Below are 55216 nucleotides of genomic sequence, written 5' to 3'. Positions count from 1 at the left end.
CGCAGTACCGCGCTGGTTGTCTGGCAGCCGCGGCACCGTCGTGAGGACGGTCAGCGCAGACGATAACCGGCACGACGACGGCCCCGGCCTCGGTCGCACATCGCGAACCGGCGCCGGGGCCGTCGTCGTGCGGGCATTGTCACAGAGATTTGCTGAAGATAAACCAGAACATGTTCGGCGGAAGTGGTGCGGCACCATCTATTTCGTTGTCGAATCAACTGGACATTTTCACCATAGATCAGTTTACGTAACCGGTTCGGCCTACCCGATTCGATCTACCTCGGGTGGGCGCCATGTTGCCCTGAAGTCGCTAGAACAGACCAATCGGGACGTAATTCCACAAGTGGGCCTTACCAATTCGGTATGCACACGACTGATTTTGCGCCGAATCCCCGGTCTTACAGTCGGTTTCTCTGGCGTGTCGCCCTGGGCATCCTCGTTTCGACGAAATTGAGCGCGGTATGTTCCTTCGAAAGATTCCGTTGCTGGCAAACCTCGCCTACACTCCTTGCCATCGGCTGCTGTCGAGTGGCCCCGCAGCACCTCACTCGCCGGCATGGTTCGTGAACGAGTGCGAAATGGGGTTGTGAGACCAATGGATTCACGCACTGTCGCTTTGATCAGAACTACGTTCAAGGCGGTTGCTGCGGAGGATGGGGGGCCGGAGAAACTGGCGAGATCGTTCTACGCGATCTTGTTCACCGACTACCCGCACGTCCGCGATTTCTTTCCCGCCGCGATGGACTCCCAGCGCGACCGCCTGGTCAAGGCGATCTCCTATGCACTGGACCGGTTGGAGGAGCCCGACAAGCTGCTGCCCTTCCTGGCCCAGCTCGGCAGGGACCACCGCAAATACGGCGTGCAGCCCGCGCACTACGCCGCCGTCGCCACCGCGCTGAAGAACGCCGTGAAAGTGTTCGCGGGCACCGAGATGTGGACCGACGAGGTGGACCGCGCCTGGGACGAGGGCCTGCAGATCATCTCCGACACCATGATCGGCGCGGCGGAGAAGGAGACCACGCCGTCGGTGTGGACCGGCACGGTGATCGAGCGCCGCGAGGTGCTGCGCAACCTGGTCGTCGTCCGGCTGCAACTGGATCAGCCGATGCGCTATGCCGCGGGCCAGTACTTGAGCGTGCAGGTTCCGTCGCGGCCGCGCATGTGGCGCTATCTCTCGCCCGCCGTGCCCGCGAATGCCAACGGTGAGATCGAGTTCCACGTCCGCAGCGTGCTCGGCGGCTGGGTCAGCTCGGCCATCGTCGGCCAGACTGTCGTCGGCGACCAATGGCTGCTCGGCTCGCCACTCGGCGGCCTCGGCGTTCCGCGCAACGCCAAACGCAAGATGCTGATGGTCGGCTGCGGCACCGGAATCGCGCCGCTGCGCGCGCAGTTGATGTCGATGGCGATGCGGCGGGCCAATCCGAAGGTGCATCTGTTCGTCGGCGGCCACCACCCCTGCGACCTCTACGACCTGGAGACCCTGAGCAAGCTGGCGATGGCCAACCGCTGGCTCACGGTCACGCCGGTGAGCGAGCACGACGAAAACCCCTGGTGGTACCCGGAACCAGAGGAGCCGCGCACCACCTGGCCGGGCCTGGAACCCCGCGTCACCGGCCAGATCGGCAAGGTCGTCGCCAGTTTCGGCGCATGGTCCGACCGCGACGTGCAGATCGTCGGCTCACCCTCGATGGTGCAGACCACCAAGTTCCGCCTCATGGCAGCCGGAACCCTGGCGAAGAACATCCGCCACGACCCGTTGTATTAGTCCGGCGCCTGCGGCGCCGCGAACGGCGGATGCTCGGTCTCGCTTCGCTCGAAAGACGTGGTTGCGGTGCGCCGGGCGTGTCAGGTGATGACCGCGCTCCCAGGGGCTCGCCGTTGTTGCAGCCTCGGGATATCCGATGGTGGCAATGCTACGGCTGCTGTATCGATCTGCTGGTCGGTCAGAGCCCCTCGAATTGGATTCGCTCCGGCGGAGTTCCGGTTTCGAGGAGGCGGTCGACCGTGGTTTGGACCATGGCCGGGGAGCCGCAGACGAGTACTTGGTGTTCGAGGAAAGCGCCGTGGGAGCCGAGGACTTCGGCGAGGGTGCCGTAGAGCAGGTCGTCGGGTGCGAAGCCGATGTCGACGCGGGACTGCTCGTACCAGTCGTCGACCCAGCTCGGATCCTCCGGGTTCTCCACCACCGGAATCACCGTGAGCCAAGGCAATTCGGCGGCCAGCAGGTAGAGCATGTCCGAGGCGTACAGGTCGCGGGGGGAACGCCCCCCGACGAAGAGGTAGGTGGGCGGCGGCGACGGCTTGCGCGCCAGCTCGAGGATCTGAGCGCGCATGGGCGCCAGTCCCGTACCGCCCGCGATCATCACCACCTCGTCGCCGTCGGGGTCGACCCAGAACCCGCCTGCCGGAGCGCCGATCCGCCACTCGTCGCCCGGCTGGGTGTCGGCGACGATCGCGGCGCTGCACCAGCCGCCAGGCACCGTGCGCACGTGGAACTCCAGTTTGCCGTCCAGAGACGGCGGCAGCGCGGGGGACAGCCTGCGGCGCACGCCGGGATGCTGCGGCACCCGGACTTCGACCGACTGTCCGGCGGCGAACGGCACGAACTCTCCGATCAGGCGGATCACCGCGAGATCGTGTCGCAGGCGATGATGGCCGACCACGGTCGAAGTCCACTCCGGCGCCTGATGACCATTGCCGAGCATGCTCGGATCCCCCAACGGGGCCTCCTTCTTACACAGGGTCGCAGCTGATGTTCTGCTCCGGCGTGCCGACCGCGATGAGCGCGCGCCGGGTGTCCGCGATCATCCGGGCCGAGCCGGCGATCTGGATCTGCCGGTCTTCCCACGCGCCGAAGCTCGCGACCACGGCGCCAAGGTTACCGATCAGGCGCCGGTGCATGCCGTACGGTGCGTCCTGCGGCGGATGCGGGTACCACCACGGGTTGGTCTTCTGCTCGCACACCGGAACGATGGTCAGCCACGGGTTGCTCTGCGAGAGCTGCCACATGTTCTCCACGTCGTACAGGTCGCAGGGATAGCGGCCGCCGATGAAGAAGTGCACTCGCGGGTTGATGCCGCGCTGGCCCATTTCGATCAGCTGGGCGCGCAGCGGGGCGATGCCGGTGCCCGCGCCGATCATGAGCACGTCACGGCCGCTGTCCCGGTCGACGTGCAGTCCGCCGAGCGGGCCCGCGATCCGCCATCGGTCGCCGACCCTGGTCTCGTTGACGATCGCGGGGCTCACCCAGCCGCCGCGGATCTTGCGCACGTGGAACTCGATCTCGCCGTACGGGTTGGACGGGATGGCAGGAGAGAAATAGCGCCACATCTTGGGCCGCTGCGGAATGGTGACCGGCACGTACTGCCCGGCCTGGTAGGGCACCGGCCCATCGGACTGCAGGCGCACGATGGCCAGGTCTTCCAGCACGCGGCGATGGCCGACCACGGTGGCCTCCCACACCGGCTGCGACTTGTCGGAGTTGGCGCCGATGGCCATGGACGCGGAGATCAGGATGGTGATGTCGCGCCAGCCCTCCTCCAGGCTCCGATTCCACGCCGCGCCGTTGTAGACGCGGAACGCCGCCAGCAGCGCACGGCCCGCTACGTCGTAGTGCGCGGCCTCCACGCCGTACTTGCGATGGTCGCGAGCGAGTTGCTCCAGGAACTTCTGCGCGCGGTCCCAGTCCTCCAGGTGATCGAGGACGTACTGGATGGCCGTGGCGATCCGTTTGGCTTGCATCTCCATGGCCGGTGGGAACAATTCGCGCAACCGTGGGTTCTCGGCGAACAAATGTCCGTAGAACGCACTGACCAACCGCTCGGGTCCATTCGGCGACTCGATCACCGAACGAAAATTGGCGCGGACCAGCGCAGCCGAACGCGCATCCACGACGTGGAGCTTCCTTTCCCTCAGTTCTGCCCGGGGACATACCCGTTACCGGCGGTCTCCCGCCGACAAGTATCCCCGAAAATGCCGTGGTCGTGTGGGTATAAAGCGAACCTTCGCCTTCGCTGCGGCCATGCCCGTGCCGGAGACGGACTACGTCCGGCTGCGCCCGTCAGTGCCATGCGACCCGGGCAAACGGTAATCGGTGGGCAAACGGCGGATGCCGCTGACCCGTCGGGTACCGCCGTCGTGGGCGGGCCGGGCCGGATTTCCGCGTCGATGCGGGACCGGAGGATGCCGTTTCCGGCCGGTCAGGTTCCGGCGCCGGTACGCACCGCAGGCACGACCTGCTCGGTATAACGACGGATCTGCTCGACCGGTTCCCCCTCGGTCGGCCAGAAGACGAAACCGTCGATCCGCTGGTCACGGTACAGGGCGAGCAGGTCGTCGACCCAGCGCTGGGGCGGGCCCTCCAGGAAGCCGCGATCGGACCCGTCCGCGGTGATGGTGCCCGATACGTTCAGCACCCGCCGCACCGTCAGCGGATCCCGGCCCGCCGCCGCGGCGGCGGCATCGATCCGCTCGCCCGCTTCGGCGAGGAACTCCGGCGGCGCCCACGCGGCGGACGGCACCCAGCCGTCGGCGGCGCGTCCGGTGAGCTCGAGCATGCGCGGCCCGCGCGCACCGAGCCAGATGCCGGGCTCGTGTCGCGGCCGGGGGCCGGGATGCGCGCCCGCCAGGGAGTAGAAGGCGCCGGGCACCCGGACCGATCGCTCGTCGCTCCACAAGGCGCGGATCACCGCGATCGCCTCGGCCAAGGCGCGTACCGCCTCGCCGCCGGTTCGGCGCGGTCCGCCCATCCCGGCCACGGCGTCCCAGAACGCGCCGGCGCCGAGACCGAGCTGGATCCGGCCGTCGCTGATGATGTCGAGCGAGGCCACCGCCTTCGCGAGCAACGCGGGGTGGCGCAGCGGCAGGTTCGCCACGTCGGGGAAGAAGGTGATCCGCTCGGTGCGCGCGACGAGAGCGGTGATCAGCGTCCAGGTGTCCAGGAAACGGCGCTGGTAGGGATGGTCCTGGATCCCGATCAGGTCGAGCCCGGACACGTCGGCGTACACGCTCAGCTCGGCGAGCCTGCGGAAGTCGTCGGCCTCCGGGATCAGGAACAGACCGAATTGGGGCGGTCGAGTGCTCGTCACACACCTCCTGGTGGTCTCGCGGGACGCCCGGCCCGGCGTGGCGGGCCGGTGTCGCTCAGATGGCGAGCACGGTCTTGCCGCGTGCGCCGGGCGCTCCGATGACCGCGGGTCCCTCCGCGAGCGGGACGGTCGCGTCGATCGGCACGACCACGTCACCGGCGGCGACGCGCTGGATCAGCCGGGCCAGCTCCGGCGCTTTCCCCTTGGATTCGATGTTGCCCCCTTTCAGCGACCGTGCGCGCAACGCGTCCTCGTCGGCCGCGAAGGTGGTGGAGTAGACGGTGCCGCCGTCGCGGACCAGCGTGGTCAGCTCCGCCAGCGCCTCGGGCGGGCTCACCAGATCGAACAGGACGTCGATGCCGTCCGGATGCGCGGCGGCGACCTGGTCGCGCACCGGTCCCGCGGTGTAGTCCACCGTCTCGGCCGCGCCCAAGCGGGTCATCTGATCGGCGGAGTCGCCGCGTGCCGTGGCGATGACGTGCGCGCCGGCGATATTGGCCAGCTGCACCAGGAAGGAGCCGACGCCGCCGGTCGCGCCCACGATCAGCACGGTCTGGCCCGGGTGGATGTGGGTGGCGTCCACGAGGTCCTGCGCGGTCACCCCGGCCGTCGGCAGCGCGGCGGCGGCGACGGTGGTAACGCCCGGCGGGATCGGCACCAGCGTGCCGCCCTCCGGGAGCACCGCGTACTCGGCGAAACTGCCGTGGCCCACCGGCGGTGTGAGGAACTTGCCGACCACCCGGTCGCCGATGGCGAACCGGCTGACGCCCGCGCCGATCGTGGCGACCGTGCCCGCCCCGTCGACTCCGAGGATCATCGGAAAGTCGTGCGGCAGTTTGCCTTCCAGGAGGCCGGAGGCCACCTTCCGGTCGAAGGGATTCACCCCGGCCGCCTGGAGTTGGACCCGCACGGATCCGGGGCCCGGCTCGGGCATCGGCATCTCGGCCAGTTCCGGCGTCGCTCCGAACTTCCGTACCACGATCGCGCGCATCCATTCGCTCCTCGAGTCGGGGTGAAGAGTGCTGCAACAACTGACGGCCGAGGTCATCGTAGGCATCCGAAGGTCGCCGACGTGCGGAATCATCGCATCGGCGGTGTCGCGGGGCGTCGCTTTCGCCGGTGCCGGGGCGTAGCGTTCGACACGATCCGACGGCATCCGAGCGGCGTGGCGAAGAATCTGAAACTTGAGCGGAACAGACTCAACCTTTCGGACGTTGGACGGGTAGGAACGGCGCCGAGCCGAAGGCGGAGCGGGACGAAGCGACGGCTTCGGCCGGGCGAACACGCTCGGCGCCGTACGAATCGACTCGACTAGTAGGAAGGTGACTCGTGGACTCGTTCAATCCCACCACCAAGACCCAGGCCGCACTGACCGCCGCCCTGCAGGCGGCCTCCGCCGCGGGCAACCCGGAGATTCGTCCGGCGCACTTGCTGGTGGCGTTGCTGGACCAGACCGACGGCATCGCCGCGCCCTTGCTGAAGGCCGTCGGAACGGATCCGGCGGTCGTGCGCAACGAGGCACAGGCCATCGTGGACCGGCTGCCGCAGGCGACCGGCGCCACCACCACACCGCAGCTGGGCCGCGAGGCGCTCGCCGCGATCACCGCGGCGCAGCGCCTGGCCACCGAACTCGGTGACGAATACGTCTCCACCGAGCACGTGATGGTCGGTCTCGCCCAAGGCGACTCCGACGTGACGATGCTGCTCACCAAGTACGGCGCCACCGCCGACGCGCTGCGTGCGGCGTTCACCGCGGTGCGTGGCAGCGCCCGGGTGACCAGCCCCGATCCGGAGGGCAGCTACCAGGCGCTGGAGAAGTACTCCACCGACCTCACCGACGCCGCCCGCCACGGCAAACTCGACCCGGTCATCGGCCGGGACACCGAGATCCGCCGGGTGGTACAGGTTTTGAGCCGTCGCACCAAGAACAACCCGGTGCTGATCGGCGAGCCGGGTGTCGGCAAGACGGCCATCGTCGAGGGGCTCGCCCAGCGCATCGTGGCGGGCGACGTCCCGGAGTCACTGCGCGGCAAGTCCGTCGTGGCGCTCGACCTCGGCGCGATGGTCGCGGGCGCGAAGTACCGCGGCGAGTTCGAGGAACGGCTCAAGGCCGTGCTGGAGGACATCAAGAACAGCGCGGGCCAGATCATCACGTTCATCGACGAGCTGCACACCATCGTCGGCGCGGGCGCCACCGGTGAATCGGCGATGGACGCGGGCAACATGATCAAGCCGATGCTGGCCCGCGGCGAGCTGCGCCTGGTCGGCGCGACCACGCTGGAGGAATACCGCCAGCACATCGAGAAGGACGCCGCCCTGGAGCGGCGCTTCCAGCAGGTGCTGGTCGGCGAGCCGTCGGTGGAGGACACCATCGGCATCCTGCGCGGCATCAAGGATCGCTACGAGGTGCACCACGGTGTGCGCATCACCGACTCCGCGCTGGTCGCCGCGGCAACGCTGTCGGACCGCTACATCACCTCCCGTTTCCTGCCGGACAAGGCGATCGACCTGGTCGACGAGTCGGCCTCGCGGTTGCGCATGGAGATCGACTCCCGCCCGGTGGAGATCGACGAGGTGGAGCGCGCGGTGCGCCGCCTGGAGATCGAGGAGGTCGCCCTCGCCAAGGAGACCGACGAGGCCTCCAAGCAGCGGTTGGAGAAGCTGCGCGCCGAACTCGCCGACGACCGAGAGAAGCTCAATCAGCTGACCACCCGTTGGCAGAACGAGAAGAGCGCGATCGACCAGGTGCGCACGCTCAAGGAGCAACTGGAAGCGCTGCGCGGCGAATCCGAACGCGCCGAGCGCGACGGTGATCTGGGCAAGGCGGCCGAACTGCGCTACGGCCGGATCCCCGCGCTGGAGAAGCAGCTCGCTCAGGCCGAGCAGTCCTCGGCCACCGCGGGCGATGGCGAGGTGATGCTCAAGGAAGAAGTCGGCCCGGACGACATCGCCGAGGTGGTGTCCTCGTGGACCGGCATTCCGGTGGGCCGGATGCTGGAAGGCGAGACCCAGAAGCTGCTGCGCATGGAGGAGGAGCTGGGTCGCCGCGTGGTCGGTCAGACCGAGGCGGTGCAGGCGGTGTCCGACGCGGTGCGCCGGGCGCGCGCGGGTGTCGCCGATCCGAATCGCCCCACCGGCTCGTTCATGTTCGTCGGCCCCACCGGCGTCGGCAAGACAGAGCTGGCGAAAGCGTTGGCGGACTTCCTGTTCGACGACGAGCGCGCCATGGTCCGCATCGACATGAGCGAGTACAGCGAGAAGCACTCGGTGGCCCGGCTGGTCGGCGCCCCGCCCGGCTACGTCGGTTACGACCAGGGCGGCCAGCTCACCGAGGCGGTGCGGCGCAGGCCCTACACGGTGGTGCTGTTCGACGAGATCGAGAAGGCGCACCCGGACGTGTTCGACATCCTGCTCCAGGTGCTCGACGAGGGCAGGCTCACCGACGGCCAAGGCCGCACGGTGGACTTCCGCAACACCATCCTCATCCTCACCTCGAACCTGGGTGCGGGTGGTGACCAGGAGTTCGTCATGAACGCGGTGCGTTCGGCCTTCAAGCCGGAGTTCCTCAACCGCCTCGACGACGTGGTCATGTTCCACGCGCTCGACGAGGAGCAGTTGGAGCAGATCGTCGACATCCAGCTCGATCAGCTGCAGAAGCGCCTGGCGCAGCGCAGGCTGAAGCTGGAGGTCAGCGATTCGGCGCGGTTCTGGCTCGCCGTGCGCGGTTACGACCCCTCCTACGGAGCTCGTCCGTTGCGCAGGCTGATCCAGCAGGCCATCGGCGACTCCCTCGCCAAGGAGTTGCTCGCGGGCGAGGTCACCGACGGCGACAGCGTCAAGGTGACCGTCAGCCCCGACGGGGACGGCCTGATCGTCGGAAGGTGATGAGCGAGCAAGCGGCCCCGCGCGTGCGGGGCCGCTTACCCTGGAAGCCATGACCAACCCGAACGATCCCTGGGGACAGCGGCCGGAGGATGCACCGACCGAGCACCTGGGTCCGCCGGGCAAGTCCGGCTACGGGGGCCCGGCGCACACCACGGCGTATCCCGACGCGTACGGCGCCGGCGCTCCGTCGGAATATCCCCCGACGGAGCAGTACGGATCCTGGGGCCCACCCCCGACGAACGCGACGCGCGCGTTCCCGTCCTACGACTCCCAGTGGGCCGCCTATCCGGACACCGCCCCGGGTGCGGCGGGGCCGCCCGGCGGCGCGATGCCGCCCGCTGGGGGAGTGCCGCAGGGGCCACCACCGCAGCCGCCGCGGCGCAACACCGGTCTGTGGATCGCCCTCGGCATCGGCGTCGTGTTGCTCATCGGTGCGATCGGGGTGGTCTCGGGCGTGCTGCTGGGCGCAAGCGATTCCGGCTCGGCCGACACCGCGGCGGCGCCGACGACGCGCGTCACCACGAGACCGGCGCCGGGAACCAGGAACGCTCAGCCGACCCCACCGAGCGGGTTGCCCAGCGTGCCCGGCCTCGGCGATGCCGACGGGCTCGGCGCGACCATGGGCACCATCACCGCCAACGACGGGGGCACCCTGACGGTGAGTTCGGTGATGGGCAACACCATCACGGTGCGCACGGACGCCAAGACGCAGGTGATCGCCTTGTCGGGCACGAAAGTATCCGATCTCGCCACCGGTGAGCTGGTGCTGATCCAGGGCGACAAGGCCGCGGACGGATCGATCCAGGCGAAGGTCATCATCGGTACCTCGCTGCCCGGCGGCGGACGATGAGCCGCGCCGGGCGCGGCCCGCGCGAAGCGCCGGGGGTAATGACGGACCATGTCCGGCCGGGACCATTAGGCTAGGCGTCGATGACGGCAATGTGGTTCGGGTTGGCGGCGATCGCGCTCGTGGGTGCGATCGTGCTGCTGTATTTCGATCGGCTCCAGCGTCAGCGGACCGGTCACGCGCGACAGGTGTGGGCGAAGTCGCAGGGCTATACCTATGTGTCCGTGGAACCCGCGCTGCCGTCCACGTGGCGGCGGGGCGCGCTGACCAAACTGGGCTATCTCTCCGCGGTCGACGTGGTCTCCGGCATCCGCAAGGGCGAGAAGTTCGTGCTGTTCGACTTGGAGGACTCCGCGACGCTGGTCGCGGTCCGCCGCCAGATCGGTTCGGACATCGACGTGGACATGCGGCTGAAGACGGCCGCGCCGCCCAAGGACCACGATCTGGAACTGCTCGGCGCCATCGGTGATCGCGTGGTGTTCGCGACCAACCCCGAAATCGCCAGGCACGCGGTCGATCAGCGCATGGTCGCGTTCATCGAGAATCTTCCGGACTCCGTACAGATGCTCTGGAGCGAGGGCAACTGGACGCTGGGCATGCTGCTGGTCGGCACCACCCCGAAGGACTGGGAAGGCGCGATCGACGCGGTGCTGCGCCTGTCCGGCCTGCTGCACGTGCTGCCGCCGGTCAGCGAGCCGCACTTCGACGACGGCGGACCCGAGCCGGGCCGCTCCCGGCCTCGCGAGCGTCAGCGGGGCGAGAACGTCCGGGGCCCCGAGGACGACGCGGGCGACCGTCCGCGCCCGGAGGCCGAAGGCGACGAGCGGTCCGATGACGACTCCCACGCCGGCGAGCGAGCCGAGGAGCGCGGATCGGAACCGGCGCGCCGCCCGTCGCTGGCCGTCGTGCCGAACACCCGCGCCCGCGTGCGCGAGGACGACGGACCTCGGTCACATGAGGAACGCGACGAGCGCGCCGAGGGCCGGGCCGACTCCGAGTCGCGGCAGCGGCCCGCCGACCCGCCCGGTGGACCGTTCCATCCCGGCTTCCGCCCCTACCAGGGACCCGTGCCGAAGTGACCGGCCGCGCGCCCACCGCGGTCGGACCCGAGCGACTGCCATCGATCGCGCCGTCATGACCGAGCATCCCCGGCTGCCCGGCGCCACCCGCCCGGTGGCTTTGATCACCGGACCGACCTCGGGTATCGGCCGCGGTTACGCGACCCGGCTGGCCTCCCTCGGCTACGACTTGGTGCTGGCCGCCAGGGACGAGCAGCGGCTCACCGCCCTCGCGACCGAGATGGAACACCGCTTCGGTACCCGCTCGGAGCTGCTCGTCGCCGACCTGGCCGGGGCCGAGGATCGCGAGCGGGTCGCGGCGCGGCTGGCCGACGGCGTCGAATTCCTGGTGAACAACGCCGGTTTCGCGCGGTCAGGGGAGTTCTGGACATTGCCGCCCGAGCAGTTGCAGGCGCAACTGGACGTCAACGTCACCTCCGTGGTGCGGCTCACCAGGGCCGCGCTGCCGCCGATGATCGCGGCGGCCAACGGCTGCGTCGTCAACGTGGCCAGCGTGGCGGGCCTGATTCCCGGACGAGGGTCGACGTACTCGGCGTCCAAGGCATACGTCGTATCCTTCACGGAAGGGTTGGCAGGCGGATTGGCCGGGACCGGAGTCCGGGTCCAAGCCCTGTGCCCGGGATTCGTCCGCACGGAATTCCACCAGCGAGCAGGCATCGAGATGTCCTCGCTGCCGAAAGCGTTGTGGCTGAGCGTCGACCAGGTAGTCGCCGGCTCACTGCGTGATCTGGAGAAGGGCCGGGTGCTCAGCGTGCCCGGTGTGCAGTACAAAGCGCTCACCACCGTCGCCGGAATGATCCCGCGAACCCTGGGGGCCCGGCTCAATCGCGGGCTGTTCAACGCACGCGGAAGGACTTGACATGATCGACGTGATTACCAACGACAGGGACCGGCTGGCCGCGCTGGTACGCGAGCTCGCCGTCGTGCACGGCCGGGTGACCCTGTCCTCGGGCAAAGAGGCCGACTACTACGTCGACCTGCGCCGCGCGACGCTGCACCACGGCGCGGGCCCGCTGATCGGCAAGCTGCTGCGCGAACTCGTCGCGGACTGGGACTTCGACGCCGTCGGCGGCCTGACCATGGGCGCGGACCCGGTGGCGCTGGCCGTGCTGCACGCGCCCGGCCGCCCGATCGACGCCTTCGTGGTGCGCAAGGCCGCGAAGTCGCACGGCATGCAGCGCCAGATCGAAGGCCCCGATGTCGTGGGCAAGCGGGTGCTGGTCGTCGAGGACACCACGACGACCGGCAATTCGCCCCTGACCGCGGTGCGCGCGTTGCGCGCCGCGGGCGCTACCGTGGTCGGCGTCGCCACCGTCGTCGACCGGGAAACCGGCGCCGACCAGGTGATTGCCGCGGAAGGTCTGGAGTACCGGTCGATCCTCGGCTTGAAGGATCTCGCCCTGGGATAGCCTGGACGAGGTGTAAGTCTTCGAAGGTGAAGGGTCGTGTGAGTCTCCAGTGGTGAGCATTGCAGTCAACAGGAGCCGCGAGAACGTCGCGATGCTCGGAATCGGCGCTTACCGACCCAAACGCCTGGTCAGCAACGCGGAGGTCTGCGAGGTCCTGGATTCCACCGACGAGTGGATCTTCGAGCGCACCGGCGTCCGCAACCGGCGCTGGATCAGCGGTGACGAGACGCTCCGGTCGATCGCGGCGGCGGCGGGCGAGCGCGCGATCGTCAACAGCGGCGTCGACCGGTCGAAGATCGGCGCCGTGATCCTGGCCACCTCCAGCTGGCTGACCCTCACCCCGCACGGCGCGCCGCAGGTGGCCTATGACATCGGCATGAACGGCGTCCCCGCTTTCGACCTGACCTCGGGCTGCGGCGGCTTCGGATACGGCCTCGGCGTGGCCGCCGACATGATCCGATCCGGTTCCGCCGAGTACGTCCTGCTCATCGGCGCCGAGACGATGACCGTGGGACTCGACCCCACCGACCGCGGCACCGCGATGATCTTCGGTGACGGCGCGGGCGCGGTCGTGGTCGGCCCGAGCGACGAGAACGGCATTTCGCCGACCGTGTGGGGCAGCGACGGCGAGAACGCCGCGGCGATCATGCAGGACATCGATTTCCTCGAGTACATGCGGCGCGCTCAGGCCATGCAGGGGCTCGACCCGGCGGTGGATCCGGTCGGCCGGATGTCGCTGCGGATGGAGGGCCCCCGCGTGTTCCGCTGGGCCGCGGTCACCCTGCCGCGCGCGCTGTCCACCGCGCTCGAGGTCTCCGGCGTGGCCAAGGAGGACATCGAGGTCTTCGTCCCGCATCAGGCCAACGCCCGGATCAACGAGCTGATGAAGAAGAATCTCGGGCTGGCCGACGAGATCCCGATGGCCAACGACATCGAGAACACCGGAAACACCTCCGCCGCCTCCATTCCGCTCGCGATCGAGGAAATGCTGGTCACCGGCAAGGCCAAGGGCGGGCAGACGGCGTTGCTGCTCGGCTTCGGCGCGGGGCTGAGTTACGCGGGACAAGTCGTCACGCTGCCGCCCGCGCCCGCCGAGCCGAGCTTCTGACCGTGCGGCCGTTCCGAGCCGGATATCTCGCGGCGGCGGCGCTCACCGTCTTCGGCGCCGTCACCGGGCGGGAGAAGGCGCAGTGGATCGCGAAGCCGCTGCTGATGCCGCTGCTCGCGGCGGACGTGGCCACCGAAGGCAGAGAGCTGCCGTCCACCGAGCGCACGGTGCTGATCGGGTCGCTGGGCGCGGCGACGGTCGGCGATATCCTGCTCATCGATCCGGACGACGACCGCAGGCTGATCGCGGGCGCCTCGTCGTTCGCGGTGATGCAGGCCGGATACGCCGCGCTGTGGTGGCGGATGGGTGGCAGGCCCACCGCCGGGGTGGCCGTACCGCGGGTGGCCGCCTGGCTGGGTGCGGCCGGGTTGCTGCGGAAGAAGGCCCCTTCGGTGGCCGCGCCGCTGACCGCGTACGGCGTCACCTTGGGTACCGCGGCCGTGCTCGCGTCGGACCCTGCGCTGGCGCCCGCCACGAAAAATGTTGCGGGAGTGAACATTCCCGGTACCGATCCGCGCAGCCGCCTCGGCATCGGAGCGCTGCTGTTCACCGTCTCGGACGGGCTGATCGTGCTGCGGCGGTTGTTCGCGCGCGGCGAGCGGACTCGGCGGGTGGCCGAAGGCGTGATCCTGGCGACCTACGCGGCCGCGCAGTACCTGCTCGCCGATCCGAAAGCGCACGTGAAGCCGGTGCTCACAGCACCAGAATGATGCGATCCCGGTTCGCCGGGTCGACGCGGATCGAGAGGATCTCGCCGACCGCGAGCCGGGGTTTGTCGGCCGGGGTGGCGTCGAAAACCACAGTGCCACGGTAACTCTCGGAGCCCGGTACGGTCAGTTCCAGATCCAGCTCGGTGAGCTCCGTGTAATGGTCGGTGCGCTCGAGCGGGTGCACGCCCTCGACGGTCGCCCAGCCCTCCAGCCCGTGCCGCCACAAGCGGCGATCCGCCTTGGACGGCCGTCCGGCGAGCATCATCCCGATGCCGACGCACGAACCGAACAACCCGACCAACGCCACGATCTGATACGGAACCGTCCCCGGCGGCGTCCGATGCACCACCCACCCCAACCACAGCGCCAGCAGGATCAGATACCCGGCGGTCACCCCGAGCACCGTGCGCAGTATCCGCTCGTGATCCATACCAGCCTCCACCCCGAGTGCCAGACCTCCAGGATAGGCCCGGAACGGGCGGTGGAAAGCGCTATCGGCCCGCTCGGCTGCTGGTCAGCGCGGGGAGGTCGATTGTGATCGGGGTTCCGGCAATGTCGACTGTCACGGTGCCGGATTGTTCGGCGACGAGTTCGTAGTCGCGGCCGATGAGGTGGTAGGCGGCAAGGCTTGTGGGTTTGTCGAGGTCGATCAGCCAGTAGTATTCGATACCCGCCTCGGCGTACTCGAAGAATTTCGTCACTCGATCGGTACGTCGTGAACCGGGCGACAGAATCTCCACGGCGAGCAGCACGTCGGCCGCATCATAGCGCGGCAGGTTGGCCTCGATACCAGCTTCGGGCACCACGAGAATGTCCGGAACTCGGATGGTCGGCACCGAGCCTGCGTCGATCACCACTTCGGTATCGGCCAGCACGCCGTGGGTGTCGGGCAGTTGCGGTTCCAACTGCGGGCCCAGCCGCAAGACAGCGCGCTGATGTTGCGACACCGGCTTCGGTGACACGACCAGAACCCCCTCGACAAGCTCGTAATTTCGGCTGCTGTCCTCCGGCAGCGCAATCCAGTCCTCCAGGGTCAGCAGATGATCAGGCCAGTTCACGTCGACGGTCATCGCTTCCTCCCCTCCCCGCACGGATACCGCGTTGGGGCCAGTCTGGCATAACGTGCCGACAAACCACAGCGCCGTCAGCCCTTGAGTCGCAATACCGCCAGGACGCGGCGGTGGTGAGTGTCGGAGGGCGGTAGGTCGAGCTTGAGGAAGATGTTGCCGATGTGCTTTTCCACCGCCCGCTCGGTGACGGTCAGCGCGGCGGCGATGGCGCTGTTGGACAGGCCTTGGGCCATCAGCTCGAGCACCTCGCGTTCGCGCGGGGTGAGGCGGGCCAGCGCATCCTGCTGACGTGAGGCGCCCATCAATTGACTCACCACCTCCGGGTCGAGCGCGGTCCCTCCGGTGGCCACGCGGTGCAGCGCGTCCACGAAGTCACGGACGTCGGCGACCCGGTCCTTGAGCAGGTAGCCGACGCCGCTCGCGCCACCGGCCAGCAATTCCGTGGCATAGCGGGTCTCGACCCACTGGGAGAACACCAGTACGCCGGTCATCGGGTATTTGCGGCGCAATTCGATGGCGGCCAGAAGCCCCTCGTCGGTGTAGCTGGGCGGCATCCGCACGTCCACCACGACGACGTCGGGGTTATGTGTGCCGACCACGTCGGCGAGAGTGGTCGCGTCGCCGACCATGGCGACCACCTCGTGGCCGCGTTCGGTCAGCAGCCCGGCGAGCCCGTCGCGCAGGATGGCGCTGTCCTCGGCGATCACCAGGCGTAGTCCGTCACTCATCGTGACCCCGCCAGCGGCAGCAGAATCGTCACCACCGTCGGCCCACCGGCCGGGCTGTGCACGGTCAGCGTCCCGTCCACGGTTCGGGCCCGCGCCGCGAGGCCGGACAACCCGCTGCCCGCGCCGAGCGCGCCGTCGACGGGCGTCATCACTCCGCCGATACCGTTGTCCCGCACTGTTACCGCGATCGTCCCCCCGTCACCCGGCAACGCCGAGACCCACGCGCTGGTGGCCCGCGCGTGCCGCACCACGTTCGTCAGCAATTCGGCCACCGAGAAATACGCGATCGCTTCGATGGCCGGAGTAGGTCGTTCGGGCAGATGCACCCGCAGCTGCACCGGCACCGAGCAGCGCGCCGCCAGCGTCTCCAGCGCCGGTCCGAGCCCCAATTCCAATGCGGGCGGGTGGATTCCGCGCACCAGTTCGCGCAGTTCGGTCAGCGCCTCCTTGGAACCCGCGCGCGCCTCGGCGATGAGGTCGCTGGGATCGCCACCCGCGGCCAGCCGATCCTCCGCACGGCCCAGCGCCATCGCGATGGTGACCAGTCTGGCCTGAGTACCGTCGTGCAGGTCGCGTTCCAGTCTGCGCAGCGTGGCCGCGGAGTCCTCGACGGCGGTGCGCCTGCTCTCCTGCAACTCGGTCACTCGGCGATCGCGGGTCGTCGCGCCGAGCAGCGCGATCGTCAACAGCCCGTGCAACCAGCAGACGCCGCGCAGCAGCCAGGGCAGCGCCAGGCAGCCGAGTACCCCCACCAGTGCGAACGCCAGCACTTTCGGCCAGCTGTCGAGGTAGAGATCGCCGAACTGGACCATCGACTGGTGCTCGACACCGTTCTCGTCGACATTCGTCGGGTGGATCAGTGCCCATGGGATCGGGGAGAGCGCGGTGAACATGGTCATCGCCACCGCGACGAGCACCAGGTAACCCACCGCGACGCCGAGCACCGCCTGAGCGAGCAGGAACAATGCCGCTCGCCATGCCGCCCGATCGGTGAAGGCGCTGCGGAAGAATCCGATCAGGCCGGACGCGGGTGCGAACGGCGGGGGCGGCGCGACGACGATGCCGAGCAGATCTTTGGCCAGGGCGCGGTAGATCCGGCCCCACAGCCGTCCGCCGAGCAGCACGCCTGCCAGCACCGGCAGGCCGATGACGGTGATCGCGAGATACAGCCCGCCGCCGAAGCCGAGGAACAGGTAGGCGACGGCCAGGCAGCCCAGCACGAAAACGGTGAGAACGTAGACGAGTTCCTTCCAGAACCGGGCGCGCACGGGTGCGAGCAGGACCGATCGAAGGACATGCTCTTCCGGTTCCGGCGCACTGGCCGGCGCGTCGAGCACGAGGGTCGGTTCGGTTTGTGTCTCGGTCATGGAATCCATGGTGGTCGCGGCGATTCCGGGGGTCGATGGAGCCGACCGCCGAAAAAGTGGTGTAGGCAGCCACACCTACTACGATCCTGCTGATGAGCTACCCGCCGCAGCCGCCGCCGTACGGCTATCCAGCCTATGGGGCCTACGGAGCACCGGACCACCCGCAATCCACCACGATCTTGATCCTGGGCATCCTGAGTCTCGTGCTGTGTCAGTTCATCGGACCTTTCGCGTGGGTGATGGGCAAGCGGGCGCTCAACGAGATCGACGCGTCCGGTGGAACCATCGGTGGCCGGGGGAATGTCAACGCGGGATATATCTGCGGCATCATCGCGACCGGGCTGCTGTGCGTGAGCCTGCTGTTCCTGCTGTTGATGTTGGTGCTCGCCCTGGTCGGCGTGTTCGCGGGAAGCTCGTCCGGCTACTGAGCCACGCGTCGCGGGCGCGGTGCCCGGAATTAGCATCATGAAGGTGAGTCACCCAGCGCCGGACGCGGCGGAGCAGGATCTACCCGGCCCGACGGAGTGGGGCGAGCACCCCAACGGCGTCGGTCCGTGGGCGAGCGAGCACGCCGAGCCGCCGCCGGATGATCCGCGCCTCGATCCCGAACTGCTGGCCGGTGGCGACCGCCGCAACGTGGTCGACGCCTACCGCTACTGGAGCCGCGAGGCCATCGTGGCCGACATCGACCGGCGCAGGCACCCGTTCCACGTCGCGATCGAGAATTTCGGGCACGACGCGAACATCGGCACGGTGGTCCGCACGGCGAACGCCTTCGCCGCCGCGGCCGTGCACATCGTCGGGCGTCGGCGCTGGAATCGCCGGGGCGCCATGGTGACCGATCGCTACCAGCACATCCGCCACCATGCCGACATCGGCGAACTGCTGGCGTTCAGCGAGCGCGCGGGCCTGACCGTGGTCGCCGTCGACAACGTTCCGGGTTCGGTGCCGCTGGAGACGGTCACGCTGCCGCGCGCGTGCCTGCTGCTGTTCGGCCAGGAAGGCCCCGGTGTCACCGACCACGCCAAGCAGGCCGCCGTGATGACGGTGTCGATCGCGCAGTTCGGCTCGACCCGCAGCATCAACGCGGGTGTGGCTGCCGGGATCGCCATGCACGCCTGGATCCGGCAACACGCCGATCCGGCGACCGCATGGTGAGTGCCGGACCCGCGCTCGATCGTCTGAGCTGGCGATCTTCGCCCCCGGAACCCCACCGGCACGATTGCACATCGCTTTCGTAACAAATCGGGCGCATAAATGCGTTCTGGCCTGGCACCATTGACCCATGACCTCGCGGAGCGACGATATCGAGGTGCCGAGCGTGGAGCACGCCGAGACGGGCTCCGCGGCACCGCGTCCGCCGGCCGGCCGGGCACCGGCGGGCCGGGAGGCCGTCGCGCCGGCGACGCTGTGGTCCGAACGGGCCGATATGGCCGAATCGTCGATCATCTCCCGGCATCTGCGCGCGCTGTGGGCGCTCCCCGGCACCGAACTCGGTGTGGTCGGCTGGCCGGCGACCAAGCGGGAGCGAATCTTCGGCGCGTGGCACTACTGGTGGCAGGCGCATCTGATCGAGTGCGCGACCGACGCCGCGAATCGGGCGCCGACTCCGCTGCGCCGCAGGCGAATCGCCGCGCTGGCGCGCTCACACCGCATCCGCAACATCACCGGCTGGACCAACCGTTACTACGACGACATGGCCTGGCTCGCCATCGCGCTGGAACGCGCCGAGCGCACTCAGGGCACCGACGTGCGCAGTGCGCTGGTCGCGCTGGAGAAGCAGCTGCACGACGGCTGGCAGCCGCAGGTCGGCGGCGGACTGCCCTGGCGCATCGGTTCGGACTACTTCAACGCGCCCGCGAACGGTCCCGCCGCGATCGCGCTGTTGCGCCTCGGGCGCGTCCAACGCGCTCGAGAGATGTCCGACTGGCTGGACGCGACCCTGCGCGATCCGGAGACCGGGTTGATCCTGGACGGCATTCACCTACCATCCGGCGAGATCGAGCGTCCCGTGTTCAGCTACTGCCAGGGTGTGGCGCTCGGCCTGGAGACCGAGCTCGCCGTGCAGACCGGCGAGCCCAGGCACACCGAACGCGTGCACCGGCTGCTCGCGGCCGTCGAGGAACACATGACCACCGACGGTGTGGTCGACGGTGGTGGCGGCGGCGACGGCGGCCTGTTCAACGGCATCCTGGCCCGATATCTGGCGCTGGTCGCGGTGATGCTGCCGGGCGAGGACGCCCAGCGAATCGCCGACCGCCGCGCGGCCGCCGCTATCGTCACCGCGTCCGCCGAGGCGGCGTGGGCGAACCGGCTGCAAGTCGAGGGCGAGCCACTGTTCGGGCACGACTGGGGCAAGCCCGCGCGACTGCCCGGCGGCAGCGCGGGAGCTGGTTACCTCACCTCCGGCGGCTCGGTCACCTCGTCGAAAGTGCCGGGACGCGACATGTCGGTGCAGTTGTCCGGCTGGCTGCTCATGGAGGCGGCCTACCAGGTCAGCGCCGCTGGGCTGTGACCGAGTATCAGCCCTCGGGCTCCAGCACGGCGCTCGGAGCCGTTTCCAGCGCGAAGTCCTCGGCGGGCTGCGACATCTCCTGCCGGTAGTGCCGCACGCCGAGCGCCGTCCCGATGATCAGGCCCACCACCAGCGTGCCGATCACGATCGGCATCAGCCATTGCACGCGCTGCAGGAAGCTGCCCGCGTAGTACCCGATGAGCAACAGCACCGGCGCCCAGACGATCGCGCCGATCGTGCTGGCGACTGTGAACTTGCGGTGGTCCATCCGCGCGGCGCCTGCCACCGAGGGGCACAGGGTGCGCACCCACGGGATCCACCGGGCGATCAGCACCGCGACGAAGCCGTGCCGATGCAGCAGTTCCGCGACGCGTTGCAGGTTGCGGACGTTGATGTATCTGCCGTTCTTCCTGGCCACCAGGTGTCGTCCGGTGCGGTGCCCGATGACGTAGCCGACCTGATTGCCCGCGATGGCCGCGACCATCGCGCCCACCGACAGCGCCCAGACGTGCGTCTCACCCGAGGCGTGCGACGCCATCACGATGCCCGCGGTGATCAGCATCGAGTCACCGGGCAAGAACAGCCCGAGGATCACCGCGCACTCGAGGAAAACGAAGGTCAGCACCACCGTCCAGACGAGCGCGGGGCCCGCCGACAGTAGCGGATCGAAACTGCCCACGGCTAGGGGCGACGATTCCGTCGTCACCGGCTTCAGCGGGTGGACTCGCTGGTCGAGGCGGGCAGCTTCGCCTCGGCCTGCTCTCGCGCCTGCGCATTGCGGCCGAGCAGCTTCTTCGCCACCGCGCTGATGCCGGGCAGGATCGATACGAAGACGATGAGCAAGAAGATCGCCTCGACGTGGTCCCGGATGAACGCGACGTTGCCCAGGAAGTAGCCGAGCACGGTGACACCGCCGCCCCACAGCAGCGCGCCGACGATGTCGAACGCGACGAACTTGCGGTAGTCCATCTTGGAGACACCGGCCAGCACCGGCATGAAGGTGCGCACGATCGGCACGAAGCGGGCCAGGATGATCGTCTTCGGCCCGTGCTTTTCGAAGAACTCGTGCGTTTGCGTCACGTAGTGCTTCTTGAAGAAACGGGTGTCCTCTTTGTGGAACAGCGCGGGCCCGATCGCCCGGCCGATCCAATACGCGCACTGGTCTCCCGCGAACGCGACCAGGACGACGGCGGGCACCAGCACCCAGATCGACACCGGCGGATTCGGCTGCGCGGCGAGCAGGCCGCCGGTGAACAGCAGCGAGTCGCCGGGCAGGATCGGGAACAGCAAGCCGGTCTCGATGAAGACTATGACCAGGATGGCCGGCAGCACCGCGTCCTTCAGCCACGTCTCCGTGAGCAGGTGCATCGGATCGAGCAACTCGGTCAACGCGAGGTTACTCGTCACCGATTCTGTCGCTGCCTGCAGAATCACGTGGCCTCCTGTCCCGATACGGCTGGCCTGCATCGCTTGCCACCGCGTCGGAAGCTGCCAGCGCAAATTACCGGCCCCACAGTACCGGCTCCACCTGAAAAAGCTCGTGCTGTGCGCAAAATTACCGGCGGGTCAACTGCGCACTCCCTCCCTGCATACCAGGCGAAACACCGCTGCCTTAGGGTGAAGGCTGACAAAATAGGTCTTTGCCGCACAACACGGAGGTCTTACAGTGCCCATCGCGACTCCGGAGGTCTACGCCGAGATGCTCGGTCGGGCCAAAGCCAATTCCTTCGCATTCCCGGCCATCAACTGCACGTCGTCGGAGACGATCAACGCGGCCATCAAGGGTTTCGCGGACGCGGGCAGCGACGGCATCATCCAGTTCTCCACCGGCGGCGCGGAATTCGGCTCCGGCCAGGGTGTGAAGGACATGGTCACGGGCGCGGTGGCGCTGGCCGAGTTCGCGCACGTGGTCGCGGCCAGGTACGACGTGACCATCGCGCTGCACACCGACCACTGCCCGAAGGACAAACTGGACACTTTCGTCCGTCCACTGCTGGCGATCTCCCAGGAGCGGGTCAACGCCGGCCAGAACCCGCTGTTCCAGTCGCACATGTGGGACGGTTCCGCGATTCCGATCGACGAGAACCTCGAGATCGCCAAGGAGCTGTTGAAGGCCACCCACGCCGCGAACATCATTCTCGAGGTCGAGATCGGTGTCGTCGGCGGTGAGGAGGACGGCGTCGAGGCCGAGATCAACGAGAAGCTCTACACCTCGCCGGAGGACTTCCAGAAGACCATCGACGCCCTCGGCGCGGGCGAGAACGGCAAGTACCTGCTCGCGGCCACCTTCGGCAACGTGCACGGCGTGTACAAGCCGGGCAACGTGGTGCTCAAGCCCGAGGTGCTCGCCGAGGGCCAGCGCGTCGCGGCGGCCAAGCTCGGCCTCGGCGCCGACGCGCAGCCCTTCGACTTCGTCTTCCACGGCGGTTCGGGCTCGCTGAAGTCCGAGATCGAGGACTCGCTGCGCTTCGGCGTGGTGAAGATGAACGTCGACACCGACACCCAGTACGCGTTCACCCGGCCGGTCGCCGGGCACATGTTCGCCAACTACGACGGCGTGCTGAAGATCGACGGCGAAGTGGGCAACAAGAAGGCCTACGACCCGCGCAGCTACCTGAAGAAGGCCGAGGCCTCGATGTCGGCGCGTGTGGTGGAGGCGTGCAACGACCTGCACTCGGCCGGACGCTCGATCAGCGCCTGACCCTGATACACCCGTCAGGGGCTTGGTGCACATGAGTTTGGATGTGCGCGTGCTCGGGCCCGTGCGGCTGCTCGTCGGTGGTGAACCGGTGGCCGTCGGCGGGCCCAAACCGCGAGCTCTGCTCGCCGCGCTCACGGTGAATCGGCGGCGCGCGGTGTCGTCGGCCGCGCTCGCCGATCTGGTGTGGAACGAGGAACCGCCCGACGCCTATGCCGCCAGCCTGCAGGTCTTCGTCTCCAACATCCGCAAGGCGCTGCGTAATTCCGGGGTGGACCCGGCGACGGTGCTGCGCACCGAGTCGTCGGGCTATCGGTTGGAGATCGACGAGACCGCGTGCGATCTGGGACGTTTCGAAGCGGCGCGGGAGGCGGGCGCCCGTGCCGCGGAGGCGGGTGATCACGCCGGGGCGGCGCAGCTGTTCGGCTCCGCGCTGCGCGAGTGGAGCGGCCGGGCGCTGGCCGATCTGGCCGGATTGCAGTTCGCCGACGGGTTCGCCACCGCCATGGACGAGGAGCGGTTCCTGGCCGCGGCGGCCCGGATCGACGCCGAGATCGCTTGCGGGCGAGCGTCCTCGGTGATCGGCGAGCTGGTGGCGATGACCAACGAGCACCCGTTGCGCGAACCGCTGTGGGGCCAGTTGATCACCGCGCTGTATCTGTCCGGACGGCAGGCGGACGCGCTGGAGGCGTGCCGGAAGGTGCGCGGCGTGCTCGCCGACGAGCTCGGCATCGACCCGGGGCCGGCGCTGATCGACCTGGAGCAGCGCGTGCTGCGGCAGGAGCCGCTGAGCACGGTCGAACTCCGGCAGGTCGAGCGCCTGGCCGCGGCGATGACCGAGACGGTCACCGAGGTGCCGCGTGCGGTGCGCAGCGGTCAGCTGCGGATGCCGGACGGTCGCGTGGTGGCGATCGCGCAGGGCGGCCTGCGTATCGGGCGGATGACCGACAACGACTTGGTGCTGGAGGACCCGCGGGCCAGCCGCTACCACGCGCACATCATGCCGAGTCGCTCCGGTCTGCTCATCAAGGATCTGCATTCGGCCAACGGCGTCTACGTCAACGACGACGCGATCGACAGCGGCGTGCTGCTCGCCGACGGCGACCTGATCCGGATCGGCGCGACGATCCTGACCTTCCAGGCGCTGCACTAGTCGCAGGCGATCCCGTCGCCGTCCCGGTCCAGCTGGGCGTTGAAGCCGGGCTGCCCGCGGTACAGCGGCCCGGCGCCCTCGGCGCGCACCTGGTCGCAGTCGGTGTAGATCTTCGGCGACCGCTCGGCGGGTTCCTCGGGTCGCTCGCTGTCCCCCTTCGGCCCGGTCCGGTTGTGCGGGATCGGATGGTCGTCGTGCGGTCCGGCGATCGCGACGGCCGGGGGCGGGACGGCGGACGCCGCCGACGGCACGAGCGCGCACGCTCCGGCCGCCAGCAGCGCCGCCCCGATCGCGGGTGCGAAGCGGAGAACTGACATGGTCACGTCTCCATCCTGCTCCCGGATCGTCCGGCGCGCCTCACTCGCAAGCGATTCCGTCGTTGTCCCGGTCCAGGTGGGGGGCGTAACCCGGCTGTCCACGCCGCAGTGGGGCCTTACCGGCGTGCGGACCTCCGTGCAGTTCTTGTAGTAGGGACCCGGGGGCGCTTGCGGTGGCAGGTTGTTCGGCGGCGGCGGATTGTTCGGGGCCGGTGGATTGCTCGGCTGCGGCGGAGTTTGCGGCGGTGCCGGGCGTGTCGTTCTGACCGCCTTCGAAAGGCGAACGGGGTAGGGTCGTTCCGCTGGTTCGTCTTCGCAAGATTCGTGTCCGCAAAGGATTTCGAGGGGTTGCTATGGCGATGCGAATGTTCGCCGCGGTCGGTGCGATCGTGGTCGGCGCGGGAATGCTCGTCTACGCCGACGGGCCTGCCGCCGCCGCGCCCGAAGCGGCGGGCCCTCTCGCGGGAGTGGGTCCGTGCGCGACCGACCCGGTGGCGACCCACGAGCCTTTGGTGCCGAAAACGCTGGAGGTGCCGATTCCCTATCCGGTGATCACCGTGCTCCCGCCACAGCCGCCGGAATCCGCGCCGAAGCGAACGCGGATGGAGCTCCCGCCGGATCCCTGCGCGAATCCCTGCCCGGATCTCACCGATCTGCCCGGCGCGCCACCGAGTCTCGCCGGACAGCTCGGGATCCCCGAAATCCTGCTCGATCCCAAACCGTTCCACTTCGCGATCCCCGGCCCCGGCCCGGACCCCGGTCAGGTGCCCCCACCACCCGCGCCGGTGCGGCCGCCGATCGAGCCCGCGGCGCAGTCACCGGCTCGCCCCGCGCCGCGGCTCGGCCCAGCTCGCGAGGTGGCGAAGCTGACCGGCGCGAACTCGGTGAACCGCACCGACAAACGCTGGCAGGTGGACGGCACCGACCTCGGCATCATGTGGGAGAGCGCACCGGGCGAGATCGCGACCGCGTTCGGCGACACCGTCGGGCGCGGCTTCCATCCGCCGGGCGGCATGGGGCTGGATTGGCGCAGCAACGTCCTCGCCTTCAGCACCGACCGGGATCTCGCCGACGGGGTGACCTTCGACCGGATGGTGACCGACGACCGCTGCCACGCGGCCGAGGTGCTCTCCAGCCGCAAACTCGACAATGTCGAGGTCACCACCATTCCCACCTCGGGTTTCGCGCTGGGCGAGCGACAGTATCTGAGCTACATGTCCATTCGGACCTGGAACAGCCTGCCCGGCACGTTCTTCACCAACTACGGCGGCATCGCCTACTCCGACGATCACGGTCAGACCTGGACGAAAGACCCGCACGCGCGCTGGGACAACATCTTCGGGCTGGCGAATTTCCAGGTGAGCGCGATGGTGCCGCACGGGGGTTACGTCTACATGTTCGGCACGCCCAATACCCGCCTCGGCGCGGTGGGCCTGGCCCGGGTGCCCGAGGACCAGCTGCTCAACACCACCGCCTACCAGTATTGGCGGGATGGCGCCTGGACCCCCGTCGGTGGCTTCGGCTCGGCCACGCCGATCGTGGACGGTCCTGTCGGTGAACTGTCGGTCCGCTACGACGCCGACCGCGAGGTCTGGCAGATGAGCTATCTGGACACGACGAAGGCGGCGCTGGTCGTACGCGAGGCGGACACACCGCAGGGCGTGTGGTCGGAGAGCACGCCGACGGTGTCGGCGCTGAGCTATCCGGAGCTGTACGGAGGCTTCATCCACCCGTGGTCTTCGGGTACGGATCTGTACTTCACCATGTCGACCTGGAGTGACTACAACGTGTACCTGATGCACTCGGTCGTCGGCGAGTGAGCCGCTCGGGTCAGCGGAGCCGGACCTCGGCCAGGGCGCGACCGAACAGCTTGCGACCCTCGGACGAGCCGCCGAGCAGGATGGTCGCGGTGCGCGCGGCGGCGTCCAGCGACTTGATCCGGCCGGTGAACACCACCGTGCCCGCCGTGTCGGCGGGAACCGGAACGAAGCCGGAGAAGCGCACGCTGAACTTCTGGATCGCGGTGGGATCGCCCAGCCACGAGGTGAGGTAGTCACCCGCCAAGCCCATGGTCAGCATGCCGTGCGCGACCACCGTCGGCAGCCCGGCCAGCTGTGCGGCGTGGTCGCTGAAGTGGATCGGATTGGCGTCGCCGGACACGCCCGCGTAGTTCGCCAGGTCGCCGCGGGTCAGCTGGAACGCGCGGTCGGGCAGCTGGTCGCCTGGAGCGAGCTCGTCGAAAGAGAGCAGCGTGTGCACGGGCGTGGACTCGTGCTCGACCGGCTCCACCAACGGGCTGACGCCGAGCGACACCAGCACATCGTTGTGCGCGGGGTCGGTACTCCGGGATTCGACCGGGCGCCCGTGCATCATGACGTTCTCGACGATGTCGTCGAGCGTGTCGTCGACCTCGGCTCCGCGGCGCGCGACGATCGTGGTCGACCCGACGATGGCGACCTCGCCGTGCTGGTTGCTCAGCGTGAAGCGCACCAAGATGAAGTCGTTGTCGCCGAACTGGCGGATCGATTCGATGACGATCTCGCTGCGCATCCGGTCGCCGGCCAGGATCGGCCGGTAGATCTCGAAGACCTGATCGGTCTGCAGGAACTGGGAGAGGTCGTACTCGGTGAGCACCGTGTCGAGCAGCGCCCTGGTCCCGGTCATCCCGATCACCGAGGCGAAGGTCGGCGGCGCGATGAGGCCGGGATACCCGAGCGCGCGTGCGTCGGCTTCGTGCTGGTGCGCCGCGTGGTGGTTCTGTACCGCGCGGGCGAACTCCCGGACTTTCTCCCGGCCGACCTCGTAGTGGTCACGCACCCGGAATCGCTGTCCGATCGGCGTCACCGGGACGACATCGATATCCGGCCGCGCCATTGTCTGCTCCCTGCTCATGATCCGGGCCATGCTACTGCGGGGCCGGACCATTGACCAGGCGAGTGTGACGTGTGTGACCGGCATCGATGCGTGGCGGCTATCACGCTGCCAGGTGGTTACTGGCTGCTGGAGGGCGGATCGCAGACCTTCCATCCGTCGTCGGTGCGCTGCAGGTCGAAGGTGCGGGCGGACCGCTTCGCCGGGTCGGCCTCGGTGTACACCGTGGCCTGGGCGATGGCGGTGGCGTCGGTGATGCGGATGGCGTCGATGCTGTCCACCACCGGGATGTTCTTGCGTTCCATCGACAACTTGTGCACGCCGGCGAACTGGTCGCTCGGAATGCCCTGATAGAAGTCGTGCAGCGGACCGCAGGTGGTGGAGCGGAGCGCGTCCAGATCGCCGCTCTTCAGCGCGTCGGTGTAGCTGGTGATGGCGCTGCGCACCTGAGCCTCGGGGGAGTCGTCGCCGGACATCGTGACAAGCGACACGATCACCGCGATGAGCGCGATCACCGCCACGGCCGCCGCTCCGAGCACGATCAGCCGTCGATCGGGCCGAGTGGGATCGGTGGCGGTCGCACCGGCGGCCTGCGAAGCAGGGGGGATCCGTTGCGGCGGCGCGACGGGCCGGGTCTGCGGCGCACGCGGACCCCCCATCGACTGCGCGGGCACGGTCTGCTGGACGTCCGCGGGGGACGGCGCGGTCGCCACCTGTCGCGGTCTGCCGCCGGGACGCTGCGGCGACGGGCGGGTGTCCTCGACGCCAGGTCCGTGCTGCGGCGGCGCGGCAGGGCCGTGCGGGCCGGGCTGTTTGGGACCGGGAGCCGGACGAGGCGTGCTCGGCGGCTTGGTGACCGGTACCGGACCCGCCGATGGAGTGACCACGCGATCGGTGCCCGGCCTGCCGCCGTCGCCGGGGCGCTGGATGGGCAACGCGACGGTCTTCGCGTCGTCCAGGCCGACCACCGGCATCGCCATCGTTACGTCATCCGAACCGGGCGGGTTCTGCGCCTCGGCCGGGGTGGATTCGCCGGTCCGCTCCGGCGCGGGAGCCGGTCCGGCCGACGGCTTGCGTATCACGACGGTCGCGGATTCGCCGCCCCCCGGGATCGCGGCGGTCTCGGCCTCAGGCTTGCCGCCGGGCGGAGTAGAGGCACCGGCGGTCTCGGGCGGCGTACCCGGGGTCGTCTCGGCCGTCGCCGCGTTCTTCGAGGCGGCCGCCGGTCCTGCCTTCGCGCCGGAGGCGGGTGCCTTGTCCGTCGCTGGTCGATCCTGCTGCGCGGGTGCGTCTTTCGAAGCGGACCCACTCGCGGGGGCCGCACCGGACGGAAGCTGATCCCGTTTGATCACCACGGTGCGCGACTGATCCGGAGCGGAACCAGGCTTCGAGGCGCTACCGCCGGTCTCCGGCGCGGACTCGCGCTCGGGCGCGGCCGTTTCCGCATCGGTGCCCGATGCTGGGCGTGGGCTGGATGTGCCTGGCCCGGAGGGTGCCGGTGCGCCGCCCACCTTCCCTGCCGGGCTGTTCGCCGGTCCGGGACGAGCTGTGCCTTTGGTGCCGGGCGCGTTCGATGCGGCCGGGGCGGAGGGCGTTGGTGTGCTGCCGGTTCTCCCTGGGGTGTTCGCCGGTCCGGAAGGGGCTGTGCCTTTGGTGCTGGGCGGGTTCGATGCGGCCGGGCCATTGGGTGATGGTGCGCCGCCGAGTTTCCCTGCCGGGGTGTTCGCTGGTCCGGAAGGGGCTGTGCCTTTGGTGCTGGGCGGGTTCGATGCGGCCGGGCCATTGGGTGCTGGTGCGCCGCCGAGTTTCCCTGCCGGGGTGTTCGCTGGTCCGGAAGGGGCTGTGCCTTTGGTGCCGGGTGCGTTCGACGCGGTCGGGCCGGAGGGCGGCGGTGTGTTCCGGCTGGCTGCAACTTGCCCCGCAGGTGGTTTCGCGGCTGGTTGCCCCGCCGGGGACGGCGCGGAAGAAGCAGGAGGGTTCGGCTTACCGGTACCGCCTGCTGACGCCGCCCCAGCGGCCTTCGCCGCGCTCGAGGGACCGGCGGCAGGTGTGGTTTCGGCGCTGGTCCCACTGGTCGCGTTGGACCCAGCCGGGGTCCCGGCCGCTCGGGGGCTCGCGGCTGCGGGCCGGTTGGTGGCATTCGCCTGGTTGCCGGGGGTCTTCGGACCGCCGGAAGCTCCGGACTGCGTCGAAACCTGTGGCGCGGGACCCGCGGGTGCGGAGCCGCTCGCATTGGAAGCCGGTGGATTCGTAGCCGGTGAGTTCGTACCGCTCGCTGGACCGTTGGCCGGTTTCGTGCCCGCCTCGGCCGTGTTCGCGTCCTTCCCGGGGACCGGACCGCCACCGGGAGCCTGTTTCGGTTGGCCGCCGGGGGCTGGACTACCGGTGCCCGCGCCAGCCTTCGATCTCGCCGCGGAAGCATCCGAGGCGGCTGCTGCGGCGCCGCCGGGCGGCGTCGCACCCGGTCGCTGCGCCTTGGCGATGCGCTCGGTGGGGGCAGCCGACGAAGCGGAACCGCTCTTGCCCGAGGCGGGGATACGTTCGGTGGCGGCCTCGGGGCGTGCGTCGGCCCCGGCGGCGTCGGCCGGTCCGGCGCTGTCTCGCGCCGTGCTCTTCTCGTCGTTCGGGTCGGACACGCACACCCCTCGCTAAGCGGAACTGTTTGAACTCGACGGCCAGCCTAATGGGCGCGGCCCGGCGAGGTCCGGCATCAGCCCACGTCGAGCCGAACGAATGCCGACCCGTCACCTGACCTCCTTGTTCGGCCTACGCCGTGACGCGAGGAGGCGAGGCGGTCGGCTGTCGAGCAAACCGTCGTGCGGTGCACAATGAACCGCATGACCTCGTTCGGTGACCTGCTCGGACCGCAACCGGTATTGCTACCAGAAATCTCCGACGCCGAGGACGCGCTCCTCGACGGCGCCGATCCGGTGCGGGTGGCGGCCGAGCACCCGGCCGCCTCGATCGCCTGGGCGCACCTCGCCGAGGCGGCGCTGTCTCGTGGCGAAGCCCAGGACGAGGCGGTCAACCACGACATCGTGGCCGCGTACGCGTTCGCCCGCACCGGCTACCACCGCGGCCTCGATCTACTGCGCCGCAACGGCTGGAAGGGCTTCGGTCCCGTGCCGTGGAGCCACGAACCCAATCGCGGCTTCCTGCGCAGCGTCGGCGCGCTGGCCCGCGCCGCCAAGGTGATCGGCGAGACCGACGAGTACGCTCGCTGCCTCGACCTGCTGGAAGACTGCGACCCCCATGCGGCCGCGGAGCTGGGCCTCGACTGAGTCGTAGTGATCGGAGCACCGCGTAGCGATTCGATGGTAGGTAGCGGCCGGGTGACGGGTGCGTTCGACCCGATGTCCCGGTTCGGCGTGGCCCGCGCGAGTGGCATGGCGAGGCTACGCACCTCGTGGGCGCGGCTGCGCCGGTCGGCGCTGCCGATCATCCAGTGTTCGGTCGGCGCCGCGCTGGCCTGGTTCCTCGCGCATCACGTCATCGGCCACGCGCTGCCGTTCTTCGCGCCGACGGCCGCCGTGGTGTCGATGGGCATCTCCTTCGGCGCGCGGCTGCGTCGCTCGGTGGAACTGGTGGTGGGGGTCGCGGTCGGCATCGGCATCGGCGATCTGTTCATCTCCCACGCGGGCACCGGCATATGGCAGATCGCGCTGGTGGTCGCGGTCGCCATGGCCGCGGCGGTGTTCCTGGACGGCGGTCCGGTCATCACCGTGCAGGCGGCGGGCTCCGCCGTGCTGGTCGCCACGTTGCTGCCGCCCTCGGCGGGCGGCGGTCTCTCCCGCATGATCGACGCCTTGGTCGGCGGTCTGGTCGGCGTGGTGGTGGTCGCCGCGATCCCCCTGCATCCCGTGCGCAGGGCGCGGACGCTCGCCGGGGACATCCTCGCCGTGATGGGCAGATCGATCACCGAATGCGCGGACGGACTGCTCGAACAGGATCCGGAGAAGGTGCACCGCGCGCTCACCGCGATGCGCGCCACTCAGCCGCAGATCGACTCCTTGCGCGCCACCCTGGAAGGCGGCCGCGAGATCAGCCGGATCTCGCCGTTGTACTGGAACTCCCGTCCCCGGCTCGAACGCATCAGGGCCACGGCGGATCCGCTGGACAACGCCATCCGCAACACCCGAGTCCTGCTGCGGCGCTCGCTGACTCTGGTGCGCGACGACGAAATCCTCGACCCCGGTTTGATCGACGAGGTGGAGCGCCTGGGCCAGGCCGTCGACGTGGTGCGCCGGATGATGCTGGCCGACCCCGGCGACCAACCCGACCGCGCCGAGGCGGCCCGCGTACTGCGCTCGGTCGCGAAGGGCGCCCGCCCGGAACTGGTAACCGGCGCGGGCCTTTCGGCGCACGTCGTCTTCGCGCAGGTGCGTTCGACGCTGGTAGACCTGATGCAGGTGTGCGGCGTGCAACGTATCTCGGCGATTGCCCTGCTGCCGCCGACGGTCAAGAACCCCTACGTGCGGCCCGAGGTCTGAAGCCCTACTACTCAGCGGTATTCGGACATTGTTGCCTGCCACCGTGGTCCGATTCCCGTGCGGCGCGCCGGAAGTTCGATCTTCGGGTAGTCCGCTACTCGGGTTCCGCGCGTCATCCCGCCGTAGTTTCGCGATGTGACCGCGAGTCGCGGGGTATCGCGGTCGACCACTTCGCACGTGGACGAAAGGACCTTCCGGCCAAGGGGTGTGGCAGCCGGAAGGGGGGCGGATCGGAAGCGGCGAAGAAGCGGGGCCGCCCGGCAACCCGACCGGGCGGTCCCGCGCCCACGTGTACGGCGAGTCGCCGAGATCAGGTCCAGAACCGAGTCAGGTAGCCGCCGTAGCGCGACCAATTCGACGGAACCCCGGACAGTTCGAACAGCGCGTACACCGCGTCGAAGAACACCTGATTGATCGCGGGCGTGAACAGCAGCGCGAACAGGATCAACATGCCGAACGGCTTGAACTGGTCGAGCGAGCGCCGGGTCTGGTAGCTCAGCGACGGCTCGACGATGCCGTAGCCGTCCAGTCCCGGCAGCGGGATCAGATTCAGCAGAGTCGCCGTGATCTGCAGGAAGGCAAGGAAACTGACGCCGAACCAGAACGCGGGATGAGTGGCCGAGCTGCCCCAGATCCGGACGGCCGCCAGCAGCAACACCGCGCACAACGCGTTCACGGCGGGCCCCGCGCCGCTGATGATCCGCTGCGTGCGCGGCGCGACATTGTGCGTGTGCACGTAGACCGCGCCGCCGGGCAAGCCGATGCCGCCGAGCGCGATGAACACCATCGGCAACACGATCGACAGCAGCGGATGGCTGTACTTCAGTGGGTTGAGCGTCAGATAGCCGCGCAATTCCACTTCCCGGTCACCCGCGCGCCACGCCGAGTACGCGTGCGCGAACTCGTGCAGGCACAGCGAGACCACCCAACCGAAGACCACGAGGACGAACACACCGGCCTTGGCTCTGGTGGAGTCCAGCGGGGCGTCCCAGGCCAGCGCGCCGCCGACCGCGGTCACGACCACCACGAGCAGGAACACCGGGCTCGGCCGGACCGCACGCGCTCGGCGGTTGGTCGGGAAACTCATCGCACCAGCAGCCAGGGTTCGTGATGGCGGTAGAAACTCGAGCGCGGCACCGGGCGATCGGCGCGGACGCCGTCCCTGGTCACGATGGCGCCTGGCGTGCCGAGCTGCGCCGCTCGCCCCTCGACCCAGCGCCGTTTGCGGAACCTTCGCCGCACGGCCGCCCGTACACCGGGCGGTTCGAGGCACGGCGAGACGAGCATGGCCGTCACGTCAGCGGAGAACAGCAGGGTGTCGTCGACATAAGCCTCACCCTCGAGCCGCTCGCCGCCGATGCCGGTGATCACCGCCCGGCCCGCGAGCACCTTGCCGGTGTCGTCGCGAACCAGTGGCGTCTCGACGGCGCTGCCTCCGATGGCGCGCTTGGCGGCGGCGTTGCCGGTGCCGGTCTGGTAGGCGCGTGCGGCGTAGGTCTTCTCGACCGGCACGTACCCGATCTCCACGTGCAGGCGCTCGGTGCGCATCAGATGGGTGAGCACCGCGGCCAGCGCGGCGTCCTCACCCAGCACGATCAGGCGTGGCAGGCTGTCGGCGGCCAGCACGGGAAGCAACTCGTCGATCACGGCGGGATCGGGGATGGCGGCCGTCTGGGTGGTCGGCAGCGCCGCGAGCGCGATGGGTACGGGAGCGCCGTCGCAGCGGAGAACATGGGTACTCAAGCTGCCGTACACCCTCCTCGGTTCGAGCCGACACCGTCGGGCCCCTCGCCATTGGCGGGCGAACCCGAGCCGCGGCTCGCCCGTGCCCGCCGCGCTGCCGCTCGGCGTGCCGTGCAACCTTAGCCCTGCCCGGCCGCGACCACACGGTTGTCGAGCCTACGACGAGATGCGCTGCGATGCCGCCGGGGACGGGTCGGCTAGACTGTGCTTCCGGCCACCGCCTCAGTACGGCAGGTAGCTGCAACACACCAGTGTTGCCTGTCGAACCGTAGGAGACACGACCATGCCGGCAATCGTCCTGATCGGCGCCCAGTGGGGCGACGAGGGGAAGGGCAAAGCAACCGATCTGCTCGGTGGTCGGGTGAACTGGGTGGTCCGGTACCAGGGCGGCAACAACGCGGGTCACACCGTGGTGTTGCCCAACGGCGACAACTTCGCCCTGCACCTGATCCCCTCCGGCATTCTGACCCCGGGCGTGACGAATGTCATCGGCAACGGTGTCGTCGTGGATCCCGGCGTGTTGCTGGACGAGCTGGCGGGGCTGGAGCAGCGGGGCGTCGACACCTCCGGGCTGCTGCTCTCGGCCGACGCGCACTTGATCATGCCGTATCACGTGGCCATCGATAAGGTCACCGAACGTTTCCTCGGCAACAAGAAGATCGGCACCACCGGCCGCGGGATCGGGCCGTGCTACCAGGACAAGGTGGCGCGCGTCGGCGTGCGCGTCGCGGACGTGCTGGACGAGAAGATCCTCACCCAGAAGGTCGAGGCGGCGCTCGAGTTCAAGAACCAGGTGCTGGTCAAGATCTACAACCGCCGCGCGCTTGATCCGCAGCAGGTGGTGGACGAGGTGCTGACCCAGGCGGACAGCTTCAAGCACCGGATCGCCGACACCAGGCTGAAGCTGAACCTCGCGCTCGAGCGTGGTGAGACGGTGCTGCTGGAGGGTTCGCAGGGCACCTTGCTCGACGTCGACCACGGCACCTACCCGTACGTCACGTCGTCGAACCCGACCTCGGGCGGCGCGGCGGTCGGCGCGGGCATCGGACCGAACAAGATCAACACGGTGCTCGGCATCCTGAAGTCCTACACCACCCGGGTCGGCTCCGGACCGTTCCCGACCGAGCTGTTCGACGAGTTCGGCGCCTACCTGGCCAAGACCGGCGGCGAGGTCGGTGTCACCACCGGGCGCGCCCGCCGCTGCGGCTGGTTCGACGCGGTGATCGCGCGCTACGCCACCCGGGTCAACGGCATCACCGACTACTTCCTCACCAAACTGGACGTTCTATCCAGTCTCGAGACGGTGCCGATCTGCGTCGCCTATGAGGTCGACGGCGAGCGAGTCGAGCAGATGCCGACCACGCAGACCGAATTCCATCACGCGAAGCCGATTTTCGAGCAAATGCCCGGTTGGTGGGAGGACATTTCCGGCGCGCGCACCTTCGAGGAGCTGCCCGCCAACGCCCAGGCGTACGTGTTGCGTTTGGAGGAGCTGTCCGGCGCCAGGATTTCTTGCATCGGCGTGGGTCCCGGCCGGGATCAGACCATCGTCCGGCACGACGTACTCGACTAGAACCTGTTCGAATTCCGCGCGTGCCAGCGGAAATTCGGCAAGATCACCAGAAATTCGCCACATCTATCGTGCTCGCTCGGCTTCGATCATGATCGGTGAAGAACTACAGTTAGAGCATGGCTCGGAACTGGCCGATGATCGAGCGCGAGAGCGAATTCGAGGCGATCCGTGCGGCGCTGACCGGTCCGGGGCACGTCGGCGTGGTACTGACCGGTGACGCGGGGGTGGGCAAGACCACCCTTGCCCGGCATGCCACCTCCGCGCTCGGCGGCAATGTCCGCTGGGTGGCGGGCACCGAGTCGGCGCGCAGCATTCCGCTGGGGGTGTTCGCGCATATGGTCGGCGTCTATACGGCGCACGATCCGGTCACGTTCATGTCGGCGGCGCGCGAGGCGTTGCTCGCCGACGGGGACACGGTGATCGGGGTCGACGACGCGCATCTGCTGGATCAGCTCTCCGCCACGCTGCTGCTGCAACTGGCCATCGACAAAGCCGCCCACATCGTCGTCACCGTGCGCAGCGGAGTCCCGGTGCCGGACGCGGTCACCTCGTTGTGGAAAGACGGCCATCTGACGCGCATCGACCTGCGCCCGTTCACCCAGCGCCAGAGCGTCGAACTGGTGGAATCGATGCTCGGTGGGCAGCTCGAGGGGTTCACCGCCAATCTGATGTGGGAGTCCTCCGCCGGAAACGCGTTGTTCCTGCGGCATTTGGTGGAGGGTGCGCTGGAGGCGGGCACGCTGCGTCAGGTCAACGGCGTGTGGCAACTGCGTGGGCGCGCGGCGGTGACCTCGGAGCTGGCCGCGCTGCTGGAGGACCGCGTCGAGCAGTTGCCCGAGCCGGTGCTGCGGGTGCTGGAACTGCTGACTTTCTGCGAGCCGATCGATCTCGACGTCCTCGCCGAATTGGCGGGCGAGGACGCGGTGGAAGCCGCCGAAACGCGCGGGGTGATCCGGGTGGTGGAGAATTCCCAAGATCTGATCGTGCGCTACAACCACCCGCTGTTCGGTGAGGTGATCCGCCGCAGGCTCGGCATCGCCTCGGCGCGGCGTTTGCGCGGCAGGTTGTATTCGTCGCTCAAGGACCGCCGGATAAACTCCGCCGCCGACCGCATCCGCCTGGCCGAATTGGCGCTGGACAGTGATAAATCCGCGGATCTGGAATTGTTCGAGGCGGCGGCGGCCGACGCGATCGGATTGGCGAATCTGCCGCTGGGCGAGCGCTTCGCCCGCGCAGCGGTGGAGCGGCGCGGCGGCGTGGAGGCCGCCGACCTGCTGGCGCGCGCCCTGCTGTGGCAGGGGCACCGGATCGAGGCCGAGCGCACCCTCGCCAGCTTCGACCCCGACCAACTCGACGAGGTGCAGCTGGCGCGCTGGGGCAGCACCAGGGTGGCGAACCTGTTGTGGGCCATGGGCGATGCCGATCGCGCCGACGAGGTGCTGAAGCTGGTGCGCGCGAAGGTGCGGCATCCGAAGATCGCGGCCATCTTCACCGGCCTGGCGTCGGCGAGTCTGGTCAACGAGAACCGGGTCGACGACGCGATCGCCGAGGCGGAGACGGTGATGTCCGCCGACGGCGCACCGCCGTGGGCGGTGTGGTGGGCGTCGTTCGGCGGCGGCCTGGCGTCGGCGTTGATGGGCAAGGGGGAGGCGGCCAGGCAGTACGCGGCCCGTGGGCACGAGGTGGAAGCGCACATCGACGGACTCAACCGCTTCATGTCCACGCACGCCGAGGTGCTCGCCCTGACCTTCGCCGGCGATCTGGAGGCCGCGCGGCGCTGCGCCGGGGCATTCGTCGGCTACTCCTCGCCGGGCCAGTATCTGGCCTGGGGCATGTCGAAGATCCTGCAAGGGACCGTCGATGTGGCGCAGGGCCGGTTCCTGGACGGCATCGAGAATCTGGAACAGGCGCTGGCCGCATTGGCCGCGGAGGGCGCGGCCGCGTGGATGTTCCCCGCGCGAATCCGTCTGGCGGAGGCGTATTCGGCGCTCGGGCGGGCCGGCGACGCCTCCGAGTCGATCGCGCACGCCACCGCGCGGGGCGGCAGGCACAGTGCCGTGTACGAACCGCAGCTGGAAGTGGCGCGCGCTTGGCTGGCCGCCGCCGAAGGAACCGTCACGCCTGCCATCCGCATCGCGGTGGGCGCCGCCGACGCGGCCGCACGCTCGCATCAGCACGCCATCGAGGCCATGGCGCTGCACACCGCGGCCCGCTTCGGCGACCATTCCGTCTCCGGACGACTGGCGGAACTGGCCGAGCGAGTGGAAGGACGGCTGGTACAGGCGCAGGCTCGGCACGCGGTGGCGCTCGCCGACCACGACGGACCCGGGCTGGACTCGGTCGCCGCCGAATTCGAGCGCATCGGCGCGCTGTTGTCGGCCGCCGACGCCGCGGCGCAGGCCGCCTCGGCCCACGAGCGAGCCGGGGATCGGCGCAAGTTGCTGGAGTCCGCCGCCACCGCCAACCGGCTCGCCGCCGCCTGCGGCGGAGCGAGCACCCCCGCGCTGCGGCAGGCCGCACAACCCTTGCCCTTGACCGCGCGGGAACGGGAGATCGCCAACCTCGTCGCCGCGGGCCTGTCCAACCGGCAGATCGCCGACCGGCTCACCGTCTCGGTGCGCACCGTCGAAGGCCATCTCTACCGGGCCTGCATCAAGATGGACGTGACCGATCGCGAGTCCCTGGGCGCGCTGATGCGCGGAGAGTCCGGGAGCGGAAAATGACGCTGCGAGCGGCCGCGGTGATCGCTGCCACGGCGGCGGCTCTGGTCTTGGCCGCCGGGTGCTCGGACGGACAGCCGCAACCGGTCACCAGTTCCGCGCGTCCCTCGGCGACAGTGGCGACGAAGACCGAGACGACGCAGGAGCGCAACGCCCGGATCAGGCAGAAATTGATCGAACTCGGCTGCTCGACGAACGCCTGCATCCAGACGTACTTCGGCTGCGAGGACGGCTACATCACCGGGGACGCGTGCGAATTCTTCCGCGCGCATCCCTTGCGCTGAGCCGCGCGTAGTAGCCGGCGGGCTGATCGGCGCCGGTGCGGAACGAACCGGCGACGGGGGCGAGCAACCCGATGTTCGGATGATGGCCGAGCCGGAGAATCTCCCGGAAAACGGCGTCGGGAAGTACCGCGGCGATGGCGCGGGCTCCCTTCCGGAGCAGTGCGTCGGATTTGCCGCCTGCGGTCACCAGAGTGGGAATGCCGGACCAGTCCTCGGGCCGCAGCGTCTCGCCGCGCATGAAATCGCGCATCACAGCCCAGTCGTGTGTGGTGGAGGGAGTGGTGGCGCTTTCGCTCTGGATCGGCGGGTGCTGCCGATGTCTCGCTCAGAGGGGTGAAGCGAAGTACACGAATTCATCGGACGTGCCGTATCCATGACTCCGAGAACAGGACGCAGTGGTCGGTGCTGGTCGTTCAGAACAAGGTGGGCTCGCCGAATCCAGGTGTGCGCTCGATGGTCAGCAGGCGCTGCTTGGTGTCGATGCCGCCGGGGGCGGAGAAGCCGTGCAAAGCGTGGTCGGCGGCCAGTACGCGGTGGCAAGGGATGATCAGGGGAATCGGGTTGCGGCCCAATGCTTGTCCGACCGCCTGGGCGGCGCCTGGCGCGCCTACGCGGTCGGCGACCTGGCCGTAGCTGAGGGTGTGGCCCGGGTCGATGGCGCGCGTGACGGCGTAGACGGCGCGGTGGAACTCCGGAATTCCGCTGGTATCCACGGCGATCCAGCGCAGGTCGTCCAGTTCGCCCGCGAGGTGGGCGCGGATGCCCGCGATGGCCTCGGCCACGACCTCGGTGGGCGCCTGTTCGTGGATCTGCTCGCTCGGGTGCCCCGCGCGGCCGCGCGTGATGCGCGCGCGGGTGGCCGCCGGGCTCGCCTCGGGGAGTTGGAATCGGAACACGCCGCGCTCGCTCCAGGCGATCGCGCAGCAGCCGATCGCGGTGTCGAACAGCGTCGCCACGATCGGGCGGTCCGGTGCGGTCGGGCCGGAGGCCACGGGCTCGGCGGCCTCGGTCGCCGGACGATCGGTGGCGAGGCGAGTGGCGTCACTCATGAGGCAAGTCTGCACCGCGGGACCGACAAGTTTGCAATGAGAAGGCCAGTTTTCCGGAACTGGCCTTCGATGAGCCGTGACCCCGACTCGCTCCCGGCTGGTTCGCGCCACTGGGCAGGTCCGGGTCCGGCACGTCGCCGCGGCCGTAGATCGCCGCGAGATCGGAGTATCGGCGCTGGTGGTCGTAGTAAGTGAGGGGCTGGTCCGACATCGGTGTAGCGGGGTGGAAGCGTTCGAGGCGAAAGGTGCGCGTGTCGCGTTCCGGCGCGAATCGGTAGATCAGGCAGCCGAGCAAGGCGGTCAGGAGCAGGGTGGCGAGCATCATGTCCGTCAGGGTGCGCGCCACTGGCCTTGCCAATAAATATCCAATCGGCCGATACTGGACCGTATGGCGACAAGAGTGATCGGCGCGGGCAGCCTGGCTCGCGATCTGGGCCATTGGCGGCACGCGCACGACGGCGATCCGGATTCGGCCGGGCGGCGCTCCACCCGCCCGGCCTACTTGGCGCTCGCCGAAGGAATCCGGCTGCTGATCCACGACGGGCGCGCGCCGCTGGGTGTCGCCTTGCCCAGCGAACGGGATCTCGCCTGCACCCTCGGGGTCAGTCGCACCACCATCACCTCCACCTACGCGCTGTTGCGCGAGCACGGCTACCTGATCAGCCGCCAGGGCTCGCGCAGCACGGTGGCCCTGCCCCGCGACGTGCAGCACGACGGCGTCAAGCCTGCGCGGAGCATCCTGGCCATGATGGGCTCGCCCGAACTGCCCACCGTCGACATGACCTATGCCGCCATGGCCGCCCCGCTGGAGATGCAGGACGCGTATTCGGCTGCCCTGGAGGGCATTCCCGCCTACCTCGGCACGCACGGCATGGACCCGGTCGGTGTGCTGGCACTCCGTGAGGCGATCGCCCGCCGCTACACCGCGCGCGGGCTGCCGACCGAGCCCGATCAGATCCTGGTCACCCTCGGCGCTCAGCACGGCTTGCGCCTGCTGCTGAACGTGCTCACCGCGCCCGCGGCCCGCGTGCTCATCGACCACCCGACCTACCCGAACGCCATCGAGGCGATCCGCGACGTCGGCGCCAGGCCGGTGCCGGTGCCGCTGCGCCCGGAGGACCCGGCGGGCGGCTGGGATCTCGACGGCGTCCGCAGTGCCGCGCGGCAGACCGCGGCCAGCCTGGCCTATCTGGTGCCGGACTACAACAACCCGACCGGCCTGCTGCTCGACGCCGACGGCCGCGCCGAACTGGCCGCCATCGCCAGGGATACCAGGATGACCATCGTGATCGACGAGTCCATGGCGGATCTCGGGCTCGGTGCGGACGACCCGCCGCCGCCGGTCGCCGCTTTCGCCAGAGGATCCGAGATCGTGACCATCGGGTCGGCCTCGAAATCGTTCTGGGGCGGTCTGCGCGTCGGCTGGATCCGGACCAACCAGGCGCTGATCACCAAGCTGCTCGGCATCCGCTCCACGGTCGACCTCGGCACCCCCGTCATGGACCAGTTGGCCACCGTGCACCTGCTCGAGCACGCGGAGGTGATCCTCGACCGCCGCCGGGACCAGTTGCGTTCGCAGCGTGCCGCGCTGCTCGACGCGCTCGCCGAGGAACTGCCGGACTGGCGCGTCACCGTCGGCGCGGGCGGCATGTCGGTGTGGGCGCAGCTGCCGACGTCGGTTTCCACGGCGCTGGCGGCCACGGCTCCCAACCATGGCGTATTGCTCGCCGCCGGGCCACGATTCGGCGTGCAAGGCGCGTTCGAACGGTTCCTGCGGCTGCCGTTCACCCACCAGGAACCCGAATTGCGTTTGGCGGTCAAGGCCATCGCGTCCGCCTATGTGGCGCTCACGCCACGCGCCGCCGACCCGTTGACGCCGTTGACCTGCTACTGAGGCGATTTCGTCGCTGGGGAGAGCCTCCGCAGGCGGTATGTCCCCTCCGAGCACCGCCGAGCACGATCGGCCGGCCACCCCTCGGGGCTGGCCCTCGTCGTGCTCGGGCGGTGTGCAGAAGCTCGCACGGCGCGGAGGCCTCCAGCTCGAGCAGCGGTCAAGGAGCGGACCGGACGAGGTTCGCGATTCTCGAAAGCCACCTGCTCGCGGACAGTATGGCAGGCCCGGCACCGAACTGTCGAACCGGTTGGTATGTTAAAAGTTTCAATTATCAGCCGCGAAGCGGGGTGGCGCCATGCCACCCCGCTCGGCGCTCAGTCGGCCCAGACCGTCTCGATCGGGGTGGCGGTGGTGGGCGGCGGGGTCGGAATCCCGTTCGGAGTGCGGGAGAATCGCGGCGCGGGGGCGTGCTGGGTGATGTCGTCGAGCTCCAGCAGCGAGCCGCGGGCCGCGATGTGCTCGTTGCGCGTCGCCTCGTCGAATGTCAGCACGGGAGAGACGCACGCGTCGGTGCCGACGAAGATCTCGGCCCATTCGTCCCGGGTCTTGGTCCGGAAACGCTCGGCGAAAAGCTTTTTCAGCGTTTCCTGACCGGCGGGGTCGAGCTGGAAGGGCAGGCCGTCCGCCTCGATCTCCAGTCCGGCGAGCAACTGGGCGTAGAACTGCGGTTCGATCGCGCCGACCGCCATGTACTTGCCGTCGGAGGTTTCGTAGGTGTCGTAGAACGACATTCCGGTGTCGAGCAGGTTCACGCCACGCTCATCGGACCAGGCGCCCGCGCCGCGCATGCCCCAGATCATGTGCGAAAGGGCAAGGGCGCCATCGACCATGGCCGCGTCGATCACCTGGCCCTTGCCGGACTGCTGCCGCTCGACCAGCGCGGCGAGGATGCCGAACACCAGGAACATCGAGCCGCCGCCGAAATCGCCCACCATGTTCAGCGGCGGGACCGGGCGTTCGCCTTTGCGGCCGATGGCGTGCAGCACGCCGGTGATGGAGATGTAGTTGATGTCGTGTCCGGCGCGATCGGCCAGCGGGCCTTCCTGACCCCAGCCGGTCATCCGTCCGTAGACCAGGCGCGGGTTGCGGGCGAGCGCGTCGTCCGGGCCGATGCCGAGCCGCTCGGTGACGCCGGGGCGGAAGCCTTCGATCAGCACGTCCGCCTTCTCGACGAGGCCGAGGACCTTCTCGATGTCGGCGGGGTCCTTGAGATTGGCCTCGACGATCGTCCGGCCGCGCAGCTGCGGACGGTCGAACCCGCCCGGCAGCTGGCCCGCGCGCTGCACCCGCACCACGTCGGCGCCCAGATCGGCGAGCAGCAGCGCGGCGTGCGGACCGGGACCGATCCCGGCCAGCTCGATGACCTTGATGCCCGCGAGCGGGCCCTGCTTGGCGGTGGATGGAGTGCTCACGCCCTACCTCGGTTCGTCGTTGATCCAGCGCACCGGCGGTCCGGCGCGTCCTCCCGTACGGCGGCCGGGAGGGTTGTATTGACAGTATGACAATAAAGTCGGGGCCGGAGCCGGGGGCATACCCGGACGACGGATGGACGACGGGTTCGACGACGAGTCGCCCGTTCGGTCGCCCGGTCCTAGGCTGCACGTGTGCAAGCGCTGTCTGATCAGGGGTGGTACAACCTTCTCGCCGGTCTCGCGATTCTGGTCGGTCTGGTCGGCATCGTCGTGCCGATCCTGCCGGGCGTCATCTTGATCTTCGCGGCCATCGCCGTCTGGGCCTTTCTCACCGGGGGCGCCACGGCCTGGACGGTTTTCGCGATCAGCACGGTGCTGCTGGTGCTCTCCGGCGTCGTCAAATACACCTGGCCGGGGCGCAGGATGAAGGACGCGGGAGTGTCCAATCGCGCTGTCCTGCTCGGCGCGATACTCGGCGTCATCGGCTTCTTCGTGATTCCGGTGATCGGCCTGTTCGTGGGCTTCGTTCTCGGCGTTTATCTTTGGGAACTCCAGCGGCTGCGCGTCAACCGGCAGGCGTGGCAGGCGACCGTGCACGCGTTGAAGGGCGTCGGACTGTCCATCCTGATCGAACTCTTCGGCGCGTTGCTTGCCACCGGTGTGTGGCTCGCCGGTGTGTTCGCCGTCTGAGCGCTACCTATCGATGGCGGGGAACGGGATCGTGTCGCCCGCGCGGCTTCCCGGGAGTTCGTCGCGGCGCAGCCGGAGGGTCGGCGGTTCGGGCCGGTACAGCGGCAGCGTGGGGGCCGGTTCCTCGCGGACGACGCGCTCGCGGGCCGGGAGCCGATAGAACGCGCGCGCGTTGTCCTCCAGCACCGCGTGCATGTCGGTGCCCACCACGTCGCAGAGCAGATCCACGTCCGAGTCCCGGAACGGACGTCCGGCTCGGGTACCGGGCAGATCGGTGCCGAACATGAGGGCTTCCGGATTCACCGCGTGCACGCGGCGCAGCGTGTCGGCGACGTTCATCGCGACCCGGCCGAAACCGGTCGCCTTGACCTTGGCTCCGCGGTCGACCAGGTCCAGCAGGAAGGGCAGCCCTTCGGCGGACATGCCCAGATGGTCGACCGACAGCGCGGGCAGCTTGGAGATGACCGGTTGCAACGAGGCCAGCATCGTGCCGTCGATGTAGACCTCGACGTGCCAGCCGGCCAGCTCGTACGCGCGCAGCGCCTGCAACGTCATTCCGGCGATGTCGGTGGCCGCGCGCTTGAGGTTGAAACGCAGTGCGCGCACACCGATCCGGTCCAGTTCGAGGATCTCCTCGTCGGAGGCGTCGAGATCGAGCCGGGTGACGCCGACCCAGCCCTCGCCGAGTTCGGCGAGGGCGGCCTTCAGGTAGGTCTGGTCCGTGCCCTGGAACGACCCGCTGACCACGGCGCCGCCGCTGACGTCGTAGCGCGCCATGCGCTTCCGGTAATCGGCGATGGTGAACGGGTCGGGCAGGTAGCCCTCGTTCTCGGCCAGCGGAAACCGCGGGTCGAAAATGTGCAGGTGGGCATCGAACACTTGTACAGAATGCCTCAGGGTCGAATTTTCCGCTGCCACAGCAGGGGTGTCGCGATGGCGGCGGAGGGGGTCACTGCGGGGTGATCAGACCTTGTGGGGTTCGCTGGCGCGCAGCATGTCCTCGCGTTCGACGACCTTGACGCGCTCGCGGCCCTCCGGCTCACCGAGGGAGCGTTCGTGCGCGTCGAGGCGGTACCAACCCGCCCAGGTGGTGAACGGGATGCCCTTGCCTTCGAGGAACTCGATGACGGCCTCGGGGTCGGGCCGCTCGGCCGGGGTGAAGCCGGGAGCGTCGTCCAGCAGGCAGGCGATGGTCTCGTTGGCGTCGCCCTTGGTGTGGCCGATCAGGCCGACCGGGCCGCGCTTGATCCAGCCGGTGACGTAGGTGGCGGGCAGGTAGCGCGCGGCGCCGTCGGCGTTCTCGTCGACGAGCACGCGGCCCGCTTCGTTCGGCACGGTGCCGGCCTGGTCGTCGAACGGCAGGTTGGTCAGGTTCTGCGACAGGTAGCCGACGGCGCGGTACACCGCCTGCACGTCCCAGTCCTTGAACACGCCGGTGCCCTTGACGTTGCCGGTGCCGTCGAGCTCGGTGCGCTCGGTGCGCAGGCCGACGACCTTGCCGTTCTCGCCGAGAATCTCGGCGGGGGATTCGAAGAAGTGCAGGAACAGCTTGTGCGGCCGGTCGCCCGCGTCGCGGATGGCCCACTGCTCGAGCGTGTTGGCGACCATGTCGACCTGCTTGGAGTGACGGCGCGCGGCTTCGGAGCCTTCGTCGTAGTCGATGTCCTCTGGGTCGACGATGACCTCGATCGTGGGCGAATGGTCGAGCTCGCGCAGTTCCAGCGGGGTGAACTTGGCCTGCGCGGGACCGCGGCGGCCGAAGACGTGCACCTCGACGGCCTTGTTGGCCACCAGGCCCTTGTAGACGTTCGGCGGGATCTCGGTCGGCAGCAGTTCGTCGCCGGTCTTGGCCAGCACGCGGGCGACGTCGAGGGCGACGTTGCCGACGCCGAGGACGGCGACCTTCTCCGCCTCCAGCGGCCAGGTGCGGGGGACGTCGGGGTGGCCGTCGTACCAGGAGACGAAGTCGGCGGCGCCGTAGGAGCCGTCGAGGTCGATGCCGGGGATGGGCAGGGCGCGGTCGGCGTTGGCGCCGGTGGAGAAGATCACCGCGTCGTAGAAGGCCCGCAGGTCGTCGAGGGTGATGTCGGTGCCGTAGTCGATGTTGCCGAGCAGGCGCACCTGCGGCTTGTCGAGGACCTTGTGCAGGGCGGTGATGATGCCCTTGATGCGGGGGTGATCGGGTGCGACGCCGTAGCGGATCAGGCCGAACGGCGCGGGCATGCGCTCGTAGAGGTCGATCGACACCTCGGCATCGGACTTCATCAAGGCGTCGGCGGCGTAGATCCCGGCCGGTCCGGCGCCCACGATCGCGATGCGGAGCGGGCGGGTCTTCGCGGTGTGCGCGTCAGGCCCGGAGGAGGAAGCCTGCGTCACCACGGAGGGCTCGCGGACACCGCCATCCTCTACTGCACTCTGTTCGGTCATCTCTTTACGCGCACCTTTATGGTCGAAACAATTAATGACGTCGGGCTTAGCTTAGGCTAAGTTGACGCACCGGCTCGGTCGCACCCGTCCGGTGCGGACGCCGGCGTCGCCGGCTCGTGGCTGCACGGTGCTCCGTTCGCCGCGGCGTAGAGCTGCCGATTCGCTATGACAGCAGGCCGCCGTCCCGCGATTCTATCGGGATGGCCGACGCCGCCCCGCGTCGGTGCGTGAACTCGACGGATGCCATCGACAGCCACGATTGCCGCTTACCCGCTCGCGCGCGGTCTATCGCCGCCGCTCGCCCCTGGTCGGCGCCGCGCCGGTGTATTGCCCGGGGTCGAGCGCTCGATACCGGCGCCGACCAGGGATCATCGAGCCATGACCGAACAGCAGCCGACCGCGGGCGAGGACGAGATCATCCGGGTCGATCAGACCGATAAACGCTCGGTGGTCCCGTTCGTCGCCGCCGCGGTGGTCGCGGCGATCGTGCTGATCGCGATCGTGCTCGGCGGTGTGCTGTCACCCGCTGAGAAAAATGTCACAGACGCCGACCGCATCACGGCGGCCGTCCGAAACTTCGTCGACGGTGCCAACCGCAGCGACGCCGTGCCGCCGCCCGGCACCGCGTGCCAGGGCTTCGACGCCGCCCACTCACCGCTGGCGGGCCAGGACGGCGCCGGAAAGCCCGTCGAGATCACGAAAATCGACCCGCCCATGGTGGACGGCGACCGGGGCAAGGCGACCGTCACCACGAAGGTGGACGGGCAGGAGAAGACGACGACCTGGATTCTCGCCAGATCCGGCGACAAGTGGCTGGTATGCACCTGAGCGTTCGCGCAGGGTGCGTCACCGTTTGACACGGTGACCCGGGTCGGTGCAATCTCAGTCGAAGGTCATGAGAACCAGTGTCAAGCCCCGGCATTGCTGGTCGGCAACCCTCCTCCGCGGTGGGGTGCTCCGGGTGACGACCTGGCGGCGCCCTGGTCCCGGGCGCGGCAAGTGCGGATTCGCAGGAGGTGCACATGAGTTATGCCGGTGACATCACCCCTCAGCAGGCTTGGGAGTTGCTGCGGGACAATCCGGAAGCCGTCCTGGTGGACGTGCGGACGGAAGCGGAATGGAGATTCGTCGGAGTCCCCGACACGAGCCCGATCGAACGGCCGACCGTGCTGATCGAGTGGGTCGATTCCACGGGGGCGCGCAACGAGACGTTCGTCGAGCAGCTGAAGCAAGCGCTCGACGGCCATGACCCCGAGGCTCCTGTCGTCTTCCTCTGTCGCTCCGGTCAGCGTTCGGTGGGCGCGGCGATCGCCGCCACCTCGGCGGGCTACCGCACCTCCTACAACGTGCTGGAGGGCTTCGAAGGCCCGCTCGACGAATTCGGGCATCGCGGCGGCTCCGGCTGGCGTGCCCTCGGACTGCCCTGGCGGCAGTCGTGATCACCGGCGGCGCGTTCGACAAGCCGCTGCCCGAGAGCGTCGGCCCCGCGACGCTCGGGGTGCGCGGCGGGCTGCGGCGCTCCGGTTTCGAGGAGACCGCCGAGGCGCTCTACCTCACCTCCGGCTTCGTCTACGAGAGCGCGGAGGCCGCCGAGGCCGCGTTCACCGGCGAGGTCGAACATTTCGTCTACTCCCGCTATGGCAACCCGACGGTGGCCATGTTCGAGGAGCGGATGCGCCTGCTCGACGGCGCCGAGGCGTGCTTCGCGACCGCGAGCGGCATGGCCGCGGTGTTCACCGCGCTGGGCGCGCTGCTGGGCGCCGGCGACCGGCTCGTCGCAGCGCGCAGCCTGTTCGGCTCGTGCTTCGTGGTGTGCAACGAGATACTGCCGCGCTGGGGCGTGGAGACGGTCTTCGTCGACGGCGAGGATCTCGACCAGTGGGAACAGGCGCTGTCCGTGCCCACTCAGGCGGTCTTCTTCGAGACGCCCGCCAATCCGATGCAGACGTTGGTCGACGTGCGGCGGGTGAGCGAGCTGGCGCACGCGGCGGGCGCGAAGGTCGTGCTGGACAACGTGTTCGCCACTCCGCTGCTGCAACGCGGCTTCGAACTCGGCGCCGACGTGGTGGTCTATTCGGGCACCAAGCACATCGACGGCCAAGGCCGCGTGCTGGGCGGCGCGATCCTCGGCGCCCAGGACTACATCGACGGCCCGGTGAAGACGTTGATGCGCCATACCGGCCCGGCCCTGAGCCCGTTCAACGCGTGGACGCTGCTAAAAGGCTTGGAGACGATGCCGCTGCGGGTGCGCCATTCGACGGAGTCCGCGCTGCGGATCGCCCGCTTCCTGGAGAGCAACCCGGCCGTCAGCTGGGTGCGATACCCGTTCCTGGATTCGCATCCGCAGTACGCGCTGGCCACGGGCCAGATGAGCGGCGGCGGCACCGTGGTCACCTTCGAGCTGAACGCACCCGAGAACGAGGCGAAGAAGCGCGCGTTCGAAGTCCTGAACCGGTTGCGCATCGTCGACATCTCCAACAACCTCGGCGACGCCAAGTCCCTGATCACCCACCCCGCGACCACGACACACCGCGCCATGGGCCCCGAAGGCCGGGCCACCATCGGTTTGTCCGACGGCGTCGTCCGCATCTCGGTGGGCCTGGAGGACGTGGAAGACCTGCTCCAGGATCTCGACCAAGCCCTCGCCTGAGCAGGGATCGGTCACATCGGCATGGTGACGCCGGGTGAAGACGGTGCACCGTGCAGGATCAAGTGGCTCGGAACGTCGTCTTTCTTGTCGTTCTTCTTGCCGTTCTTGTTCTTGCCAGGCAGGTCGAAGGCCAGCCGGATCGTGCCGGCGCGGCCGGGCGCGATGCGTGCGAAGTCGTCGCCGGGCGGGTTGAGTCCGGCGGTGGCCGCCGCGTCGGGTGCGACGGAGCGGCCCGCGGTGGTGACCAGCCGTTGACCGGTGATGTCGAGGACTTGGTCGCGGTCGGACACGTTGGTGACCGTCAGCGTGACGATGGTTCGGGAACCGCCGCCGGAGCCCACATCGGTCACGGTGAAAGCGAAGTTTCCGTCGCGCACGGCAGTACCCGGATTCGCGGGTTGTCCGCCGGTCGGGGGCAGCGGAGTATCGGTCGGCGTAGCGGCTTCGCGGGTCGTCGGACCCGCGACGGGCGCGGACCCGATGCCGCCTCCCAGCAGCCACAACGCCGCCGCGGCGACGAGCGCCGCCCCTGCGGCGACGGGTATCCATCGGCGCTTCCGCCGACGATGGAGCTGCCCGGTCGGAGCGGGTGAACGTACCTCGGGCGTCGGCTGCGCCGCAGTGGCGGCGGTCATGACGCGAGTTCGCGGGCGGGCGGCCGGTGCCGGGAGAGGCGGGGCCGGTCGCGCAACCGTGGACCGGGCCAGAGCGGCCGACGCCGCCGCGGCGAATTCCCCCGCGCTGCCATAGCGTGCGTCCGGCTCCTTGGCCATTCCCCGGGCGATGACGTCGTCGAGTGCGGCCGGGACGCCGTGGGCCGCCCGCGAGGCGCGCGGCGGCTCGGCCATCAGATGTGCCCGCATCTGTTGTGCCGGATCGCCCGCGCCGTAGGGCGGTTGTCCGGTGAGGGTCTCGTAGAGCACGCAGGCCAGCGAATAGACATCCGACCTGGCATCGACCGTGCCGGTGAATCGCTCCGGCGCCATGTACCCCAGCGTGCCGACCACCAGCCCGGTGGCGGTGAGCGCGGTGCCGTCGGCGGCGCGGGCGATACCGAAATCGATCAGATATACGAAACCGCTGGTGTGCAGAAGGATGTTGCCCGGCTTCACATCGCGGTGCACGAGTCCGGCCGCGTGCGCGGCGTCCAGCGCCTCGGCGGCCTGGGCGATGACGTCGACGGCCCGATCCGGCGGCAGCGCGCCCGATCGCAGCCGGGTGCCCAGGTCGACGCCATCGATGTAGGCCATCTCCAAGAACAGATGGCCGTCGACCTCGCCGAACGCGTGGATGGGCACGATGTGCGGGTCGCGCGCCCGAGCGCCCAGCCGCGCCTCCCGCTCGAAGCGCTGCCGATAGAGCGAATCCGCGGTATACGCCGCGGACAGCACCTTGAGCGCCACGGCGCGGCCCTCAGGGTCGTGTGCCAACCACACCTCACCCATGCCGCCACGACCCAGCAAGCGTTCGAGTGAGTAGTTCCCGAACGTGCCACCGGCGCTCTGCACGGACATGCCTCGACCGTATCGCCGCGTTTCGTCGCCATCGCGGGCGGGAGGGCGTCCGCTTTCGTGCTGTCGACGCCGCACGTTACGCGGAGAAGGCTTCGTCAGGCATCGGCGGTGCGCTCGATGTCGGCGAGATGGGCGATGTTGGCCCGGTCGTCCGGGGACGAGCTCGGTTCGGTGGTGAACCAGGAGTCGAGGATCTCCCGTAGCTCGGCGCTGGAGGTCGAACGCAGGCTCAGGGCAAGGACATTGGCGTCGTTCCAGGTGCGGGCGCCCGCCGCGGTCGAGGCGTCCGCGCAGAGTGCGGCGCGGACGCCTGCGACCTTGTTGGCCGCGATCGAGGCGCCCGTGCCGGTCCAGCAGCAGACGACGGCTTGGTCGGCGTGGCCGGAGGCGACATCACGGGCGGCCGCTTCGCTGGCCCAGGCCCAGTCGTCGCGTTCCTCGTCGGACAGCGCGCCGTGCAACACGAGTTGGTGGCCGCGCTTGCCCAGTTCGTCGACCAGTTCCGCGGCCACTCCGACCCGCTCGTCCGCCGCCACCGAAATTCGCATGCGTTCAGCGTAGTTGCCGGTTCGCGGGCAGTGCAGACGATCGTTCTCATTGACAGTATGCTGTCAAATATGACAGCATACTGTCATGCTGAAGACCGTGCACATGGCCGTTTACGACACGCTCGCCGACTGGGAGGTGGGCGCGGCGACCGCGCACATCAACAAGCCGAGCTGGCACCGGGAACCGGGAACCTGGCAGGTGAAGACGGTCGGCCCGACCGTGGAGCCGATCACGACGATGGGCGGCATGCGCATCGTGCCGGATGTCGTGCTCGCCGAGCTGACCCCCGCGGACAGCGCGATGTTGATCCTGCCGGGCGCGGACACCTGGGAGGGGCCGCACTTGGATCCGTTCGCGCACAAGGCACGCGAGTTCGTGGACGCCGGTGTTCCGGTCGCCGCGATGTGCGGTGCGACGTTCGGCTTGGCCAAGGCGGGTCTGCTCGACACTCGCGAGCACACCAGCAACGTCGCCGAATACCTTCGCTACAGCGGGTATTCCGGCGCGCACCACTACGTCGACGAACCGGCCGTCACCGACGGTGACGTCATCACCGCCGGGGCGAGCGCGCCGTTCGAGTTCGCGCGCGAGGTGCTCGGCAGGCTCGGCGTGTACGAACCGCATGTGCTGGATGGCTGGTACGCGTTGTACGCGCACTCCGATCCGGCGGGATGGGCGGTGCTGGCGGAATACGACGCGCAGCACGCGTGAGCGAGAATCGTCGGTGATCCGGCCGGATCGCCGGCATCGGGAGGCGACACATGACCCCAGAACAGGAATTGTTCGCCGCGGCGGCGATCACGTCGTTCCGTTTGAACGGTCAATTCCTCGGCGTGGCCGAGGAACTGGCGCGACCGGCGGGCCTGACCGCCGCTTGGTGGCAAGTGCTCGGTGCGGTGCTGCGTGCGCCGCTACCCGTCGCGGGCATCGCCCGCGAGATGGGCATCACCCGCCAGAGCGTCCAGCGCATCGCGGATCTGCTCGTGGACAAGGGGCTCGCCGAATACCAGCCCAATCCCGCCCACCGGCGCGCGAAACTCGTCGCGGTCACCGACGCGGGCCGGGCCGCGGTGCACCGCATCAACCCGCAACACAAAGTGCTGGCCGAACGGCTCGTAAACGAACTCGGCCGCGAGCAGCTCGCGCGCACCGTCGAGGTGCTCACCACGCTGTCCGCCGCGATCGACGCGATCACCACGGACGGAGCCTAGCCGCGCCGACTAACGACGATCGCGTTCGACCGCAGCGTACGTCGTCGTAGGCGGCAGTGCGGGTCGCGGAATGTTCTTCGCGCGCCGAGCCTCTGGGCTGCGGCTGTTGTCGCATCGACGAGTGCCTGGTCCCCGGCGTCCGAGACCCAGGAGGCGGCAGCGGCGGCGTGGTTCGTCGCAGGTCCGGACGGGTCGCTCAGTCGGCGAACGGCGACTCGGTCTTCCCGATCAGATCGGCGACGGAGTCCACCACCATCGTGGGGCGGTAGGGGTAGGCCTCGAAGGACGCGCGGGTGGAGATGCCCGAGGTGACCAGGATCGTGCGCATGCCCGCTTCCAGGCCGGAGATGACGTCGGTGTCCATCCGGTCGCCGATCATCACCGTCGACTGGGAATGTGCGCCGATGCGGCGCAGCGCGGAGCGCATCATCAGCGGGTTCGGCTTGCCGACGTAGTACGGGTCGCGTCCGGTGGCGCGGGTGATCAGCGCGGCCACCGAGCCGGTCGCGGGCAGCGAGCCATCGCGGGACGGGCCGGTCGGGTCGGGGTTGGTCGCGATGAAACGGGCCCCTCGCTCGACCAGCCGGATCGCGGTGGTGATGGCCTCGAAAGAGTACGTGCGGGTCTCGCCGAGGACGACGTAGTCCGGGTCGCTGTCGGTCAGCACGTAGCCGATCTCGTGCAGTGCGGTGGTGAGGCCGGATTCGCCCACCACGTAAGCGGTGCCGTTGGGGCGCTGTTCGTTCAGGAAGGTGGCGGTGGCCAGCGCGGAGGTCCAGATCGCTTCTTCCGGGATGTCGAGCCCGGTGTGCCGCAGTCGCGCCTGCAGGTCGCGCGGCGTGCGGATCGAATTGTTCGTCAACACCAGGAACGGTGTCTCGTTGGCGCGCAGTTCGGCGAGGAACTTGTCGGCGCCCGGAATGAGATGGTCCTCGTGCACCAGCACGCCGTCCATATCGGTCAAGTAGGACAGGATCGGCTCGTCGTCTGCGCTCACGCGGCCATTATCCGCTATCGCCCTGCGGCGGCCACCGCAGAAACATTTCGCCCCCGCCGCGGTGTTCTCCGCTGTGAAGATCATCCGCGTCGGGCCGTCGGCGCGGAGGGCGGCGGCGTTGACTACTGTCGATGACGGATCGCGATGGCGGCGAAACGAAACGCGAGGAGCGTGCAGATGAGCGGACTCAAGCTCGGATACAAGGCATCGGCGGAGCAGTTCGGTCCCCGTGAACTCGTCGAGATCGCGGTGCTGGCCGAGCAACACGGCTTGGACAGCGCCACCGTGAGCGACCATTTCCAGCCCTGGCGGCACAAGGGCGGACACGCGCCCTTCTCGCTGGCCTGGCTGGCCGCGGTCGGTGAGCGCACGCAGCGCATCCAACTCGGCACGTCGGTGCTCACCCCGACGTTCCGCTACAACCCCGCGGTGATCGCGCAGGCATTCGCCACCATGAGTTGCCTGTACCCCGATCGCGTGATGCTCGGTGTCGGCACCGGTGAGGCGCTCAACGAGATCGCCACCGGCTACACCGGCGAATGGCCGGAGTTCAAGGAGCGTTTCGCGCGCCTGCGCGAAGCGGTCGACCTGATGCGCGCCCTGTGGACCGGCGACCGCGTCGACTTCGACGGCGAGTACTACAAGACCGTCGGCGCCTCCATCTACGACGTGCCCAAGGGCGGTGTCCCGATCTACGTCGCCGCGGGCGGCCCCCTGGTCGCGCGGTACGCCGGACGCGCGGGCGATGGCTTCATCTGCACCTCGGGCAAGGGGATGGATCTCTACACCGAGAAGTTGATGCCCGCCGTCGCGGAGGGCGCGGCGAAGACCGGCCGCAGCGTCGACGACATCGATCGGATGATCGAGATCAAGCTCTCCTACGACACCGATCCGGAACTGGCCAGGGAGAACACCCGGTTCTGGGCTCCGCTGTCGCTCACCCCGGAGCAGAAGCACAGCATCACCGACCCGATCGAGATGGAGGCCGCCGCCGACGCGCTGCCCATCGAGCAGATCGCCAAGCGCTGGATCGTCGCCAGCGACCCCGACGAGGCCGTCGCCCAGATCAAGCCCTACATCGACGCGGGCCTCAACCACCTGGTCTTCCACGCCCCCGGCCACGACCAGCGCCGCTTCCTCGACCTCTTCCAGCGCGACCTGGCCCCCCGCCTCCGCGCTCTGGCCTGACCGTCCACGAGTGGCACACCACGGAGAGGTCTTCTCGGCCGATGCCGCAGTGGTGTGCCACTCGCGAAGTCACGCCCGGCGGAGGGCGAAGATGCGCAGGTCGCGGGTGGTGCGGGAGCGGTAGGCGGCGTAGGCGCCGGTGATGTCGACGAAGCGTTGGAAGATCGCGTCTTTGTCGGGAGTCTCGACGGGGGTGGCGGTTACCCGGATGCGTTCGCCCGCGATCGCCACCGTCGCGGTGGGGTGGGCCAGGAGGTTCGTGGTCCAGGCCGGGTGGTGCGCCTGGCCGAAGTTGCTGCCGATCACGTAGAGCGTGTCGCCGTCGTGCACGTACAGCAACGGCTGGGTGCGCGGTTGGCCGGACTTGCGTCCGATCGTCGTCAGCAGGATGACCGGCGCGCCGATCGGGCCGAGCACGGTGTACTTGGCATGGGTGCGCTCCAGGACCGCCCGGTCCAGCGGCGTGAGGGCCCGGACGAGTCGGGAGCCGGGCTTGGTGGCCGCGAATCTGCTTGCCGCGCGAGCGAATAGGTTGGTCCGCGAACCCCACTGCCGGTCCGGAAATTGCTCAGCCATGCCCGGACTATAGCGGCCCGGGATATCGGCTTCGGCGGCTTCGCGCCAGCACGTATCGAACCTCGCCGAGCAGGCCCGGTGGGTGACGATCGTCGCGCGGCGGGTTCCGGTTGCCGCTGGTTCACTAAGCTCTGGGACATGGCCGACAACGCTCCATCCGCCGTGTACATCGCCTCTCCCGAAGGCGACACCGGTAAGTCGACGGTGGCCCTCGGGGTACTGCAGACGCTGTGCGCGACGACCGCGCGGGTCGGGGTGTTCCGGCCGATCACACGCTCGACCACCGAACCCGACTACATCCTCGAACTGCTGCTCGAGCACAGCACGGCGGACATCGACTACGCGCAGGCGATCGGCACCACCTACGAGCAGGTGCACGCCGATCCGGACGCTGCGATCAGCGAGATCGTGCTGCGCTTCCACGAGGTCGCCAAAGTGTGCGACGCGGTGGTGGTGGTCGGCAGCGACTACACCGACGTGGCCAGCCCCAGCGAGCTGCGCTTCAACGCCAGGATCGCGGTCAATCTTGGCGCACCCGTGTTGCTGGTGGTCCGCGGCGCCGGGCGCACTCCGGACGAGGTGAAGCAGCTGGCCGAACTGTGCGCGTCGGAGCTGGCGCACGAGCACGCGCAGCTGGTCGCCATCATCGCCAATCGCTGCGACCCGCAGCGGCTGGACGAGGTGAGCGCGGCGCTCGGCGGGTTCGACGTCCCGTCCTGGACACTGCCCGAGGTCCCCTTGCTGATCGCCCCCACCATGGCCGAGCTGTGCGCCGCCATCGACGGCGAGATGTACAGCGGTGATCCGGAATTGCTGCACCGCGAGGCGCTGAAGGTCATGGTCGGCGGCATGACCGCCGAGCACATCCTGGAACGGCTGACCGAGGGCGTGGTGGTGATCGCGCCGGGCGATCGGTCCGACGTACTGCTGAGCGTCGTGAACGCGCACGAGGCCGAGGGCTTTCCCTCGCTGTCGGGCATCATCATGAACGGCGGCCTGCTGCCGCATCCCGCGGTGGCGCGGCTCATGACCGGCCTGAAACCCAAGTTGCCGATCCTCACCACCGAGCTCGGCACCTACGACACGGCGGGCGCCGCGTACCGCAGCCGCGGCCGCATGTCCGCGGGCAACCCACGCAAGGTGAACACCGCTCTGGCTCTGATGGAGGAACACGTGGAGGCCGCGGAGCTGTTGCGGCGCATCGACGTTCCGCACAGTCCGGTGGTCACGCCGCAGATGTTCGAATACCAGCTCATCGAGCGCGCGCGAGCCGATCGCAAACGCATCGTGCTGCCGGAGGGCGACGACGACCGTATCTTGCGCGCGGCCGGACGGGTGTTGCAGCGCAAGATCGCCGATCTGGTCATCCTCGGCGACGAGACGGCGGTGCGCGCCCGCGCCGCCG

55 protein-coding genes and 1 riboswitch (2 of these 56 running past the window's edge) are annotated in these 55216 nt (G+C 69.0%); of the genes, 29 read left to right on the top strand and 26 right to left on the bottom strand.

From position 1 onward, the window contains the following. Positions 1–66: the 3' end of a heat shock protein transcriptional repressor HspR gene (locus ACFV2O_RS00845; RefSeq protein ID WP_355071498.1), read on the top strand. 354 nt of this gene lie to the left of the window's left edge; only the last 66 of its 420 coding nucleotides appear in the window; its start codon lies beyond the left edge, outside the window; its stop codon occupies positions 64–66. A 529-nt stretch (positions 67–595) separates the two neighbouring features. After that, complete coding sequence (locus ACFV2O_RS00840) at positions 596–1765, top strand: FAD-binding oxidoreductase (protein ID WP_379249198.1); 1170 nt, start codon at positions 596–598, stop codon at positions 1763–1765. Between the two features lie 178 nt (positions 1766–1943). On the opposite strand, the gene ACFV2O_RS00835 is transcribed toward ACFV2O_RS00840, so the two are convergent. The 4 genes from ACFV2O_RS00835 to ACFV2O_RS00820 form a co-directional block, all read right to left on the bottom strand. Then, the gene (locus tag ACFV2O_RS00835; RefSeq protein WP_355072103.1) at positions 1944–2705 is read right to left on the bottom strand and encodes an FAD-binding oxidoreductase; all 762 of its coding nucleotides are present in this window, start codon (positions 2703–2705) and stop codon (positions 1944–1946) included. A gap of 28 nt (positions 2706–2733) precedes the next feature. Further along, positions 2734–3891 (bottom strand): FAD-binding oxidoreductase, encoded by a 1158-nt coding sequence (locus ACFV2O_RS00830; RefSeq protein ID WP_379249197.1) that lies wholly within the window; start codon positions 3889–3891, stop codon positions 2734–2736. A gap of 308 nt (positions 3892–4199) precedes the next feature. Next, positions 4200–5087, bottom strand: a complete 888-nt coding sequence (locus tag ACFV2O_RS00825) for an LLM class flavin-dependent oxidoreductase (protein WP_379249195.1) — start codon at positions 5085–5087, stop codon at positions 4200–4202. A gap of 55 nt (positions 5088–5142) precedes the next feature. Beyond that, positions 5143–6078, bottom strand: a complete 936-nt coding sequence (locus ACFV2O_RS00820; protein ID WP_379249193.1) for an NADP-dependent oxidoreductase — start codon at positions 6076–6078, stop codon at positions 5143–5145. A gap of 338 nt (positions 6079–6416) precedes the next feature. Here ACFV2O_RS00820 and clpB point away from each other — a divergent pair, with 338 nt between their 5' ends. The 7 genes from clpB to ACFV2O_RS00785 all read left to right on the top strand — a co-directional run bounded on the left by clpB (position 6417) and on the right by ACFV2O_RS00785 (position 14125). Further along, positions 6417–8972, top strand: coding sequence for an ATP-dependent chaperone ClpB (gene clpB / locus ACFV2O_RS00815; RefSeq protein ID WP_379249191.1), 2556 nt, complete (start codon positions 6417–6419; stop codon positions 8970–8972). 49 nt (positions 8973–9021) lie between these two features. Then, on the top strand, positions 9022–9822 hold the full coding sequence (locus ACFV2O_RS00810; RefSeq protein WP_355071506.1) for a DUF5666 domain-containing protein: 801 nt from the start codon (positions 9022–9024) through the stop codon (positions 9820–9822). 80 nt (positions 9823–9902) lie between these two features. Then, a complete protein-coding gene (locus tag ACFV2O_RS00805) occupies positions 9903–10898 on the top strand; it encodes a hypothetical protein (protein ID WP_356962849.1) in 996 nt (331 codons plus the stop codon). A gap of 55 nt (positions 10899–10953) precedes the next feature. Continuing rightward, on the top strand, positions 10954–11757 hold the full coding sequence (locus ACFV2O_RS00800; RefSeq protein WP_356962847.1) for an SDR family NAD(P)-dependent oxidoreductase: 804 nt from the start codon (positions 10954–10956) through the stop codon (positions 11755–11757). Position 11758: 1 nt separating this feature from the next. After that, a complete protein-coding gene (gene pyrE, locus ACFV2O_RS00795) occupies positions 11759–12307 on the top strand; it encodes an orotate phosphoribosyltransferase (RefSeq protein ID WP_355071509.1) in 549 nt (182 codons plus the stop codon). A gap of 49 nt (positions 12308–12356) precedes the next feature. Further along, complete coding sequence (locus ACFV2O_RS00790; RefSeq protein WP_379249188.1) at positions 12357–13415, top strand: beta-ketoacyl-ACP synthase 3; 1059 nt, start codon at positions 12357–12359, stop codon at positions 13413–13415. Between the two features lie 2 nt (positions 13416–13417). Beyond that, a complete protein-coding gene (locus tag ACFV2O_RS00785; RefSeq protein ID WP_379249186.1) occupies positions 13418–14125 on the top strand; it encodes a lysoplasmalogenase family protein in 708 nt (235 codons plus the stop codon). Here ACFV2O_RS00785 and ACFV2O_RS00780 read toward each other — a convergent pair. From ACFV2O_RS00780 to ACFV2O_RS00765, 4 genes are all read right to left on the bottom strand, one after another. Beyond that, a complete protein-coding gene (locus tag ACFV2O_RS00780; RefSeq protein WP_355071515.1) occupies positions 14109–14555 on the bottom strand; it encodes a hypothetical protein in 447 nt (148 codons plus the stop codon). The two genes, ACFV2O_RS00785 and ACFV2O_RS00780, sit on opposite strands and share 17 nt — an antisense overlap. 61 nt (positions 14556–14616) lie before the next feature. Then, the gene (locus ACFV2O_RS00775) at positions 14617–15195 is read right to left on the bottom strand and encodes a Uma2 family endonuclease (RefSeq protein ID WP_379249184.1); all 579 of its coding nucleotides are present in this window, start codon (positions 15193–15195) and stop codon (positions 14617–14619) included. Positions 15196–15269: 74 nt separating this feature from the next. Continuing rightward, positions 15270–15923, bottom strand: a complete 654-nt coding sequence (locus tag ACFV2O_RS00770) for a response regulator transcription factor (RefSeq protein ID WP_355071518.1) — start codon at positions 15921–15923, stop codon at positions 15270–15272. Further along, entirely contained in the window at positions 15920–17290 is a 1371-nt protein-coding gene (locus ACFV2O_RS00765; RefSeq protein ID WP_379249182.1) for a sensor histidine kinase, read from the bottom strand. Before ACFV2O_RS00765 ends, ACFV2O_RS00770 begins: the two co-directional genes overlap by 4 nt. Positions 17291–17382: 92 nt before the next feature. Between ACFV2O_RS00765 and ACFV2O_RS00760 the strand changes: the two genes are divergently transcribed. From ACFV2O_RS00760 to ACFV2O_RS00750, 3 genes are all read left to right on the top strand, one after another. Next, the gene (locus ACFV2O_RS00760; protein WP_356962841.1) at positions 17383–17718 is read left to right on the top strand and encodes a DUF4190 domain-containing protein; all 336 of its coding nucleotides are present in this window, start codon (positions 17383–17385) and stop codon (positions 17716–17718) included. Between the two features lie 37 nt (positions 17719–17755). Then, on the top strand, positions 17756–18448 hold the full coding sequence (locus ACFV2O_RS00755; RefSeq protein WP_355071522.1) for a TrmH family RNA methyltransferase: 693 nt from the start codon (positions 17756–17758) through the stop codon (positions 18446–18448). A gap of 271 nt (positions 18449–18719) precedes the next feature. After that, positions 18720–19805: a glycoside hydrolase family 76 protein gene (locus tag ACFV2O_RS00750; RefSeq protein WP_379250092.1), complete on the top strand. Its 1086-nt coding sequence runs from the start codon at positions 18720–18722 to the stop codon at positions 19803–19805. 7 nt (positions 19806–19812) lie between these two features. On the opposite strand, the gene ACFV2O_RS00745 is transcribed toward ACFV2O_RS00750, so the two are convergent. Both ACFV2O_RS00745 and ACFV2O_RS00740 read right to left on the bottom strand, forming a co-directional pair. Next, positions 19813–20511 carry a DedA family protein gene (locus ACFV2O_RS00745; protein WP_355071523.1) on the bottom strand — a complete coding sequence of 233 codons (699 nt, stop codon included), beginning with the start codon at positions 20509–20511 and terminating at the stop codon, positions 19813–19815. 5 nt (positions 20512–20516) lie between these two features. Continuing rightward, entirely contained in the window at positions 20517–21173 is a 657-nt protein-coding gene (locus tag ACFV2O_RS00740) for a DedA family protein (protein WP_379250090.1), read from the bottom strand. 298 nt (positions 21174–21471) lie between these two features. On the opposite strand from ACFV2O_RS00740, the gene fbaA reads away from it, so the two are divergent. After that, the gene (gene fbaA / locus ACFV2O_RS00735; protein ID WP_364424668.1) at positions 21472–22506 is read left to right on the top strand and encodes a class II fructose-bisphosphate aldolase; all 1035 of its coding nucleotides are present in this window, start codon (positions 21472–21474) and stop codon (positions 22504–22506) included. Between the two features lie 31 nt (positions 22507–22537). Further along, the gene (locus ACFV2O_RS00730) at positions 22538–23656 is read left to right on the top strand and encodes a BTAD domain-containing putative transcriptional regulator (protein ID WP_379249179.1); all 1119 of its coding nucleotides are present in this window, start codon (positions 22538–22540) and stop codon (positions 23654–23656) included. Here ACFV2O_RS00730 and ACFV2O_RS00725 read toward each other — a convergent pair. Together ACFV2O_RS00725 and ACFV2O_RS00720 are read right to left on the bottom strand one after the other, a co-directional pair. Further along, complete coding sequence (locus ACFV2O_RS00725; RefSeq protein ID WP_379249177.1) at positions 23653–23973, bottom strand: excalibur calcium-binding domain-containing protein; 321 nt, start codon at positions 23971–23973, stop codon at positions 23653–23655. The genes ACFV2O_RS00730 and ACFV2O_RS00725 overlap by 4 nt on opposite strands. A gap of 40 nt (positions 23974–24013) precedes the next feature. Continuing rightward, complete coding sequence (locus ACFV2O_RS00720) at positions 24014–24292, bottom strand: excalibur calcium-binding domain-containing protein (protein WP_379249175.1); 279 nt, start codon at positions 24290–24292, stop codon at positions 24014–24016. 34 nt (positions 24293–24326) lie between these two features. Here ACFV2O_RS00720 and ACFV2O_RS00715 point away from each other — a divergent pair, with 34 nt between their 5' ends. Then, positions 24327–25793, top strand: coding sequence for a DUF4185 domain-containing protein (locus ACFV2O_RS00715; RefSeq protein WP_379249173.1), 1467 nt, complete (start codon positions 24327–24329; stop codon positions 25791–25793). A gap of 10 nt (positions 25794–25803) precedes the next feature. Here the strand turns inward: ACFV2O_RS00715 and ACFV2O_RS00710 are convergent, their stop codons facing one another. Both ACFV2O_RS00710 and ACFV2O_RS00705 read right to left on the bottom strand, forming a co-directional pair. Then, positions 25804–26865, bottom strand: coding sequence for a fused (3R)-hydroxyacyl-ACP dehydratase subunits HadA/HadB (locus ACFV2O_RS00710; protein ID WP_379249171.1), 1062 nt, complete (start codon positions 26863–26865; stop codon positions 25804–25806). Between the two features lie 98 nt (positions 26866–26963). Continuing rightward, entirely contained in the window at positions 26964–28199 is a 1236-nt protein-coding gene (locus ACFV2O_RS00705) for a hypothetical protein (protein WP_379249169.1), read from the bottom strand. Positions 28200–29681: 1482 nt separating this feature from the next. On the opposite strand from ACFV2O_RS00705, the gene ACFV2O_RS00700 reads away from it, so the two are divergent. Next, on the top strand, positions 29682–30125 hold the full coding sequence (locus ACFV2O_RS00700; RefSeq protein ID WP_379249167.1) for a DUF3151 domain-containing protein: 444 nt from the start codon (positions 29682–29684) through the stop codon (positions 30123–30125). Positions 30126–30197: 72 nt separating this feature from the next. Beyond that, positions 30198–31334, top strand: a complete 1137-nt coding sequence (locus ACFV2O_RS00695) for an aromatic acid exporter family protein (RefSeq protein ID WP_379250088.1) — start codon at positions 30198–30200, stop codon at positions 31332–31334. A 310-nt stretch (positions 31335–31644) separates the two neighbouring features. On the opposite strand, the gene ACFV2O_RS00690 is transcribed toward ACFV2O_RS00695, so the two are convergent. Then, positions 31645–32421 carry a site-2 protease family protein gene (locus ACFV2O_RS00690; RefSeq protein WP_356962829.1) on the bottom strand — a complete coding sequence of 259 codons (777 nt, stop codon included), beginning with the start codon at positions 32419–32421 and terminating at the stop codon, positions 31645–31647. After that, positions 32418–33077, bottom strand: a complete 660-nt coding sequence (locus ACFV2O_RS00685) for a hypothetical protein (RefSeq protein WP_379249165.1) — start codon at positions 33075–33077, stop codon at positions 32418–32420. Before ACFV2O_RS00685 ends, ACFV2O_RS00690 begins: the two co-directional genes overlap by 4 nt. Positions 33078–33360: 283 nt before the next feature. Between ACFV2O_RS00685 and ACFV2O_RS00680 the strand changes: the two genes are divergently transcribed. The 3 genes from ACFV2O_RS00680 to ACFV2O_RS00670 all read left to right on the top strand — a co-directional run bounded on the left by ACFV2O_RS00680 (position 33361) and on the right by ACFV2O_RS00670 (position 37654). Then, positions 33361–34650, top strand: a complete 1290-nt coding sequence (locus tag ACFV2O_RS00680) for an adenylosuccinate synthase (RefSeq protein ID WP_379249163.1) — start codon at positions 33361–33363, stop codon at positions 34648–34650. A gap of 116 nt (positions 34651–34766) precedes the next feature. Next, positions 34767–37373, top strand: coding sequence for a LuxR C-terminal-related transcriptional regulator (locus ACFV2O_RS00675; RefSeq protein ID WP_379249161.1), 2607 nt, complete (start codon positions 34767–34769; stop codon positions 37371–37373). Next, positions 37370–37654 (top strand): hypothetical protein, encoded by a 285-nt coding sequence (locus tag ACFV2O_RS00670; protein WP_379249159.1) that lies wholly within the window; start codon positions 37370–37372, stop codon positions 37652–37654. The genes ACFV2O_RS00675 and ACFV2O_RS00670 overlap by 4 nt, the downstream gene beginning before the upstream one ends. Here ACFV2O_RS00670 and ACFV2O_RS00665 read toward each other — a convergent pair. From ACFV2O_RS00665 to ACFV2O_RS00655, 3 genes are all read right to left on the bottom strand, one after another. Beyond that, complete coding sequence (locus ACFV2O_RS00665; protein ID WP_379249157.1) at positions 37608–37904, bottom strand: alpha/beta fold hydrolase; 297 nt, start codon at positions 37902–37904, stop codon at positions 37608–37610. The two genes, ACFV2O_RS00670 and ACFV2O_RS00665, sit on opposite strands and share 47 nt — an antisense overlap. Positions 37905–38067: 163 nt before the next feature. Next, a complete protein-coding gene (locus tag ACFV2O_RS00660; protein WP_379249155.1) occupies positions 38068–38703 on the bottom strand; it encodes a methylated-DNA--[protein]-cysteine S-methyltransferase in 636 nt (211 codons plus the stop codon). Then, positions 38696–39028, bottom strand: coding sequence for a hypothetical protein (locus tag ACFV2O_RS00655; RefSeq protein WP_379249153.1), 333 nt, complete (start codon positions 39026–39028; stop codon positions 38696–38698). Before ACFV2O_RS00655 ends, ACFV2O_RS00660 begins: the two co-directional genes overlap by 8 nt. Before the next feature lie 63 nt (positions 39029–39091). On the opposite strand from ACFV2O_RS00655, the gene ACFV2O_RS00650 reads away from it, so the two are divergent. Further along, the gene (locus ACFV2O_RS00650) at positions 39092–40597 is read left to right on the top strand and encodes a PLP-dependent aminotransferase family protein (protein ID WP_379249151.1); all 1506 of its coding nucleotides are present in this window, start codon (positions 39092–39094) and stop codon (positions 40595–40597) included. A 314-nt stretch (positions 40598–40911) separates the two neighbouring features. Here the strand turns inward: ACFV2O_RS00650 and ACFV2O_RS00645 are convergent, their stop codons facing one another. Beyond that, positions 40912–42009 carry a CaiB/BaiF CoA-transferase family protein gene (locus ACFV2O_RS00645; RefSeq protein WP_355071553.1) on the bottom strand — a complete coding sequence of 366 codons (1098 nt, stop codon included), beginning with the start codon at positions 42007–42009 and terminating at the stop codon, positions 40912–40914. Between the two features lie 192 nt (positions 42010–42201). Here ACFV2O_RS00645 and ACFV2O_RS00640 point away from each other — a divergent pair, with 192 nt between their 5' ends. Continuing rightward, complete coding sequence (locus tag ACFV2O_RS00640; protein ID WP_355071554.1) at positions 42202–42699, top strand: DUF456 domain-containing protein; 498 nt, start codon at positions 42202–42204, stop codon at positions 42697–42699. A gap of 3 nt (positions 42700–42702) precedes the next feature. Here ACFV2O_RS00640 and ACFV2O_RS00635 read toward each other — a convergent pair whose 3' ends face one another. Both ACFV2O_RS00635 and ACFV2O_RS00630 read right to left on the bottom strand, forming a co-directional pair. Continuing rightward, entirely contained in the window at positions 42703–43578 is an 876-nt protein-coding gene (locus ACFV2O_RS00635) for an amidohydrolase family protein (protein ID WP_356962822.1), read from the bottom strand. A gap of 84 nt (positions 43579–43662) precedes the next feature. After that, complete coding sequence (locus tag ACFV2O_RS00630) at positions 43663–45126, bottom strand: FAD-dependent oxidoreductase (RefSeq protein WP_356962821.1); 1464 nt, start codon at positions 45124–45126, stop codon at positions 43663–43665. Between the two features lie 378 nt (positions 45127–45504). On the opposite strand from ACFV2O_RS00630, the gene ACFV2O_RS00625 reads away from it, so the two are divergent. The 3 genes from ACFV2O_RS00625 to ACFV2O_RS00615 all read left to right on the top strand — a co-directional run bounded on the left by ACFV2O_RS00625 (position 45505) and on the right by ACFV2O_RS00615 (position 47776). Next, positions 45505–45954 (top strand): hypothetical protein, encoded by a 450-nt coding sequence (locus ACFV2O_RS00625; protein ID WP_355071558.1) that lies wholly within the window; start codon positions 45505–45507, stop codon positions 45952–45954. A 63-nt stretch (positions 45955–46017) separates the two neighbouring features. Continuing rightward, positions 46018–46134, top strand: a riboswitch (SAM riboswitch). A gap of 14 nt (positions 46135–46148) precedes the next feature. Next, on the top strand, positions 46149–46565 hold the full coding sequence (locus ACFV2O_RS00620; RefSeq protein WP_355071560.1) for a rhodanese-like domain-containing protein: 417 nt from the start codon (positions 46149–46151) through the stop codon (positions 46563–46565). Continuing rightward, positions 46562–47776 carry an O-succinylhomoserine sulfhydrylase gene (locus ACFV2O_RS00615; RefSeq protein ID WP_379249147.1) on the top strand — a complete coding sequence of 405 codons (1215 nt, stop codon included), beginning with the start codon at positions 46562–46564 and terminating at the stop codon, positions 47774–47776. The genes ACFV2O_RS00620 and ACFV2O_RS00615 overlap by 4 nt, the downstream gene beginning before the upstream one ends. Positions 47777–47787: 11 nt before the next feature. Here ACFV2O_RS00615 and ACFV2O_RS00610 read toward each other — a convergent pair whose 3' ends face one another. Beyond that, the gene (locus ACFV2O_RS00610) at positions 47788–49290 is read right to left on the bottom strand and encodes a serine/threonine-protein kinase (protein ID WP_379249145.1); all 1503 of its coding nucleotides are present in this window, start codon (positions 49288–49290) and stop codon (positions 47788–47790) included. 95 nt (positions 49291–49385) lie between these two features. Then, entirely contained in the window at positions 49386–49838 is a 453-nt protein-coding gene (locus tag ACFV2O_RS00605) for an RpiB/LacA/LacB family sugar-phosphate isomerase (protein ID WP_379249143.1), read from the bottom strand. Between the two features lie 85 nt (positions 49839–49923). Between ACFV2O_RS00605 and ACFV2O_RS00600 the strand changes: the two genes are divergently transcribed. Next, on the top strand, positions 49924–50550 hold the full coding sequence (locus ACFV2O_RS00600; RefSeq protein ID WP_379249141.1) for a type 1 glutamine amidotransferase family protein: 627 nt from the start codon (positions 49924–49926) through the stop codon (positions 50548–50550). Between the two features lie 50 nt (positions 50551–50600). Beyond that, positions 50601–51050, top strand: a complete 450-nt coding sequence (locus tag ACFV2O_RS00595; protein WP_356962815.1) for a helix-turn-helix domain-containing protein — start codon at positions 50601–50603, stop codon at positions 51048–51050. Positions 51051–51246: 196 nt separating this feature from the next. On the opposite strand, the gene ACFV2O_RS00590 is transcribed toward ACFV2O_RS00595, so the two are convergent. Beyond that, positions 51247–52005 (bottom strand): HAD-IIA family hydrolase, encoded by a 759-nt coding sequence (locus ACFV2O_RS00590; RefSeq protein ID WP_355072115.1) that lies wholly within the window; start codon positions 52003–52005, stop codon positions 51247–51249. A gap of 219 nt (positions 52006–52224) precedes the next feature. Here ACFV2O_RS00590 and fgd point away from each other — a divergent pair, with 219 nt between their 5' ends. Further along, positions 52225–53235, top strand: coding sequence for a glucose-6-phosphate dehydrogenase (coenzyme-F420) (gene fgd / locus ACFV2O_RS00585; protein WP_355071568.1), 1011 nt, complete (start codon positions 52225–52227; stop codon positions 53233–53235). A gap of 69 nt (positions 53236–53304) precedes the next feature. Here the strand turns inward: fgd and ACFV2O_RS00580 are convergent, their stop codons facing one another. After that, positions 53305–53811, bottom strand: a complete 507-nt coding sequence (locus ACFV2O_RS00580) for a nitroreductase/quinone reductase family protein (protein ID WP_355071569.1) — start codon at positions 53809–53811, stop codon at positions 53305–53307. 138 nt (positions 53812–53949) lie between these two features. Here ACFV2O_RS00580 and pta point away from each other — a divergent pair, with 138 nt between their 5' ends. Continuing rightward, a protein-coding gene (pta, locus tag ACFV2O_RS00575; RefSeq protein ID WP_379250086.1) for a phosphate acetyltransferase crosses the window boundary here: on the top strand, positions 53950–55216 show its 5' portion. The gene runs 806 nt beyond the window's last position; only the first 1267 of its 2073 coding nucleotides appear in the window; the start codon lies at positions 53950–53952; its stop codon lies beyond the right edge, outside the window.

This window comes from Nocardia sp. NPDC059691, assembly GCF_042733915.1.
GTDB lineage: Bacteria > Actinomycetota > Actinomycetes > Mycobacteriales > Mycobacteriaceae > Nocardia > Nocardia sichangensis.
This window is presented reverse-complemented; position numbering and strand designations above follow the sequence as displayed.

Bases quoted from the DNA above. Each gene is read 5' to 3' on its own strand.
- ACFV2O_RS00610 (WP_379249145.1), bottom strand. From the start codon at position 49,290: ATGTCCGTGCAGAGCGCCGGTGGCACGTTCGGGAACTACTCACTCGAA.
- ACFV2O_RS00580 (WP_355071569.1), bottom strand. From the start codon at position 53,811: ATGGCTGAGCAATTTCCGGACCGGCAGTGGGGTTCGCGGACCAACCTA.
- ACFV2O_RS00690 (WP_356962829.1), bottom strand. From the start codon at position 32,421: ATGAGTTTCCCGACCAACCGCCGAGCGCGTGCGGTCCGGCCGAGCCCG.
- ACFV2O_RS00675 (WP_379249161.1), top strand. From the start codon at position 34,767: ATGGCTCGGAACTGGCCGATGATCGAGCGCGAGAGCGAATTCGAGGCG.
- ACFV2O_RS00700 (WP_379249167.1), top strand. From the start codon at position 29,682: ATGACCTCGTTCGGTGACCTGCTCGGACCGCAACCGGTATTGCTACCA.
- ACFV2O_RS00725 (WP_379249177.1), bottom strand. From the start codon at position 23,973: ATGTCAGTTCTCCGCTTCGCACCCGCGATCGGGGCGGCGCTGCTGGCG.
- ACFV2O_RS00740 (WP_379250090.1), bottom strand. From the start codon at position 21,173: ATGCACCTGCTCACGGAGACGTGGCTGAAGGACGCGGTGCTGCCGGCC.
- ACFV2O_RS00710 (WP_379249171.1), bottom strand. From the start codon at position 26,865: ATGAGCAGGGAGCAGACAATGGCGCGGCCGGATATCGATGTCGTCCCG.
- ACFV2O_RS00595 (WP_356962815.1), top strand. From the start codon at position 50,601: ATGACCCCAGAACAGGAATTGTTCGCCGCGGCGGCGATCACGTCGTTC.
- ACFV2O_RS00660 (WP_379249155.1), bottom strand. From the start codon at position 38,703: ATGAGTGACGCCACTCGCCTCGCCACCGATCGTCCGGCGACCGAGGCC.
- ACFV2O_RS00780 (WP_355071515.1), bottom strand. From the start codon at position 14,555: ATGGATCACGAGCGGATACTGCGCACGGTGCTCGGGGTGACCGCCGGG.
- ACFV2O_RS00620 (WP_355071560.1), top strand. From the start codon at position 46,149: ATGAGTTATGCCGGTGACATCACCCCTCAGCAGGCTTGGGAGTTGCTG.
- ACFV2O_RS00840 (WP_379249198.1), top strand. From the start codon at position 596: ATGGATTCACGCACTGTCGCTTTGATCAGAACTACGTTCAAGGCGGTT.
- ACFV2O_RS00730 (WP_379249179.1), top strand. From the start codon at position 22,538: ATGAGTTTGGATGTGCGCGTGCTCGGGCCCGTGCGGCTGCTCGTCGGT.
- ACFV2O_RS00590 (WP_355072115.1), bottom strand. From the start codon at position 52,005: ATGGACGGCGTGCTGGTGCACGAGGACCATCTCATTCCGGGCGCCGAC.
- ACFV2O_RS00755 (WP_355071522.1), top strand. From the start codon at position 17,756: ATGAAGGTGAGTCACCCAGCGCCGGACGCGGCGGAGCAGGATCTACCC.
- ACFV2O_RS00775 (WP_379249184.1), bottom strand. From the start codon at position 15,195: ATGACCGTCGACGTGAACTGGCCTGATCATCTGCTGACCCTGGAGGAC.
- ACFV2O_RS00805 (WP_356962849.1), top strand. From the start codon at position 9,903: ATGACGGCAATGTGGTTCGGGTTGGCGGCGATCGCGCTCGTGGGTGCG.
- ACFV2O_RS00650 (WP_379249151.1), top strand. From the start codon at position 39,092: ATGGCGACAAGAGTGATCGGCGCGGGCAGCCTGGCTCGCGATCTGGGC.
- ACFV2O_RS00750 (WP_379250092.1), top strand. From the start codon at position 18,720: ATGGCCGAATCGTCGATCATCTCCCGGCATCTGCGCGCGCTGTGGGCG.
- ACFV2O_RS00670 (WP_379249159.1), top strand. From the start codon at position 37,370: ATGACGCTGCGAGCGGCCGCGGTGATCGCTGCCACGGCGGCGGCTCTG.
- ACFV2O_RS00835 (WP_355072103.1), bottom strand. From the start codon at position 2,705: ATGCTCGGCAATGGTCATCAGGCGCCGGAGTGGACTTCGACCGTGGTC.
- ACFV2O_RS00680 (WP_379249163.1), top strand. From the start codon at position 33,361: ATGCCGGCAATCGTCCTGATCGGCGCCCAGTGGGGCGACGAGGGGAAG.
- ACFV2O_RS00665 (WP_379249157.1), bottom strand. From the start codon at position 37,904: ATGCGCGATTTCATGCGCGGCGAGACGCTGCGGCCCGAGGACTGGTCC.
- ACFV2O_RS00820 (WP_379249193.1), bottom strand. From the start codon at position 6,078: ATGCGCGCGATCGTGGTACGGAAGTTCGGAGCGACGCCGGAACTGGCC.
- ACFV2O_RS00770 (WP_355071518.1), bottom strand. From the start codon at position 15,923: ATGAGTGACGGACTACGCCTGGTGATCGCCGAGGACAGCGCCATCCTG.
- ACFV2O_RS00605 (WP_379249143.1), bottom strand. From the start codon at position 49,838: ATGCGAATTTCGGTGGCGGCGGACGAGCGGGTCGGAGTGGCCGCGGAA.
- pyrE (WP_355071509.1), top strand. From the start codon at position 11,759: ATGATCGACGTGATTACCAACGACAGGGACCGGCTGGCCGCGCTGGTA.
- ACFV2O_RS00715 (WP_379249173.1), top strand. From the start codon at position 24,327: ATGGCGATGCGAATGTTCGCCGCGGTCGGTGCGATCGTGGTCGGCGCG.
- ACFV2O_RS00655 (WP_379249153.1), bottom strand. From the start codon at position 39,028: ATGATGCTCGCCACCCTGCTCCTGACCGCCTTGCTCGGCTGCCTGATC.
- fgd (WP_355071568.1), top strand. From the start codon at position 52,225: ATGAGCGGACTCAAGCTCGGATACAAGGCATCGGCGGAGCAGTTCGGT.
- ACFV2O_RS00695 (WP_379250088.1), top strand. From the start codon at position 30,198: ATGTCCCGGTTCGGCGTGGCCCGCGCGAGTGGCATGGCGAGGCTACGC.
- ACFV2O_RS00625 (WP_355071558.1), top strand. From the start codon at position 45,505: ATGACCGAACAGCAGCCGACCGCGGGCGAGGACGAGATCATCCGGGTC.
- ACFV2O_RS00760 (WP_356962841.1), top strand. From the start codon at position 17,383: ATGAGCTACCCGCCGCAGCCGCCGCCGTACGGCTATCCAGCCTATGGG.
- ACFV2O_RS00800 (WP_356962847.1), top strand. From the start codon at position 10,954: ATGACCGAGCATCCCCGGCTGCCCGGCGCCACCCGCCCGGTGGCTTTG.
- ACFV2O_RS00765 (WP_379249182.1), bottom strand. From the start codon at position 17,290: ATGACCGAGACACAAACCGAACCGACCCTCGTGCTCGACGCGCCGGCC.
- ACFV2O_RS00600 (WP_379249141.1), top strand. From the start codon at position 49,924: ATGCTGAAGACCGTGCACATGGCCGTTTACGACACGCTCGCCGACTGG.
- ACFV2O_RS00810 (WP_355071506.1), top strand. From the start codon at position 9,022: ATGACCAACCCGAACGATCCCTGGGGACAGCGGCCGGAGGATGCACCG.
- ACFV2O_RS00630 (WP_356962821.1), bottom strand. From the start codon at position 45,126: ATGACCGAACAGAGTGCAGTAGAGGATGGCGGTGTCCGCGAGCCCTCC.